Origin of the sequence: Nostoc sp., from assembly GCF_036919615.1 — a bacterium.
GTDB lineage: Bacteria > Cyanobacteriota > Cyanobacteriia > Cyanobacteriales > Nostocaceae > Nostoc.
Map to the genome: position 1 here is coordinate 1 of NZ_JBALCN010000024.1, position 57,671 is coordinate 57,671.

Consider the following 57,671-nt stretch of genomic DNA (forward strand, 5'->3'; position numbering starts at 1 on the left):
ATTGCTGCCATGAATCAATTTAAACCCTGTTATGCTTCTGGATGATTTAGCTTATTTACTACTTGCTTATTCCGGAAAGTGACAGAAGAGGGTTAGGTTTGATGAACAATTGGGTCGTTGTTGGTTGCTTACGGCTGAAACTCCGTAAGCAATTTCACCGAGCGGAGGATTTCCGGCGAATCCGGTTGACTGCTGAATAATTGCTTCCATTCCGCGTTTTGATTCTCAAATGCGGTGCGTGCGCCATACAGGGCCATATCCTCATACTCAATAACGAGAATTAGCGAATTGGTATCAGGGCCAGGAACGGCATTACGAAAGAGGCGCACTGATTGAGGCATGACCTCGCTGTTGAACTTGGGACTGGCTGCTTCACCCAGTTTAGCCATGAAATCATTCATCCGCCCTGGCTTGACTTCGTAGGTAAAAATTGCAAAAACAGCCATTGCAGAAATCCTTTTGTTTGGCTAGTGTAAAAATTATACATTAACAAGATTTACAAAAAGGTTACGGCCCTGCCCTTTTCCTGCACTTACAAACTGACAATCCCACGCTTAACAGCAGTAATCACAGCTTGTGTGCGATCGCTCACTCCCAGTTTGCTCAAAATGCGATTCACATGCGATTTGACAGTGCTTTCACCAATACTCAAAGCAGTCCCAATTTCCTGATTACCCATTCCTTGTGCCATCAAACGTAGCACTTCCAACTCTCGTTCACTCAGTTCTGGATTGCTCATTCGCTGCAATAATTTTGCGCCCACTTCTGGCGGAATATATTTCTGACCATTATGAATGGCGCGAATCGCATTCAAAAGCTCGCCAGGTTTAGCATCCTTAAGCAGATAGCCTTGAGCACCCGCGTGTAAACCGCGATAGATGTCTTCATCACTATCGTAGGTTGTGAGTACCGCGATTCGAGCCTGCTTAAATTCAGCACAAATCGCCATAATGGCTTCAACACCTCCCATTTTGGGCATTCGTAAATCCATTAGTGTGACATCAGGTTGGTATTCTCGAAACGCGTCGATCGCTTGTTGCCCATTTTCCGCTTCAGCGATCGCTGTCATTTCTGGATCGCGGTTAATGATGGTTGCCAATCCCTTTCTGACAATGGCATGGTCGTCAACAATCAGCACTCGAATTGTAGTGGATTGGCTCATTATAATTCTCACTCTCGATTGATAGTGACAATAATTTCTGTTCCTTGACCTGGTTGGCTTTGAATCCTTAGTTGTGCGCTAATACGCTCTGCTCGTTCGCTCATTCCTAATAAGCCAAACCCACCGCTCAAAGGAATGCTACCCACTCCAAAGCCTTTGCCATCGTCTTTAATCTGTAAGATACACTGTGTCTCGTTGTACACTAACTCAACCCGAATTTCGCCAGCACAAGCGTATTTAATCGCATTGGTTAATGCTTCCTGCCCAATTCTGAGTAAGTTATTTTCCACTTCGGTTGGTAAGGAATAGGCTGTACCCTGAGTTTCGCAAATCAGAGCCGTGTCGGTCGTCGATCGCATTTGAGCCACAATCCGATGCAGGGCACTCTCTAAATTACCTTCTTCTAGTAGCCGCGGACGGAGTGCTGATACGGATCGCCGTGCCCCTGCCAGCCCAGCGCGTGCTAGTTCCTCAATCATTTCCAGATGTACTTGGGTTGCTTCCGGGTCATCCGCCAGCACTTGTGTTGCTGCTCCAACCTGAAGCAGAATACCTGTGAAGGATTGAGCCAGTGTATCATGAATTTCTCGCGCCATCCGGTTGCGTTCTTCCAGAATGGAAGCGTGCTCAGCTCGTTTGCGATCGCTAATGTCTGTGATCAGACTGTAGAAGCCTCTCACTTGAGCATTGTCATCGAAATCAGGGATCAAGGTCGCGCTGATACACCGCTTACCAAGCGGAAAAGGGATTTCTGCTTCTAAAGGTATAGTTTGCCCTTCAAACACCTGATTAATGTACGGCTCAACCCGTTGATAAACCGCCTCACCGAGAAGTTGGCGAACAGGGTTGCCGAGAATTTCATTGCGGCTACGGTTAAACCAAACCTCATAGGCACGGTTGATGAATTGATAACACCGATTGCCATCTACATAGCTGATCAGAACTGGTAGAGCGTCGGCAATCAGTCGTAATTCCTGTTCTCGTAAGCGAAGCTCGTCGAAGACATCGCGCAGCTCTGCTTCGCTTTGCTGTAAAGCTGCCGTTCGTTCTGCCACCTGAAGTTCCAGAGTAAGGTTGTATTCAGTTAACAGTTTCTCCGCTTGTCTCCTCTCTGTAATATCTTGAAAAGCTACGATTGCATAAGCCACGTCACCCTGTTCGTCAAAAACTGGAGTTCCCCATGCCTCAATTGGAATAGTTATGTCGTTTCGGCGAATTTCCATGTCATCAACCGTGGTACGTTCACCGCTTAATGCACGGACAATTGGCAGTTGGTCACTTGGATATTTTTCATTTGTTCCCACCCGATAAAACTGATAAACCTCTGCATACCGATCTGGTGTTATGGCAGGATCGACACCTTTGCCCACTAGCTGAATTCTCCGTTGATTGGCGTAATAAGGGTGACCCCTTGCATCCAATACTGCAATGGCTACTGGAACTGCTTCTAGAAATTGAGCCATTCTACTTTCACTCTTCTGTAGGTTTGAGTAGAGCTTGGCATTTTCAATCGCGATCGCTGCTTGAGTGGAGAGTAGATTCAGAAGTTGCGATCGATCTGGTGTAAATACTCCAGTTGCTAATTGATTTTCTAGATATAACACACCAACGAGCTTACTTTGATTGAGTAGCGGTAGACAAAAAATCGATTGAGTTTGGTAGTGTTGAATGTATGGCTCATTAATAAAAGTGCCTTCACAAGCTGCATTATTTAAGATGACTGATTCATGCGTCCGAATCACATATTGAATAATCGATTCGGGTAAGCGATCAGACATTGGAATTGATCGCATTACTCGTGTAGGACAAACCTGCTCACCCTCATTGAGTTCACAAGCAGCCTCAATTTTCCATTCGCCTGCATTTTCCAAAAGCAAGCATCCCATTTGTGCCCCAGCATTCTCAATTAAGATCAGCATTAAAGAATGAAGCAATTGCTCCAGTTCAATTTCACTGGAAATCGCTTGTGATGCTTTCATTACCGTCGCTAAATCAAAAGCAACTTGCGGCGCATTAGAGGTCATTCCAGCAGTAGTGCGGATTGGTGTAGAGTCTATGCTAGGCGACTGAGGAAAGAACTGGGGATAGCGAGTTTCTAAATCTTTAACCTTTGCCGTTGCTCCCCACCGCTCATAACAGTAATGGGCTTCCTTCATGTAGAGTTGAGCAAACTTTGCCAGACCTCGCGCTAGATAATGCTTGGCAGCTAATTCATATGCTAATGCCTCTTCCTGAATATATTCGTTTTCTCTAGCTCCTTGAATTGCTTGTTCGTAGAATTTTTCTGCCTCAAGCAACTGACCTAAAACTCGCGCTTTTTCTGCTTCGATTAAATGATATTTATGCAGATAATTCATTGGCGCATACTGTGCCCATTGCTTCATCTTCTCTTGGCTAAGGGCAACTTTCTTGAGAATTTCCTCCTGCTCTTGAGTACTACTTCTAACGTATATTGCCAGTCTTGTTAGAGAGTCATAGAGACAGTACACAGGAACAGTGGGGGTCACTCTTATTTGGCTTAAATGACTTTCTGCCCTAGCTGAGTTTTCTACTGCCTGAGCATACTCCGAAAATAAATAGCATAGGACAAGTTTGCTGAAAGATTCTAGAAAAATTGAAATTCTATTTAGTTCATGTTGTGGCTGTTTTTCCTCGTTGTAAGCTTCTCCAATAAGATGGGTTGACATAACCGAACGCCCCATCAAATTCAATACCGTTTGCTGTAATATTTGAATATGAATGAGTGCTGTTTTCTGTTGAACTTGACGACGAATTGCTTCAGTGTATGTCCTCATCTCACGTTCAAGTTTTACGAGTTCCTTACTGACAATAACGCCTTGGAGACAGTAAGCGTAAGCACCATAGGCAGCGAACTCTAAATCTCCTGTTTCCAACCCACTTCGATAGACTTCCAAGAGTGGCTCGGCTATTTCTCTAACGTGTTCTTTCCAATGTCTAATGAAGAAATTGATAATGAACAATGTCCGTGCTTTAAGTGCATGAGTATAGAATTTTGACAACAGCTTGAGAGCCAACTGTCCAAACTGGTAACCAGACTCGATGTTTCTCACCATTCCACAAAGGATTAATCCGCCAAAGCTGCTATAGACAAAGGGAGATATAAATGCATTGCCATATTGTATGGACAGATTAACCTGTTTAAATAAAAGTAGAGACACTAAATCAGGAGCAGCAAAATAGGCAGAAATCGTGATCCTTGACAAAATTCGCATTGCTGCCAATTGATTAGAATCAGTCATTTTCGGTAAATAACTCAAGTTCTCAATCAGCGTTTCTTGAAAGTGGGATATGATGATGTCTAATTCACGCTGAATATCTAACTGAGTTGGCTTTTCGGGAAAACTGATCCCTAGTTGCTGCAACACTTGCAATGCTGTATTGATCGATTCTAGTAGCTGATTCTGTGCAAAAGCTGTTTCAATTTTGACTTCGTAAACTTTCACAGTATCAAGAACTGTTTTAGCGTGTAGCAGAATGATCGCACTCCAGTATTCCACCTGCTCAAAATCACCACATAAGTACTCTGCTTCTGTTGTTTCTAGATATACCTCTAAGGTCAGATCATAGTTGGTTTGCCAGCTAGACGCTGTTAGCCATGCTCTGCCTGTGGCTAAATATTTTTTTGCCGCACTGTAGGCGATCGCTGCCTTTGCTTTCTGACTTGCCAGCAAATTCAATTTAGCGATCGTATTTCGCTCTGCTTGCTCGGTGACTAGCTCAATTCCATGATTGAGATGATCCACGATTTCAAACAGCCGTTCTGATATTTGTTCTGGCAATGACTTTTCGAGGAGATTGCGACCAATTTGCAGATGAACCACTTGTCTTTGCGACTGATCAATCAAAGCATAGGCGGCTTGCTGTACTCGGTCATGTAAAAACTTATACTCTTGAATTAACAAGTTTTCGTCTAACTCAGAGAGCGGTTGAATGAATCCATCTTGGATCGCTGTCAGTAACGCTGAGAAAACTGTTTTAACTGGTTGCTCACAGACAGTTGCCAACGTCTCTAAATCAAACTCAGCCCCAACACAAGCGGCTAAACGGAGCATCTGCTGGGTTGGGGCTGGCAATTTCCTCAACTTCAGCAACAACAGATCTATTACATTATCAGTAATCGCTTGGGCTTCAATCTGAGCCATGTTCCACTGCCACCCCCCTTTACTTCCCCCCTTAGTAAGGGGAGTTAGTGCGTTGCCAAGCCAGCGCCGTGCGGAGGTTCCCTCCGTTGAGGCGACTGGCGTGGGGTTTCCCCCGTTGTCGCAACTGGCAGGGGATTGAGGAGGGTCAAAAGTCAAACAATCTTCGGCATAGAGGTTTTTCAGAAACTCGCTCACAAAGAAAGGATTGCCCTCTGTTTTATGCAACACTAATTCCGCTAAGGGGCGTACAGTATCAGTGTTGTGATGTAGCGTCTCGGCAATCAACTGACTTAACGGCTTCAGCGTTAAAGGTTTAAGGGCGATCTCCTGAAGCACTGCCCCTTGTTGTTGCAGTTCTAAGAGCTTTAATTCTAACGGATGGTCTGGATTCACTTCATTATCTCGATACGCCCCAATCAAAAATAGATGTTGAGTCTGTTCATCTAGCAGTATTAACTCGATTAGCTTCAACGTGGCTGAGTCGATCCACTGCAAATCATCAAGGAAGATTACTAGCGGCTGTGACTCTGAACAAAACACCCTAATAAATTTCTGGAAAATGAAATTGAACCGATTTTGAGCCTCAGTTGCTCCAACTTCTGGTACAGATTGTTGCCGACCAATCAGCAATTCTACTTCCGGGATCGTATCAATAATCAGTTGTCCGTTGCTGCCCAATGCTGTGAGCAGACGCGATCGCCATAGTTGCAACTGTTCGTCTGGTTCAGCCAGCAGTTGGTGCATCAATTTTCGCAGGGCAATCACTAGGGCGCTGTAGGGAATATTGTGCTGAAATTGGTCAAACTCTACCAGAGATAAAATAACCGTGCTTTGCTGTGATTGGTCTGTAGAGTTCCTGCACGAGTGCTGATTTTCCAATTCCTGCATAGCCAGAGATCAACATCATTTCGGGAGACGCAGTTCGGCAGTCGCCGTCTTCTCTCCCTGCCACTCTTTCAAACGCCGCCAACAATACTGCAACCTCTGCTTCTCGTCCATACAGCTTTTGAGGAATATAAAACTGATCGCAAACATCTTGCAGGCCCAGTTGAATATAATCAATTCGACTCATCGTCTCTAACTGTTGAGCACAGACTTCTAAATCTGCTTTGATGCCCCAAGCACTCTGATAACGATCCTCCGCATTTTTCGCCATCAGTTTGAGAATAATCTCTGAAACAGCTCTAGGAATCGCAGTATTCAGTTCATGCGGCGGCATAGGATGTTTAGCAATATGACAATGGACTAGCTCCAGCACGTCTGTGGTGGGAAACGGTAGTTGTCCGGTGAGCAGTTCGTAGAACATTACGCCCAGCGAGTAGAAATCAGTCCGGTAATCGAGCAAACGGTTCATCCGTCCGGTTTGCTCTGGAGACAGGTAGGCGAGGGTTCCTTCTAAAACATGAGGGTTCTTGAAAGTCGGATTCGTGCGATTAAATTGGGTGGCAATTCCAAAGTCAATAATTTTGACAACGCCAGTATCCAGATTGAGGACTATGTTTCCAGGGTTGATATCTTTATGAATGACATTGGCTGCATGGATTCTGCCTAGAATCTCGCAAATAGTGCTCGCAAAACCTAGAAAAATCGATAAAGGCATCGGGCACAAAATATCTGGACGCTTGTGCATCCATTGCTCTAAGGACTCTGCCCCAAAATCTTCTAAGAGAATTACCAGAGTGCGTTGATAGTCTTGCTGGCTGTATGCCTTCACCACTCCTTCCACTGTGAGGGAACGGGTAATTTTATATTCCTGTCTGTAACGGGTTAATTCTTGAGGTGAGGGATAATCTTGCTTGAGCATTTTTACTACGATCCCTACTCCATCGTCTCTGATGCCTCGATAAACTAGAGAATTAGAACTTTCATATATCTTGTCTTGGATGGTAATACCAGGTAGAGCAATCATAGAGCAACTCTTGAGAGGATAATCTGGCATAACTCAAACTATACACCAATTCTCATTCTGAGAATAATTACTTGTTGTTTGCTCCCATCAAAAATAAGTTTGAGAAAAGATTGATAACTGAACTTTAATTTCCGACTCCAAAACACTCAACACTTTTCCTTCCACAGCAGTTAAATACGGTCGCTTCAGCTTGCCTAGCATTTCCAAAAACTTCTGCACTGACTCCTCCAGCGAACTCGAATACGCTCGACTCAGGCGATCGCAAAAAAGCCGCATCTGCTCACATTCAGCAGGCAAATAATCGAATGACTTCAGGTGCTCTGCTAGCTTGATAGAGACATTGTTTTGATATTTACGGCTTTTTATCCAGGATTGCAGGTAAACGGCGATCGGTCGGAACATTAAACAGTCGCTCAACACAGAGCAACATCTCCATTGCACCCAAAATCAGCCGCTCAGATACCTCACACATTGCCTGTACAGGAAAGGTGAGATGTCCCGATGACTCACCAAGTGGTGCATAAACCAAACGCAATTCTGTACCGTTGCATAATAGCCCGGTGTAAACTTTGGTTTCTTTTAAAAGACGCTCAAACTTAGACTGGGGGCTAGCGTGCCAACCAGTAGATTTACTATCCTCCGCGCCTGCATTGTTGAGTTCAGTACCAGGACTCAACACCTGTACCAACATCATCCAACTGCCATTAGGGTCGGGTACTGCATAAGTGGGTGTCAAGACTTCGTTGTAATCTGGTAGTGCGATCGCTAATTCCTCTGGACTGGCAACTAAATCTTCTGCCTGCCAACCCAAAACATTGATAGTAAAAGCAGAAAAATCAGTAATCCCAAAGCGTAGGCGTAGCCAGCCTTCAGCATCGCCTTCTATATCTTCAGGCAAAGCTTCGTAACGAGTAACTTCTTGTAGTATTTGTTGCAGTTCCACCACATTGCGGTTAACTACAGCTTGGGCTGCTGACTAATGCCGGGGGAGACACTACCAACCCCACAGGCTGGAGAAAGCCCAACCATTCTTTATGTAAACAGATTTCTGGATCGTTTGCCATTGTTTACACTCCCTCTAGCCGGAAATCGGCCATAAATAAATTACGCCGACTGGCAGGGCCCGCACTGCTTTTACTTTGTAAGCAGCTTCAATGCGGTCTGGTTCTGAAATTAGTTCAACTGTGATCGCTTGAAGGCGTTTTTCCTAATGGCGACGGTCTGCATCCAATTGACGTTGTTCCTCTATGAATGGAAGAGACAACTGCACTGTCTTAGATTCTTCCTGGCACTTGACAATTCATGTCCGTTACGCTGTTCCATCCTTGACGGGTTCCACGGCACATCAAAGTGGAACAAGTCTTCATACATTGCACTGTGAGATAAGGGATGAGGGTGCAATTACACTCTTTGTGTAACTCCAACATACAATCAATATTCTATTTTCAATATTTGCAGACGCTTATTCAGTTAAGCCAGTACATTAAAAATTCGACATCTACGCTTTTACATATTAGTAACGAGGTGAACGACTGCTTAAAAGAGCTTTGATTGACAATAGCAATATTACCTAAAAGGGAAGCATCTCAATCATGACTCAACTTGAGGATTTGAAGCGCAGTGTTAAGGTCAAGGGTATCTTGCCAAACAGTATTGTCACATTAGTAGATGCCGAACAGCACGGATCAGATGCTGTGAGCGTCATTTATAGAGATGACAGTGGTGGCACAGGAAGTCGCGTGCTATTTCGTTGGGATGAGCCAACTTTGGAAATTATAAGCCAAAAATCTCTTTGGAGATTCGATGCAGATGGTGGATTATTTCGCCTAGTGTCGGAAGCCTACCGTATCCAACTAGCTCATTTATTTGATCCATTTCTCGCCATTCACACTTCACGAGTAGAGCCTTACCCTCACCAAATTACAGCGGTGTACGCAGAAATGTTACCCCGCCAGCCCTTACGCTTTTTGCTGGCTGATGACCCAGGCGCAGGCAAAACTATTATGGCAGGATTGCTTATTAAAGAACTAATTATCAGAGGCGATTTGCAACGCTGCCTAATTGTCGTTCCAGGTAATTTAGTAGATCAGTGGCAACAAGAAATGAGAGAAAAATTTGAGCTAGATTTTGAAGTTCTCACAAACAGTCATATCAATGCAGCTAATACTGGCAATGTTTTTAACAAAATGCCCTTACTGATCGCTAGAGTGGACAAGTTAAAAAGGTACAAATCACCCCAGGACAAAAAACTCCAAGAAGATTTAAAGCAAATTGATTGGGACTTAATCATCTGTGATGAAGCTCACAAAATGTCCGCCTCATTCTCTGGGGGTGAAGTGAAGCCAAATCAACGCTATAACCTTGGAAGGCTGTTGTCTGATCATACCCGACATTTTTTACTGATGACTGCTACACCTCATAATGGCAAAGAAGCAGATTTTCAGTTGTTCATGTCTTTAATCGACCATGATCGCTTTGAAGGAAAGTTTCGTACTGGCGTTCATCCTACCGATGTTTCCGATATGATGCGGCGGGCGGTCAAAGAAGACTTGGTAAATTTAGACGGTACAAAGCTACTTCCAGAACGCAAAGCCTACTCTCCCAACTATACTCTCTCAAACTTAGAAAACCGTCTTTACCAACAAGTTACAGAGTATGTGCGGGAAGAATTCAACCGTGCAGAGGCACTGGAGTCTAGACGCAGAAGGACTATAGGTTTTGCCCTCACAATTTTGCAGCGACGGTTGGCATCTTCCCCAAAAGCAATTTACCAGTCTTTGCAACGGTGGCGGCAGCGGTTAGAAGAAAAATTGCGTGACAAGCAAATAGAGAACGAGGCAACACTTGACACTGATCAGGATGATATAGAGGAGTTAACAAGTAAAGAGCTAGAAGTGTTGGAAAATAAGTTTGTAGATCAAGCTACGACAGCGCAAACTATTGCAGAACTACAGGCAGAAATTGAGCGACTGCGGCAATTAGAAACGCTAGCGCAACAGGTAAACTCAGGTGAACCAGACCGTAAATGGGAAGAACTCTCACGACTATTTGAAAGTGACCCAGAGATGTTTGATGCTCAGGGAAATCGGTGCAAACTTATTATCTTTACAGAACACCGCGATACTCTAGATTATCTGGTAGAGCGGTTGAGCAAATTGATAAGTTGTCAAGCTGTAGTGACAATTCACGGTAGTATGCAACTAGAGGAACGTCAGCGAACACAGGCGGCGTTTAATCATGACCCTAATGTGCTAGTTTTAGTGGCTACCGATGCTGCTGGTGAAGGTATTAACCTTCAGGAATCATGTCATCTGATGGTAAACTATGATTTGCCTTGGAATCCCAATCGTTTAGAACAGCGCTTTGGCCGCATTCACCGGATTGGACAAACAGAAGTCTGTCATCTATGGAACTTAGTAGCTGAGGATACACGAGAGGGAGAGGTTTACAAAACGCTGCTGAAAAAACTAGAAACTGCGCGAGAAGCTCTGGGCGGTAAGGTATTTGATGTCTTAGGAGAGGCTATCAATGGTGAGGAACTACGGCAACTGTTAATTGATGCGATCCGCTATGGGAACCGACAAGATGTGCAAGAGCGATTATCCCAAGCTGAGGCTGGTCTTGAAATAGAGCGCCTTCGGAAATTATTAGATGAGCGGTCACTAAACTATGAATCTATGGATCTTTCCAAAATACGTCAAATTCGTGAGGACATAGAGCGGATTGAAACCCGTAAACTACAACCATACTTTATAACTGAATTCTTCTTACAAACCTTTGGGCAATTGGGTGGCAGAATAAAAGAAAAAGAATCAGGACGTTACGAAGTCACTTTTACTCCAGTTGATATCCGCAATAGATTATCTAAAACCTATAGCGACATTTGTTTTAAGAAAGAGCTGATCCACCTACGGAATAAACCTGCTGCCGAGTTTATCTGTCCGGGTCATCCGCTGTTAGATGCCATCCGTGACTTGTTGTTGGAACGCCACCGTACCTTGTTAAAACAAGGAAGCATTCTTGTAAATGAGAACGACTTTGGTGAGCAAGCCCGCATTCTAATCTACTTGGAACACGCAATTCAAGATGCCCGTACTAACAAAGATGGCAATTACCGCGATGTGTCCAAGCAGATGCAATATGTAGAGATTGACTCAGAAGGGCAAGTTCACAATGCAGGTTACGCTCCCTATCTCGATTACCGACCATTAGATGAATCAGAGCAATCCCTAATAGCCCAGATATTAGTCGAGCAATCTTCAATTTTACAGAGAGGGATTGATGAACAAGCGCAGGAGTATGCAATCAAATATTTAGTTCCCCAACATTATCGGGAAGTCCAGCAGCGCCGGACAGAGCGGATCACTAAGACAATAAAAGCTGTAGAAGAACGGCTTACTAAAGAAATCAATTACTGGGAGTCTCAAGCAGAAAAATGGCAACAAAAAGAACGAGCCGGAAAACAGAATGCCAGACTCAGCTATGATAATGCTCATCGCAAGGTAGAGGAAATTACGGCACGGCGGCAAAAGCGGCTAGAAGAGTTAGAAAAGGAGCGTCAATTATTACCGCAGCCGCCGCTGGTTGTTGGTGGTGCATTGATTGTACCGATTGGTCTGATTCGTCGTTTGAAAGGCGATAAACCAGTTGTTCCAAGCACTTTTGCCACAGAAAAGGAGCGAATCGAAAAACTGGCTATGGAAGCGGTAATAGCAGCTGAAAAAGCATTAGGATTTGAACCGCAAGACGTGAGTGCAGAAAAGTGTGGTTACGATATTGAATCACATATTTTAAGCACAGGTAAGCTAAGGTTTATTGAAGTCAAGGGACGTATTTCAGGTGCTGATACAGTAACTGTTACGAAAAACGAAATTTTCACAGCGCTGAATAAGCCAGATGCCTTTATCTTGGCATTGGTGGAAGTACCTCAATATGGAAATTGGTCTGAGGCAAACTGCGGTATCCGTTATGTAGTTAATCCCTTTTATCAACCACCAGATTTTGCAGTAATAAGTGTGAATTACAACTGGCAGAAACTTTGGAATCAAGGAGAACAACCACATAAATAATACCTGAAATTATTGAGTGCGATCGCTCATTTATCTAAAAATCGTTTTCACAAGAGCGTTAGAAATACGTAGGTATTTCGCACCTTGTCGCTAGGAGTCCATATGCGGCGCGCACCTTCAAAATAGACCAAAGCTAGAGTTAGAGTAAGTATTTCTGCTTGACTAAAAACAGCTTTGTTATGAGACATCGCAGTTTTCCTTCAGACATAGCTCTGTATCTACCCTCTTGCGCTAAAGTTGCAAATGAACGTGCATCTAAAGCCAGGAGGAAAGAGTTGTGAAAGCAATTTTGATGACAGCAGCTGGCAGTCCGGAAGTTCTGCAAGTACAGGAAGTGCCAAACCCTACTGTTCCTGTAGGTAATACTGAACTATTAATACGTTTAGTGGCGGCTGGCATTAACCCTATTGACACTAAACTTCGTAGCCGAGGCACTTTCTACCCCGATCGTCTGCCGACAATTTTAGGATGTGATGGTGCAGGTATAGTCGAGGTGGTAGGTGCTAGTGTTCAGCGTTTTCGCCCAGGCGATGAAGTATATTTTTGCTATGGTGGGTTGGGCGCACACCAAGGAAATTATGCTGAATATACCGTTGTGGATGAGCGGTTTGTGGCACGTAAACCCGCGTCTATCTCCTTTGCCGAAGCAGCAGCAGCCCCTTTAGTATTAATCACCGTCTGGGAAGCTTTATATGAACGGGGACGATTGGAACCTGGGGAACGGGTTTTGATTCATGCGGGTGCTGGTGGTGTCGGTCATGTAGCAATTCAATTGGCGAAACTCAAAGGTGCTACTGTTTCTACCACAGTCAGTTCTGAGGAAAAGGCTAATTTTGTCAAACAACTCGGTGCAGACCATGTAATTTTTTACAAACAAACAGACTTTGTGCAAGCAGTATTAGATTGGACTGGTGGTGAAGGCGTAGACTTAGCTTTTGATACCGTAGGCGGCGAAACCTTTCACAAAACTTTCCCCGCAGTGCGAGTATATGGCGATATTGTGACAATTCTCGAACCAGATGCCAATACTGTTTGGAAAACTGCTAGACTACGTAATCTCCGCATTGGTTTAGAATTAATGCTAACACCAGCATTGCTAGGATTAGAGCAGAGCCTCCAACACCATGCAGAAATTCTCGAACAATGTGCCACCTGGATCGATGAAGGCAAGTTAAAAATCCACGTTAGTCACAAGTTTCCCTTGAAAGAAGCAGCTAGAGCCCACCAATTAATTGAAAGCGGGTCTGTGGCGGGTAAAATTGTTCTGCTGATTAGCGATGAATGATCGAACAATTTGCATAATTTATTTTTTCAACGCATAGGCACGCAGACGTTAAACGCAAAGGTACAAGGAAAGGTCTCTTTGCGCTCCTTTGCGTTCCTTTGCGTTTTATCAATTCTTCTCCTCTTCCTCTCCCTACCTACTTTGGCAGCACAGGCACAACCAGAGCGCACACCCTTAACCCTAGAATTATTACAAGCGCGACTACGCACACCGATACTCCGCGAAGGAAATTTGACTGTAGATTTGCAGAAGATGGTGATTGATTTACGAGCAGAGAATGCTAGCTTTCGTGATGCTTTTTACCAACTACTACGAAAAGAACTAGGTGCAAAACCTCTGGGTTTAGACCTCAGCTATGCCCTGATTTTGGGGGATTTTGTCGGTAGCGATTTGGGTTTAAGAACACCCTTATATGCTCAAGCGATGTCTGGCGACAAACCCTTCTCTACAAGAGGCGTCTGGGCACCCATTTTCACAGCTACCGAACAAAAAGAACTAGAACGTTTACGCTTGGTTTGTCTGGAGTCACTCGCGATCCCTTTACCCAACTCCAAAGATTGTCGATCGCTTTTGGCAACTCAGTCAACTCCATCAAGTGAAATCGCTGTCTTTCGTGGTGTCTTGACACTGATACAAACTCGCTTCAATGGCGAAGTGAAGTTCTCTAATACATTTTTCCTTCAGTCTGTGGATACCCAAAACGCCACTTTTCTTCAATCCACTAACTGGACTGAAACTAGATTCAGTCGTCCTGTCAGCTTTAGCAGTGCTAACTTCCAGCAAGCAAGCATTTTTCAAGGCAGTATTTTTTTTGAAAAAGCTAATTTTAAAAAAACCAAATTTCAGGAACCTGCTAATTTTCAAAGCAGCATATTTGAAAAGACTGTCAACTTTAACCAAGCAACTTTTAAGCAGTTGGCTAAATTTAGTAGTGTGCAGTGGCAAGGAAATGCTGATTTTTCTGATGTGCGCTTTGCCAATCAAGCACAATTTACTAAAGCGAATTTTAATCAGTTCCTCCTTTTAACAGAAGCGACTTTTGAGCAAGCTGTGAGCTTCCGGGAAGCGGAGTTTAACCAATCTGTAAATCTGCAAGGGGCAAGCATTCTCAACCAAGCAGATTTTAGTGATGCCAGATTTGCTACAGAGGCTTGTTTAAGCGTACCTGGTTTAACTTTTAACTCCAACCAAGCAAAAATTTTAGGTAATCCTGGTCAAATTGGTAAGATGTTCTGCATCCCAACATTGCAAGGTAATCAAAATATCTTGCGGAATTTGGGGCAAAATTTCCGTCAGCAACAGCAAGTTGCTGATGCTAATGAACTAGAATTCACAAAACAACGACTGCGATTAATAGAGTTGGGGCGTCGTCTCACAGCTATAAATATTAATAGTGCAACTGTTGCAAGTTTGATTAACCTGGGTTTTTCTACAACTCAAGCCGAAGCGATCGCCCACCGCCGTCTGTTAAAATCATTTCGCAACAGCACTGAGTTACTCACCTTAGCAGACATCGATTTAGAAAAATATACCCAACTGAGTAATCACTTAATTGTTGGTGAATCCCTTTCCATCGGTGACTGGTTACTGCAAGCTTGGAGTTGGTTGGCATTAAGTGTATTGCTGTTGTTGAGTGGCTATGGTACGAATTTTTGGTTAGTGTTTGGCGTGGGAGGAGTTGCGATCGCTTATTTCGGCTTACTATTTTGGCTAGTGGATCGCTATCGTCGGCTACATCCCATACCAATTATTCCTACATCCTACGAAACCATTTCGATATTAGTCAGTTTTAGCATTTTAGAATTCTTGAGCTTACTAGCTATCTTTGGTAATGCTGAACAACCTTGGCTGACATTGGGGTGTCTTTTAATTATTATTGTCCCCGTTCCAATGGCTTTATTAATTAGACTTTACCAACAAGGTCGTTATCACGATTTAATGGACGTTTCTTACTTCACAGAAGACGGCACATTTCGTCAGTTACGATTGTTGATTGGACGTTTACCAGTGATACCAAGAAATGAGACATTTCGGGAACGATATATGCCTTTGTTGTGCGATCGCCGTTGGAACTGGCTCAACTACTATGATTTTAGCCTCAATAACTTACTTAAATTAGGATTTAACGACATTCGCCTGCGAGACGAACACTTACCAGGTATCATCTCTGCACTTGCTTGGTATCAATGGAGTTTGGGTGTAATTTACATCACGCTAGTTTTGTGGACACTTTCCCGCACAATTCCAGGATTGAATTTGCTGATTTATCTGAAGTAGCTTACCACGCGGTTAGATAGCGGCAATGAATTCATTAACTGTAAACCAAGTTCTGCACGAACTTGAAGGCAAGTTGTGATGTCTGGCGACAAGCCTCTACGCATCCTTAATATTTTCGATGGCTTCTTCTCTGACCTTGACTAACACAACCAGGTATACTGGGGCACTCGGAAATTCAAACTCTGGTTTCCTGTGCTTTCTAGAGAAAGATAGAAGTTACAATCAAAATCATGAAGCCAATGCCTATAGGACTAAATGACTATGCGAATTAAGCAAATTTCTGTCAGTGGCTTATTTGGAATTTTTGACCATGTGATTCAATTGAACATGAATGAACGAATCACCATTATTCATGGCCCAAATGGTTTTGGAAAAACAGCCATATTAAGAATTTTGAATAGTTTTTTTAACTCTCGATACGCAGACTTGAGAGCTATACCGTTTAGAAATTTTAGAGTTGAATTTGATGATACTACTATTGTTGAAATAATCAAAAATTCTGAGAATGTAGAAGACTCAGAAACGAATAATATTGGTTTCAAGTTTTATAAACATGATTCACAACCATTTTATTTTGCTTTAAAGCAACTAAATACTCGTTCTGATAGAGAAGTTTTTATTAGTTATGGCTCAGATGATATGATACGAGAAAGCGAACAAATATATCCTCTACTATTCAGGAATTATTTTACTGAAAGAACTCTTTCTTCAGAAGACTCTGAAGAGGTTTATGATGGTTTATCTTCTTTAAAATTGAAGTTAAAAAAAAAACCTGATTGGCTAGAAAAATTGAAAAGCAATATTCCTATTCGCCTCATTGAATCACAACGGTTGCTTAATTTTGTTCCTAACCGTTCTTCCAAACGGTCTGCTGAAACACCTTCAATGTTATCCACTGTATCTGCCTATTCTGATGAACTTGCTAAACTGATGCAAGATAAATTTAAGGAATACGGTACAACATCTCAATCTCTTGACAGGACTTTTCCAGTTAGGGTAGTTAAGCAACAGCCATCCACAGATTTAACAGATGAACAACTTCGTCATCAATTAAACGAACTTGAAGCGACTCGCTCTCGTCTCATAGAAGTAGGTCTTTTGGATAAAGATGAAGATGCAGAATTTCAAATTCAGCCTCAAGATATAGATAAAAGTACTAAAAATGCTTTATCAGTATATGTTGAAGATGTGGAAAAGAAGCTGAGTGTTTTTGCTGAAATTGCAAGTAAAATTGATTTATTAAGGAAGATTATTAATAATAAGTTTGCCTATTCTTATAAAGAGATAAACTTTAGTAAAGACAAGGGATTCGTTTTCACTACACTTTACAATTCCTCTTTATCTGATTCAAAAGCTCTTTCACCGACAGATTTATCATCTGGTGAGCAACATGAGTTAGTTCTTCTATATGAACTACTATTTAAAGTTCAACCTAACTCTCTAGTTTTAATTGATGAGCCGGAATTATCTCTTCATGTAGGATGGCAGGTTCAGTTTTTAAAAGACTTGCAAGACATTACACAGCTTGCAGATTTAAATATACTAATGGCTACTCATTCACCAGATATCATTCAAGATCGCTGGGATTTGACGGTTGAATTGAAAGGGCCACAAAAGTGAAAGATTTTCTGACAGTTGACCGTGTTGCTAACCAAATACGATTACGAAGAAGCACATATACTGGAACTTTTTTATTAGTGGAAGGAAGTTCTGATAAAACTTTCTATCAGCGATTTGTTGACAAATTAGTTTGTGAGTTAGTCGAAACATCAGGAAAACCCTCAAGTAAGCAGTGTGCTATTGACATTTTAAAAATTTTGGAACAATCAAATTTTCAGGGAGTTTTAGCGATTGTCGATGCAGATTTTGATCGCCTTGAAACTTTGTTATACACCAGTAATAATCTGCTCTGCACCGACAGCCATGACCTTGAAACTATGCTGATTAACTCACCAGCATTTAACAAAGTACTTGCTGAGTTTGCTTCTGAAGAGAAAATTGGCAAATTTAATCGAGACGTAAGATCAGTATTACTTGAACTTGGAATATCGGTAGGTTATTTGCTTTGGATCTCTAAGTGTGAAGGACTAAACCTAACCTTTGATGGTATTAAATTTAGCAAGTTCCTTGATGAGCAAACTTTGCAAATTGATGAAATCAAGCTGATTCAAGAGGTTAAGAATAAATCCCAAGCTTACTCTTTGAAAGACGAAGATTTGCGAGAACAGCTCAAGACTCAGAAAAGCAATAATCATGATCCTTGGTAAATCTGCTGTGGTCATGATTTGGTAGAAATTCTGTCCATTGGCTTACGCAAAGTGCTTGGCTCTAATAAAGCTGCTGATGTTGAACCGAATAGTCTTGAGCGTAATTTGCGGCTTGCTTACGAAGAAATCTACTTTCGCCAGACACAACTCTATTTGGACATTCGTACATGGGAAAGTAATAATCAACCATTTAGGGTTTTGCGGAATGACACATAATACCAAATTCTTAAACTATATATAGTATTGTTATTTTTTACACACCAGCGGTTGAAGAGTGTTGGTGTTGGTAGAAAATTAGGCGATCGCACTACAAAGTTAAGTTAATGCATCGGCTTGCATTGTAAATGCGGCGGCCGCCTTGTTAATACATCGGCTTGCATTGTAAATGCAGCGGCCGCTTTGTTAATGCATCGGCTTGCATTGTGAATGTATCGGCCGGCTTGTGAATGTGTTGGCTTACATTGTGAATGCGGCGGCCGCCTTGTGAATGCGTTGGCTTGCATAAACTAACCTGCTCTTTCTCTAACTTTGTTTTAAACTGTTGCGTTTACAATTTGCATTTTTTTTAATTTGGGGAAAAGCTTTAAATCCTCTTTACCATCCTGCTATTCGTGCACTCAGCCGTTTCCTCAGTTTCAGCAAAGAGTGACTGAGGAAAATGGATCGCCAGTTAAATCATTTATCGATTTCGGGAGATGTTGAAAAGATTGTCTGTGGAGCGCATTCAATTCCTACTATCGTTGATCAGATACAATCTTAGTCAAAAAAGGAAGCATACAAGGCGCTAAAAATATTCTTGAAATGCCTCCCAAATAGACTTGTCAGGTTCAGGATAATTAGCTTTGAATGTTGCAATTTGAGCAGTTCTTGTCTGGGCAGATTTTTGCAAATATGATTGGCGATCGCTAAACTAAAAGTCAGCCCAGATTCGGTCAACCTAAGTTCGCAACTAAACTTTTGCTTCCAAAGACTTGAGTAACTCGGTATTCACACCCGACTCACGAGTCAGAGCAATTTTGCCAGTGCGGGCGATTTCTCTCAAACCAAATTTTTGCAACACCTGCATGATCGCTACCATTTTACCTGGATCTCCCACAACTTCTAAGGTGAGAGAATCTTCCGCCACGTCCACGACTCGCGCCCGGAAAATTTGAGACAGTTCGATCACTTCTGAGCGATTGCTGCTACTAGCATTCACCTTCAAAAGCATCAATTCCCGCTCTACGCAAGGAGTTTCGGTAATGTCCTGTACCTTAAGGACGTTGACTAATTTGTACAGTTGCTTGGTGAGTTGCTCGATAATGCGATCGTCACCAGGTATAACCATCGTAATTCGAGAGACTCCTCCTTGTTCAGCAGGGCCAACAGCAAGGCTTTCAATATTAAAGCCGCGACGCGCAAATAAACTAGAAATGCGGGAAAGAACACCCGCCTCATCTTCTACCAGAACTGAAAGGGTATGTTTCATCTTCGCCAACAGAGGCTAGAGCAGGAATTGAGTAACGCAGACACTAGCTAACGGCTACGCTAGACGGACTACCGCACTAAAAAAGTTAGTGCGACCTTCTATTTTAAACTTAATAGTTGCACTCATTGCATTCCTAGAGAAAAATTGGGCACAAATCATACTGCAAGCAGGAATTTGACTGAATGCACATCTTTTTATTGGCAGATGCGGTATTTTTGTAAAGCCTTTATACTCAGATTTGATAAGCCTCTAATCGGAGAAAAGTTTTTATGGGTTGGTTACAAAGATTATTTGGAATGGAAAAACCTGAAAATGCAGAAGTAAATCCAACTGCACAGGCAATACCGGAAGCTGAGACTAGTAACGTTGCATCTAATTCTACGCAATCCACACCACCAGAACGCGTGGGATTAAACGGAGAATATGACCAAAGTGGTTTAGCAAAGCGGGTAGCGTTGGCATTTGATGAAGACCCCCAACTCGAGGATGTTAATTCCCTTTGGGTTGCTCAGACAGGCAGTACTGTAGTATTGAAGGGTATAGTTCCCAGTCAAGAAATTCTCAACAAAATGATTTCTGTAGCCAATTCGGTGAATGGGGCTACAGATGTTGACACTAACCAAGCGACGATTGGCTAGGTGTTAAGGAATTAAAATTAAGAAATTCAATCGTGGTCAAGGTACTAGCTGACGCGATCGCTCCCATTGCATAATATTCAGGGAATAACCAACGGTTAGCGATCGCCAACCCGTCTCTCAATCCAATCTAAAATAGCTTGGTTTACTTGTTTTGGAGATTCATCATGGGGACAATGCCCTACATTCTCCAAATTCAGCACTTCCAACTTCTTGTTGTACTGGGCAAATTGGCTAGCTAAGGCTGGGGGAACAAACCGATCTTTTTCTCCCCAAATTAATAACATTGGAATTGTTAAGGTTGGTAATACTTTCTTGACACTGGGACTAAAGTTAATCCCAATCGCAGCTTTGAACAAAGCACTAAAAGCCCTAGCAGAACCACGGTCTTGGGGAGGTTCTGCTAAAATTTCTATGAGTTCATCGTTAATCGCCTCTGGATTAGCGTAGGCAAGACCTACCCAGCGACGCAGCACCCCAGGACGGCGCACGAAGTTAAACACAGGTTTAAGAATCAACGGCGAAGCAACAATATTTTTAATTGCTCTGACGACTGGTTGCAGCACAGGCGGGATTGCTTCTTGCTCTAGTGAAGGGTCGGGTAAACTCATCATCACCATACCCCGCACCATGTCGGGGTGAGTGGCGGCGGCGGCCATAGAAATCAGTGAACCGTTGGAATTGCCTATTAATATTGCTGGTTCACGGATAAATGTTTTCCAGAAATCGTAAACCTGCTCAACCCAGAATTCGATGCTGTAATTAGCAGCGGCTTTTTCAGAAGCGCCAAAACCCAACATATCGATGGCGTAGACTGTGTGATGTTCACCCAACACCTCTAAATTATGTCGCCAATGACCAATGGAAGCGCCAAAGCCATGTAGCAATATCAGGGGTGTTGTTTTGTGGTGATTTTGGCTAGGGCGAATGTAAGTGTAGCGGGTTTGCCAGCCGCGCCAAACCCAATCCCTTTGATTACCAACCCGTTCCTGCCAGTGTAGTGTAGTGGTCACAGTCCCCTCTAATTCATCAGCGTGAAATTCTATTATAAAACTTTGATTTTTTACCTTATGTGGAAAAACCAAGCAAAACCTAACCCCCAGCCCCTTCCCTACAAGGGAATGGGAGTAAGATTCAAAGCCTCTCCTCTCTTAGGCTGCGGTGTACACAGATATCTGTGCAAAACCAAAATCGTTGTAGATCCTCCTAAATCCCCCTTAAAAAGGGGGACTTTGAGAAGTTTCTGCCCCCCTTTTTAAGGGGGTTGGGGGGATCAAAAGTCTATGGTGCAACTCTAGAAGACTTGTGCGTACACCATACTAAGAGGGGAGAGGTTTGGAAAGAGGTTAAAACTACTTCCGTAACTTCTCAAGCTCTGCATCTGTAAACGGATTCTTCCCCGCCCGTAAATCTTTCACCCAGCGCTGCCGTTGTGCTTTACTATCTTAATCCTCAGCCTGGGCAATGTATGCGTCAAAGTCAGTAATCGCTCCTTGGGTGTTGTCTGTCAGCGCCTTCGCCAGTCCACGACTGTCACGATTATTGCCCTTTTCGTTTTCAGGAGCAAGGGCAACGGCTTTGTCACAGGCAAACATGACATCAGTGGCTTGTTTTTGTAAGCTACCGTATCGGCAAAGTGAGTTCCAAGAGTTGGCAGAGATTTCAACTTTTGGATCTAACTTTTTGGCATCTGCGTAATCTGCTAGTGCTTCCTTGACATTACCCTCTTTCACAATTCTCTCTCCTTCACCAATCAAACGTTCCGCCTTTTCTTTGTTAGCAAACTCTTGAGCTTTTACCTTGGGGTTAAATTTTAAACTGGGATTCCATTTGAAGGCTGTGTGAAAGGTTGCAACTGCATTGTCAATATTGCCCTCTCTAGCTTCGTTTTCACCTTCTTGAACTAAAAACGGTGCTGCTGCTATTAAGTTAGATTTATTTTGGCAGACCTCTAGTGTTTCCAAGTCTTTAGGATTGATGACAAGATAATCATTCAGCCATTGACAACCGCGAGACAACAGTTCATCAAGATTGTCAACCCGCTACACCCGCGCGGTCTTGTCATCACTGGCGGTGAGAATGCGTTTGCCATCCGAGCTAAAACTGGCGCTGTTGACATAGCTGGTATGCCCTTTGAGTTCGGTGATTTGTTTACCAGAGATATCCCACACCCGCGCGGTGTTGTCATAACTGGCGGTGAGAATGCGTTTGCCATCCGGGCTAAAACTGGCGCTGTTGACATAGCTGGTATGCCCTTTGAGTTCGGCGATTTGCTTCCCGGAGATGTCTCACACCCGCGCGGTGTTGTCAGCTGAAGCGGTGAGAATGCGTTTGCCATCCGGGCTAAAACTGGCGCTGGCGACACGTTCGGTATGCCCTTTGAGTTGATTTTGCGTAGCCCGTCGTAGATATCGTTGTTTACAAGGTTATCTTGAGGTGGGTGCGGTAAATCAGTCATAAGCTAATCTAAATCTAGATTTGTCTACAGGTTTTGACGTTGAGTCAACCTATCCCGCCTTAATACTGATTGAGTTTGCCCGTAGTGTTGGGCTAAGTAAATTGATCAGCGGTTTTTGACTATAGATATTACTAGTACGCCACGGCGGAAATAGAGCAACCATTTAAAATCCCTAAAAAGCCCATTCCATAATACTTTTGACTTTTGACTTTTGAATGAGTGACTTTCGCCTTGCGGTACTAAGCTTACTGTCTGTAAGATAATATGTTACATGAATTTTGTTAGATGTCCTGCATCTGTGAACTTGGTGTTCTGGAGAGATGATGCTGCTCAATGCGATCGCCTACGGTGGGCGGTTACGCCATCGCAAAAAGTATTACTAAATAATTGTAATAATATTTAATATGAGTCTAGGTTGTGTAATTTAGATTAACTATTGCAAAGAAATTCTCTCAGAGTGAGTAGAATGACAAATACAACGACGCAACTAGTTTATGGATTAGCTACCCTAGAAGTGTAGACTATTTTTTCAGTTCTGAGTCAATTTCAGTATTTTGCCTTTGAGGCATACCAATTTAGACCACACCAAATCCTTCATTAAGAGCTCCTACAAATCATAATGCCTGTGATTGAGAAGAAAAGAACTCGCGATCTGCCCCAAATTAATGAACGAATTCGCTTCCCGAAAATTCGGGTCATTGACACTGACGGTGCCCAACTGGGAATTATGCCCCCACAGGAAGCACTACAACTAGCAGAAGAAAAAGAGCTAGATTTGGTGCTACTCAGTGACAAAGCTGACCCGCCAGTTTGTCGGATTATGGACTATGGGAAATACAAGTTTGAGCAGGAAAAAAAGGCGCGGGAAGCCCGGAAAAAGCAGCACACAGCTGATGTCAAAGAAGTTAAGATGCGCTACAAAATAGAAGAACACGACTACAACGTGCGTGTTAAGCAAGCAGAGCGCTTTTTGAAAGATGGTGATAAAGTCAAAGCTACTGTGATGTTCCGGGGTCGAGAAATTCAACACAGCGACCTAGCAGAAGATTTGCTCAAGCGAATGGCAACGGATTTGGAGCCATTTGGTGAGCTTCAGCAAGCGCCAAAAAAAGAAGGGCGAAACATGATGATGCTCATCTCACCCAAAAAATAATCCTCTAACTGTTTAATAGACCAAGTTGGAAAATCCCCTGACTTTTAGCTAGGGGATTTTTTCATTTTTCGTTTGGATGCAACATCCGCCCCTACCTCTGAGATCGTTTAAATTTATCTAAAATCGATAGTCCTGAAGCCTAAGTGGGAAACATAATACTCAGTTGCTCAGGACTTTTGCTATTTCCAGGGGATGGGGGATGAGGGGGACAAGGGGGACAAGGGGGACAAGGAAGTATTTCTTCCCCTGCTCCCTCTGCTTCCTCATCTCCCCCTGCCTCCCCTGCTCCCCCTGCCTCCCCTGCTCCCCTGCTCCCCTGCCCCCTGCCTCCCCTGCTCTCTACTCGCCCATTGCGCGGTGATACTACCAGAAAATAAAACTGCATGGAACTGAAAAATCACTGGTTGGCTGCAAATAAAGTTGCTTTACCACGACTACTACAATGGGTGAATCTCCGACCAGAGGAGAGCGAACGGACTCAGATAATGTTTGTTTTTTATACAACTGTATCTGTAGGGTTGCGGTGGGCAGAGGACAGTACAGTGGCGCTGTTTTTAGATGAATATGGGACTAACCTACTGCCGTGGATGTATATTGCCAGTGCCGTGATGAGTGCAGGACTGGTTTTTTTATACTCTTGGCTGCAAAAGATTTTTCCCTTACGCCGGGTGATTGTGGCGATCGCACCTTGCATGTTAATGCCATTAGTTTTATTAGTTGTATTACGTTGGGGAGCGCACTTTTCCTATCTGGCAGTGATTTCGGTATTTCTGCTGCGGCTGTGGGTAGATGCACTTTATGTGGTCAATGACCTCAACACCTCCATCGTCGCCAACCAACTATTTAACATTCGGGAGATTAAGCGGACTTACCCACTGGTGAGTAGTGGCCTTTTAGTAGCAGATGTAATTAGTGGTTTTAGTTTGCCTTGGCTAGTGCAATACACCACGCTAAATAAGATCATCCTCATTGCCTGTGTAGTGATTTTATTCGGATCGGGGATTTTATTCTATTTAACTCATCACTATCGAGCTGCTTTTCCTGAAACCCCACAAAGACTAATTTCTGAAGAACAAGCCTCACGAGCGCGTTTTCTCAAAAGTCCGCTGAAGCGCTATGTCTGGCAGTTGTTTGCTTTTGTGGGTCTGTTGCAAGTCATTGGGTTGTTAATAGATTTTCAGTATCTGCGCGAACTCCAATCCAATTTGAGCGACCGAGAACTTGCGAGCTTCTTGGGTCTTTTTGGGGGGATATTGGGACTGTGTGAGTTGTTGTTGCAGTGGTTTTTTTCCAGCCGACTCATCGAACGGATGGGGGTATTTTTCACAGCCACACTTTTACCAATCACCGTAGGCTTTTCCCTACCAGGAGTGCTGGTATTCCTGCATTTAATTCCAGCCATACAATCGCAAAGCTTTTTCTGGGGTCTGATAGTTGTCAAATTCTGTGATGAACTTCTGCGCTACACCTTTGTCATGAGTAGCGGCCCCATCCTGTACCAACCGATTCCAGAGGGAATTCGCAGCCGGATGCAGACTTTATCTGGCGGAACCGCTGAAGCGATCGCTACAGGTTTGACAGGAGCGCTAATTTTTGTAACTCTATTGTTTTGTGGGCAGTTTGTAGCCGAACCACTGCAAAAATGGGTGTTGGTAGCAGAAACAATGTTGATAGCTGGCACCTGTTTAACAGTAGTTTGGGAATTGCGATCGCGCTATGTTGAGCTGTTAGTCTTGAGTGTGGCACGGGGTCACCTGAGTGCAACGAATGTTGGCTTACGATTTTTTAAGCAAGGGGTAGTCAAAGCTTTAGTAGAAAAAGGCAGTGAGGCTGATAAACGCTCTTGCATTGAACTTTTAGCCCAAATTGATTCCCTTGGATCTGCGGAAATTTTAGCACCTCTACTAGTCAAGTTAACCCCAGATTTGCAGCGCCAAAGTTTAGAAGTGATGCTGATGGCAGGTGCCAATCTCGCTTATCTAGCCGCCATTCGTCCTTTGTTAGAACAACCCCAAGATACTAACCCCGAAGTTTTTGCCTTAGCGCTGCGCTATGTTTGGCTGGCTGAACCAAATCCCAATTTAAGCCTCCTAGAAGGATACCTCAACCCTCGCCAAAACTCACTCATCCGCGCCACTGCCGCCGCTTTAGTCTTACGCCAAGGAACGCCAATGCAAAAGGTAGCAGCCACCCAAGCCATGCGCCGGATGTTAACTCATAAGCAAGAATGGGAACGGGTAAATGGAGTCAGAGCACTCAGAGAAGCAGTTTATTTGCAGGCGCTGCGGATTCACATCCCGAATTTATTACAAGATGAGTCGTTACGAGTGCGCTGTGCCGTATTGGAAATGATCGCTGCAACGCATTTAGAAGAGTACTATTCGGCACTGATTGCAGCACTTTATTACAAATCAACTCGTAGTACAGCAATATCAGCCCTAATCCGATTAGAGAATGAAGCTCTAGAAATGCTATTACAGTTGGCTATCAATATTTACAAACCAGAAATAGTGCGGATGTATGCTTGGCGGACTATTGCTCAAATAGGCACCCAGGAAGCATTGGAGACTTTATGGAAAAACTTGGAATCATCTTGGGGAACTACCAGGGATCATATTCTCCACAGCTTACTAAAAATACACAAACAACCAGGAATTACAGGTTTAGTAGATCGGTTTTATGAAAGTCAGGTAGAAAATTTGATAGAACAAGAATTAAAGTTTTTAGGTGAGATTTACGCCGCCTACATAGACTTTAAAACATTAGATCAAAAAGAAAATTATCAATCAAGTGAGAGGATTGTGATTGTCTCTGAATTACTGCAACGCGCCCTTCTAGAATTAGAATTGGATGTCAAAGAGCGGTTGCTACTGTTACTGAGACTGCTTTACTCGCCAGAAAAGATGCAGGCAGCAGCATTTAATCTGCGATCGCTCTCAGTGGTAAACTTAGCGCGGGGCTTAGAAATCTTAGAGCATACCGTAACTCTGTCTTCAAAGTCTCTGTTGCTGAATACTTTGGATAACCGACCGCAGGCAGAAAAATTGCAACATCTTGTAGAAGCCAAGATATTAAAATATGAAAATATGGTAGTTAGCGATCGCCTCCACAGATTGCTGATGTTGGGTAACTTGCTTTCTGACTGGTGTCTAGCTTGCTGTTTCCATTTTGCTCAAGTGACTCGCATCCGACTGACAAGTTCTGAGATTTTAATGAGTTTGCGTCATCCAACTGGCTTTGTCAGAGAAGCTGCGATCGCATACTTGCATCTGGTTTCACATCGTGTTCTCCGGCAAATCTTACCCCAGTTACAAAAAGATCCACATCCTCTGGTGGCTGCTCAAGTTAAAGAGTTACTCGAAAAATACCAGTTTAAAAATTACAATTGAAAAAACCTCTGCTGGAATAATTTTGTTATTTCTATAGAGGTTCTCAATTGCATAGAATACAGACAATTCGTAGGTGCACAGCATTGCTGTGCCCTTATTGTGTATTGCATCCAAACGATAACCGCTATATTGCTGCTAAAATACCATTTTCAAAAATCTTGACAACCTCTGAATAGCCTATAGGGGTGTACATCTGTACGCCCTTACCAATGTATCTGTATCTTGACTCTTTTGTTAACCTGTAAAGTGAAGTAAAAATTCAAAGAATATCAGAAACAGTCATGTACGTACTCATAGGTGGAGCAGGCTTAGTGGGCTTAAGTTTAGCCCAGAAACTGGTAGAACTGGGGCATACTGTTGCCGTTATTGATATTGATCCTACCGCTTGTCGCTATGCCCGTGAACAAGTAGGAGCAATGGCTTTTGAAGGCAGTGCAGTTAGTACAGAAGTATTACTGGAAGCTGGGATTCGCAAAGCCGGCTCTTTGGCAGCTGTCCTCCGCAGTGATGCCTTAAACTTAGCAATGGTAACTCTTGCTAAACACTACGGTGTCCCCCATATTTTGAGTCGGATGCGCCACCCCGATTTTGCCGAACCGCTGCGGATAGCTGGAGCTAACCATATTATTAGTACTGTTGAGCTAGCGGTTTCAACAATGGTAAATGCCATTGAGTATCCACAAGTGGAATCAATGATGCATTTTGACCAGGGACAGATTGAGGTTCTGAAACTTTCCATTCCAAACAATTGCTATGTTGCTGGTCGTAGCCTTGCCGAAATTGCTCAGGATTCCCAATTCCCTACAGGTTCACTAATTATTGGCTATCAACCTCATCCCCACCAAGACTTAATGATTCCTAACGGCAGTACAATACTGGAACCTTATTCAACTGTGCTGATTGTGACTAAACCAGGATCTTTACATCAAGTCATTGATTTTATTGACCAAAAATGTTGAGTGCAGTCCCTATCTAAACTCTTTATTAGATGGGGTTAGCTACAGATGTATAAAAAATGGGTGTAAATAGTTTTAATGAAGCCGTATCCACATCTTTATTTAGCGATCGCTATTATTTTTCTTGCATCTTGTAAATCAACAAATATTCCACCCAAGTCACAACCCGATGCCACTCAAGCAACTCCATCTCAAAAAATAGTGACGCTGGATAAAAATTTTAAGATAGCTAGCGGTCAAACTGTTTATGTTCCTGTCTATTCTCATATCTATCATCACAATCGCCAGGAGATTTTCGAGTTAGCAGTTACGCTCAGTATTCGGAATACAGATTTGACCAATCCGATGATCATTACTTCTGTGCGCTACTATAACTCAGATGGGAAATTAGTTAAGCAGTATTTGGAGCGCCCTATTCAACTTGATGCACTAGCTTCTACAGATTTTTTTATAAATAGAAATGACACGACTGGAGGTTTAGGCGCAAACTTTATTGTCGAGTGGGTAGCCCAAACAAAAATGTCTGAACCTATAGTGGAAGCAGTGATGATTGGTACTGACTTTCAACAAGGAATTTCTTTTATCAGTCCTGGGAGAGTCATCAAAAGTCAAAACAACTAAGTAGTTAAACTAAAAAAATAAACAAAGTAGGGTGTGTTAGGCAAAGCTGTAACGCACCGTACTAGCATCATAAGGCTAAAATGATGTATTAAAAATCTCTGGAAAATTCAAGCTTAAAAATATAATCCAATTTTTTTATTGCATTATTTTAGCCTTGCCACTTTACTACACAGATTTTACATTTTATTTTGTTGACTTTTGCAAAATTGAGATGCTCTCGATAATTGATTTGTGGTTCCAAATAATCAACCAGGATTTTTTTTAGATGTCTAATCATCTTCTAGTTTCAGCAATTGCTCATCAAGAGTTTGTATCCGCTCACGCACAATTTCTTCTGAGAGAATTCGCTTCCGCATTGCCTCATTGAGCGCTCCTTTTTCTGCCAGTAGTAAACGGCGACGAATGGCATCAAGTTTACTGCTGTTGCCACTTTTGCCTGACAACTCATCAGGGCGACGATTAAAAAGTTCTCGCAGTGTCTTTTCTGCACCGGCAATTCGTACCTGATAAGCTGAACGCATCTCTTCATAAACGGCTTTTGGTAACACCCCTGATTTCAACAAGCTATCTAATTCATCCTGTGCGGCCTTACCTGTCATCAGATGGGCTTGCAATTCTTCAACCTGTTGTTGAGTCTCTGAAAATTTAGATAATTTTAAACGTTTTACTACCCAAGGCAAACTTAAACCCTGTCCGACTAACGACACCAGCACACTGCCGAAGACTATAGCTATCAAGACTTCTCGCCCTGGTAATGTAGTGGGTAAGCTCAATGCCAGAGCCATTGAGAGTGAACCTTTGATGTTGCCTAAAAACAGTAAATGTTGCCAGCGCAGTGGAATTGGGCGGTCAAACCAACGAACCACTGCTAGGAGTGGATAGACCGTAAGAACTCGCCCGACTTGATAAGCTAAAACTGCAAGTAGAATTGCAGGTAAAGTCCTCCAGAGCGTTACCAGGTTTATTTCTACACCAATCAATAGAAAAATAAAGGTGTTGACGGTAAAACTGGCATATTCCCAGAAACTCAACAAGGTGATGCGACTAGAAGCAGAAGTATTGCCAGAAAGCCCTAAATTCCCAAAAATTAATCCAGCTACAACTACGGCGACAGCACCTGATACATCTAGAAATTCTCCAGCCTGGAAAGTGCCTAATGCAACTGCTACCGTCAGTAATAGACTACTAAGGGGATCATCCAAACGGGCGAATACAGGTATGCTCAAGTAGCCTAAGACTAACCCCACCAGGCAGCCTCCTATAGAGATAAATAGGAATTGTTGGATTCCCTGTAGTAAGGTGAGTGAACCTGTCGAATATACTTGCAAAACCAGGTTAAACGTAACTAGGGCAGCAGCATCGTTAAATAGGGTTTCTCCTTCAACGATGGTGGAAAGCCGGGAGGGCACCGGTATTTCCTTAAAAATGGCAATCATTGAAACTGTATCAGTATTTGCCAGCATTACTCCTACAAATAAGGCAGGTATCCAACTCAGTCCCAGTTCAAATTTCAACAGGACGGCAATAATACCACTGGAAAGCACAGCCCCTGGCCCAGCTAGAAGGGCAATTGGTTTAAAGGTGCTACGTAGGCGGCTGACATCTGTATTAATACCAGCTTCAAAAAGTAAAATTGGCAGGAAAAGATTCAAAACAAGGGTTGGATTTAAACCAATCGGACGAGATAATAGCTCAGTGATGGGCAAACCTGCTAATACTAAACCCACAACATAAGGAATTCGCAACCGCCGGGATAGCAAAGCTACACCTGTAGCAACGATTAGGAGAATAATTAAAACTTTGACTAATTCTGTAACATCCACTATTGCGTTTTGGAAAGTTAGTTTGACTTGACTGATAGATTCTCTCCTCATTTATGCCAAATTAGCAACTTTAGCGTGTGGATTCGGAACGTTGAATTTCCTCCACTTAACCAATTTCAAAAATTAGAGTGAATGGTTGCCCGATCTCTGGCTTGATAAATTCTTCTAATAACTCTACTTGCCAAGGTGTGACAGGTTCTCTTGCCCAGAGGCTCAAACGGACTTCTGGGGGATTTGTCAAGCAATTGGTATTACTGTTATGGCGTTTCTTAATCACATTAGGTACATCATAGTCCCCTCCTCGCTTGCTCTTAGCCAGTACCTCGCCACCATAGCTGGGTAATCCCACTAGCCAACCCAAAGTAAAATCGATTGGGAGCATCTCACCTTTGCAAATATACTAGGCGATTAGAAATTGCGGCTACACAAACTTTCGTCCGCCTACGCAAACTCAAAGAATTTGAAACCCACCTCCGTGGGTAAAGTCTCGTATAACCAAGCCAGTGCGGTCTTAGGGCAACTGGCGTGCGAATTCCATTCGCCAAGGCAAACGTGTTTTTACACTCATTGAGATGCTCCCAAAGCGATCGCCGCCATCCCTGCGATCGCTCTCAATTAACATAACCCTTAATTTTTAACGCTTTTTAGGAAATGAAACAGCCCTGCCCTGAAAAAGGGGGGAAACGGAATCAAAGTCCCCCAATTTATCGGTGGATTTAGAGGGATCTATAACTTTTAATACCGACAAGAAAACTTTTAAAACATCCTCTAAGGAACTATTAATTAAGTAGGATTGCAAACTTATTTAATTTAATGATCAAGAAGTGTATATAATTGTGATACAAATTTTATTTTGAATTAACAATGGTAAACAAAAAAATCATCAAATATACTTCGAGAATACCTTTTCATTCTTCTTGGTTTATTATCGTTAGTTTTTCGGTTATTGGTTTAATAGGTATTCTCAACCATTCGATGTGGCGAGATGAACTAAATCCCTGGCTAATTGTCAGAGATAGTGAATCTTTGGGTGATTTAATTACAAATATTCATTATGAAGGTCATCCTGTTCTCTGGTATTTTTCTCTGGCAATTCTCATAAAAATAGTGGATAACCCTATTATTATACAAATTTTTCATTTGGCAATTACGGTTTTTTCCGTTGCTCTTTTTTGCCTATATAGCCCTTTTAATTATCAACAAAAATTTCTGTTTTCCTTTGGTTTCTTTCCTTTTTATGAATATCTTTTAATTTCCCGAAATTATGCCTTTAGTATGTTGTTCATTTTTGCATTCTGTACAATTTTTTCATCCAGAAAAATAACTTATGCTTATTTGGCAATTTTACTAGGTTTATTAGCAAATAGTAGTGCTTATGGTTTATTAGTATCACTTTCTTTATCATTGACTTTGCTAGCTGAATTTTGTTTTAATAGCGAACATCGCCAGCAGTATTTTAGTCAAAGCCAAAAATCAGACTTATTTTTAAGTATTTTACTTATCATATTTTCTTTCATTTTATCTATTTATATTATTACTCCTCCAACAGATAGTTATCTTCATGGTGGGTTAAATAATGGTTGGCTAATGCAATTAGATATCCGTCATTTGTTGAGAAGTATAGGGAGAATATTTGGTAGTTATTTATTAATTATTCCTGCACATAAAAGATGGCTGGATTTAATTGTTTGTGCAGTAATTGCTCTATTGATCGTAATTTTAACCTTGATTAAATTATCTAAAAAGCCAGTTACTCTCTTTTTCTATATTATAGGTACTTGTGTAATATTTGCCTTTACATACTTGAGATTTCTAGGTATGCCTCGGCATTTTGGACATTTTTATTTAGTTATGATAGCGGCTTTATGGCTGGAAACTTATTATCAAGAATCTACAGTTTTACTCAACAAGTTTTCTATTCGTCCAAATTTAATTATATTTGTTCAAAAATGGCATCATATCGCTTTGATGCTAATTCTTTATACACAATTTTTCGGAGGTATTTATAGTTTTTCAAGAGATTTAGTTGTACCATTTTCTGCAAGTCGAGAAACATCTCAATATATTCAAAAATCTGGGTTAGATAATGAGTTTATTGTTGCCAGCCGAGATGCGAATATGGCTGCTTTATCGGGTTATCTAAATCGAAAGTTTTACTATCCTGAGCTTCAAAACATGGGAAGCTTTACTCTATTTAAAAAAGGTCGTCAAGAGATCGAACAACCTGAGATATTAAGCCAAATTAATTATCTACTCAAAAATCAAGATGAGCAAAAGAAAATTTTGTTAATTTTAAATAAAAAACTGAATGTCAACCGCAATGATTTGAAGATTGTTCCGATTAAGGATTTTCAGAGAGGCTGGGTGGATAATGAACGATATTATCTTTATTGGGTAAGTAAGTAGGTGCGAAAAAACCCAATTATGTAAAGAAAAGTAAATACGGAGAATGCATCTACCGAGGTAACTGAAATATGGGTGCTCGTTTAAGGGTATTTCTTTCAAGTGAGCAAGACCGAACTTTGTTAAACCTTAGAACTGTGGACATAACACAGAAAGTCAAAGACCGAGCAGAAGTAATCAGATTAAATGCACATGGCTGGTACGTAGAAAAAATAGCTGCCCATTTTAATTGGACTCCACAAACAGTAAGAGGGGTTTTACATAAATGGCACAAGTGTGGACTGGAAGGGCTTTGGGAATTGCCTGGTCGAGGGGAAAACAAAAATGGACTGAAACTGACATTGTGTTTTTAGAGGAATGCCTCAAAAAAGAACCATGTACATACAATAGTCGTCAACTCACTGAAAAATTAGAACGTGAGCGCAATGTGCAACTGAGTCCTGACAGATTAAGACGGGTACTCAAAAAAAGGGGGTCAATTGGAAGCGCACCAGAAAGAGCCATAAAGGAAAACAGGACTCCGTAGTACGCGATCGCACTTGTTTGAAGTATAGCCACTTTTAAAAAAGCCCTCACTTTGCTCCGAGGGCTTTCCAATAATGTGTATTTCTATATCTGATACCAATTCACTAAAATTATGAAACAGATGTAAACCCTGAAAGGATTGCCATCTCTAAGTTTTTTAATTGCGAATTGCGAATTGCGAATTGTGAATTGGTATGACTAACATCGAAATGCACAAAATTGAGATTTTACCTCGAAAAAACCTTTAAGGATTCGTTTGAGTGAATTAAACTTAACCCGCCTGATAGCTTTAGTCACTTCTACCCACTGCCGTTTTCTTTGACTTGCTTCTGGATAATCTTCACTCAGCATGTCTACTGGTAACAAATACATCTTGACTTGGTAACTTTTGCCCCGTTTGCGGTACTTGTAAGTGCCCAGTTCATTAGCGTCTACCTGCCCAATCACCCCTGCTTCTTCCCACGCCTCTTTGGCTGCTGAATCAGGCGGACTCATCCCATTAGGAATATCTCCTTTTGGAATCACCCAGTGTTGAAAGTTACGGGTAGTAATTAGCAAGATTTCGACTTTACCGTTGTTCACTCTATAAGGAATCACCCCAGATTGGTTAAATACTTTGCTGACTTTTCGACTCATATAATTTGCATCCTGTACGGTCTAGCTTTTTTGTACAATGTTTACTTCAGAAAGTCGATACATAATATCGGATAAATTTTGGTTAATTTTAGGTTATCAAAAGATTAAAAAAATGCTTTTTTACCTATAATAGTTAATTATTCAAAGTAGGGATGCATAGTTGTGCATGAGTGTCAACTTAAGCTAAAACACGAGAGAAAATTCTCGTTTCTAACCTCTGGTTGCAAATGCATTAAAAGCAGCTCTGCCACAAATTCTGGAGGCGGCAGCCCCCGATAGGCATCAAGAGCCATCTGGGAACGAGAGAAAGCTTTTTCACTTACTGGCCTTCACGTTAAGTTGACATCAATGACATCTGTGTGCAATATCTGCAAACTTGCAGGGTATGAGAATCGCTAGGTTTGTAATCTTACAAATATAAAATGTGTATTCCTGATGACTGATTGACAAATGCGGCACTCTTCAAAACATCAGATATTCTGGCTTAATGCCAGAATATCTAGCAACCCTATTTGATTTATAAAAATCACAATATTCAGATCCTCAACTTCTTAGAGAAGTCGGGGATCTCATTGTTCACGGATGATTTAGGATTGCTATATGCTACCAATGTAACTAACTTGATTATTTTAGATTTTGGTAGATATACAGCGAAGATATTGTATTTAAATCTACTTTTTTTTGGTCATCTTCATCTTCATTAGTATTTTTAAACAAGACTGTAAACGCACCAGCACCTAACCTATCTTGAGGAAACATCCGATAACAAGGCATTGTAGTTAAATGTGACTGATATTTAGCTAAATTACTAATTCCCATCGCCTGAAACTGGGGAAAACGTTCCAAAAACCATTCACAAACTTGCTCATTTTCTTCGGGTGAATATGTGCAAGTCATATAAGCGAGATAGCCTTGTGGTGAAACAATTTTAGCAGAGTTAGCTATAATTCGCTTTTGCCGATTTGCACTCTTATTAATAGCTGTTGGGTGAAAACATCCGGGTGCTTTTTCACCTTTAGCAAGTAAAGATTGTCCAGTACAAGGAGCATCTACTATTACTAGATTGCTAGAGCAGGGAAACATTTTGGCAAATATACTCGAATCTCTATTAACCACTGCACTAGGGCTTATCTGGCAACGCTTCAAATTAGAAATTAGCATTCCCAGACGTTTGCCAATTACTTCATTACTGATGAGTAAATCTGGTTGTAAAGCTTTCCAAACGAAGATACTTTTACCTCCTGGTGCAGCACACATATCAAAAACTAAACGCACTGACTGAGGAATAGCTAACAAAGTAGTAGCCGCAAACACTGAAGAAAAATCTAAACAATAGAAATATCCTTTTTCATGCAAGGGATGCTGACCGGGTTTTTCTCCCAAATATAAGCGGTCTATAAATTGTGGTTGCCAATAGGTTGGTGTTTCCACGGTCAAAGGCAAAATTTCTGGCTTTTCTTGACACCAAAGAATACTGGGTGAAAAAGGCTGAGGATTGATTAAAGCCTCGATAAATTTTTCTTGATCATCTGGATTAGTGAACAAACGCCGTGAGATTTTAAGTAATAAGTTAGAAGGTTTTTCCATGTGGATATAATACAAACTTTAAATTATGTGGAAACAAAAATAATCTCTGAATTTCATAATTCGGAATTACGAATTAGTATAACTACGTTGTATCAGAGTCTAAATAAAACTGTTACACAAGAACAATGTAATTAAGGCTTTTGGCTTCATACTCAAAATATAATGACCGCCATTGGGATCGCAATGGCCAAGCTACCCCACTGCACCGGAGAAGGTCATGATCTTAGATAATTTTCCGCAAAAATTACGCAAAGAAGCACAACTATGGAGGGATGAAGGATTAATTAGTTCTTCGCTGTATGAGCAAATAGCAGAACGTTATCAATTTAAAAACCTGGAAGCTGCTGCACGCGATCGCAATAAAGCGATCGCGATTACTGTGGGTGGCATACTTTTATGCTTAGGCATAATTACCTTTGTAGCAGGAAACTGGCAAGGAGGGTCACGAGAAGTCAAATTTATTCTGCTGATGAGTTTGTTTTTTGCGATTGCTATCACTGGTTTTTACACCTGGAGACCACCTGAAGGAAAGAAGCCACAACGAAGTAAACGTTTACTGGGAGAGGGTTTACTAATTTTAAGTGCATTCATTTTCGGTGCAAATTTACTGCTGATGGCTCAGATGTTCAATATTGTCGGTTCAACTTCCCAATTATTTCTCGCCTGGGGGTTGGGTATTGTGGTGATGGCCTTCAGTTTGTGCTTAAATTCTTTAGGAATTCTGTCAATTGTCCTCGTGGAAATCGGGTATTGGACTGGACTAGAAGACTTGTGGTACTCTTCAGGTCAGTTCACTTGGTCGCGGCTAGTGGTGCAGCATATGCCTTTGTTGGCATGGCTGGTGTTTGTACCCTTAGCCTACTTCTGCCGATCGCGTTGGATTTTTGGTCTAGCAGCCTTTGTCTTTGCTAGTTCCTTACAAGCCAACCTCAATCCCCTGCCACTGCTAAATTATGTCGATATAGCCCCTTGGGTGGCATCTTTTGCTTTTGCACTCCCACCTGCATTATTCTGGAGTTATGATGACTTGCTCTTCCCAACCATAAATTACAGGGTGTTTCAATCCCTGGCTCGTAATTTAGCGTTGGTAAGCTTCGGCATTGTCTTTTATATCTTGTCTTTTCGTTGGGTTTGGGAATCTCCAAATTATAGTTATAATCAGTCAACGAATGTGACAAACTTGTTCGAGTCTCTGCCAATTATCGATTTAGGGATTCTCAGCGGCTTGGCAGTATTGCAATGGTTGTTTCTACTGCGCCAAAGAAATAACCCTCCGCGTCGGGAAGTGATTTTCACGACTGCTGTCATTAGTACCTTTCTTGTCTTTATTGCCCTAGTACCTTTTTGGCATCAAACTATCAGCCGGGTTGATGAACTTGGTGTTTTTATTTTCAATGTACTTCTAGCAACATTAGCCTGGGGACTAATTCAAGAAGGGTTGAAATTAAGCAACAGAAGTTCCTTCTGGGGCGGTATGCTGTTATTAACACTGCAAATTATCAGTCGCGTGCAAGAGTACGATACAGACTTACTTTTTAAGTCGCTGGTCTATGTCTTGTGCGGTTCTGCTTTAATTAGCGCTGGACTCTGGTTTGAACGCCGCCTACCTGGTGGTAGCTCTACAAGTAAGAAGTAGTGCAAAAGATCAAAGAAGTCATGCCAATTTTAGATTTTGTGAAAAGTTCTGTTCGGAGGTTTCCTCCGAACAGAACTTTCCAAGACGAATTTTGAATTTTGGATTGAAGGAAAAATCTAAAATTCTAAAATCTGCCCATCATCAAAATCTCTGTGCGTCAAAATTTTTAAAGTTTCTCTGCGTCAGTCCTAATCTCGTTACTTTTGACCTCCTCAATACCTCTGCTTTTTAGGACTACGCTCATGACTAATAGTTCTCCTGAATCTAAGAATAAACCCTTGTCTCCCGAAGCTGAATTTTCCAATAAGGTGACTTTTCGGGATTACTTGATTGCCACTGAACAAAAATCGAATAAGCCCTTACCTTTTTGGCGCTTACTAGCGCCCTTGGCGGTGCAAACAGGGCTAATTATGGCAGTACCAGCCCAAGCAGTTTATACAGACGTGACAGGTAAGACGGTGATTTTGCAAACCGTACCTGTAGAGCCTAATAATGTGCTGGATGGTAACACTTTAGCGTTAGACTACAATATATCCCGTACCGCAAATTTGAGCAGACTGCCTGGTTGGCAAACATTAGTCAGCAAAGGTCGTGGAAGTGGCAGAAGATTGCCCGAAGGAACCAACGTCTACGTGATTTTGCAAGAGCAACTATCCTCTGGTAGCGGTGTTCCTAGAGCTTGGAGACCGTTACGAGTAACTAGCGATCGCCCCACAACTCTTAGAGCCAATCAGGTAGCCTTAAAAGGTGTTTATCAGGATGGCTCTGTTAACTACGGCTTGGAAACATATTACATAAAAGAAAACCAACGGCGGCAGATTACCAACGACCTGCAAGCCCAACGCGCCCGGAGAGGACAGCTACGACCCATTGTGGTGAAGGCGAAAGTAGATCCACAGGGTAAGGCAGTGCCAGTTAGTATGTGGGTGCGCGATCGCAACTATCGCTTTTAAGCTGTTAGGCAAATAAATATTGCATGTTATACGCAAGGTTTGTCTTTGGAGTTCTGAGCGTCGGCTGACGGCGCTCAGATTTTTATGTTTGTCATTTGTATTTACAAAGCGCAACCTTCCTCACTTGCATTGTTGTAATAACCCCAGAACTTTTTATTGGCGATCGCTACAAATTTATTAGTACTCAGCAACACACTTGCTCCTGGGCACTCACCAAATTTTAGATTTTAGATTTTAAATTTTGGATTGTTGGCGGAGCCTCTCGTAGAGAAGATTCAAAAACCAAAATTTAAACAGGTCTGAACGCGAATAGCGTCTGGTAGAGTTGCCCCCGAATTTATACTCGCTCCACGAGAAGCAAGCTACGTGGAATAAATTTAAAATTAATTGACAAGCTCCTGACTTAATTACTGGGATTAATCTAAAATCCAAAATCCAAAATCGTTCGACTGAGCGTAGCCGTTCGCGTAGCGTTCCGCAGGAAAGTCCAAAATCCAAAATTGTTTGACCACTACTAAGGCACAATCAGCACTGGGCAAGGGGAAAGGTTAATCACACGAGTAGTAACACTATCATCCGCTCCCTCTTCAGTCAAACCTAGCCCTCGACAACCCATGATAATTAAATCTGCCCCGATTTCATCGGCAACATCGCAGATCGTAAAAGCTGGTTTGCCTCGCCTTTCCAGGATTTCAGATTGAATTCCTTGCCCAGAAAATAAAGATTGGGCATTTTCCAGCAGTTTAGCAACTACCTCTGGCGACACCATCGGATCGTCTGCGCTAGGTGCATCTGGAGGCGGTTCTTCTACCACAGACAGTAGCACCAAGCGACTGCTGTACTTTTTAACTACGTTGGTAACAACGTCAGCAGCTTCCCGCGTTTCCCGGCTTTGATCGATAGGAAATAGTACTGTCTTAAATATATCTGTCACTTGGGTACCCCTGACTCCGGTAAAATCTTGATGGTTCTACTTTCAAAACAATAACAAAAAGGCAATCAGGAGAGTTTGGTGTGTCCAAAAAAAGTTTAGCAAGTTTATCTTCGGCTGATATATCTGGAAAACGTGCCTTAGTGCGGGTTGATTTTAATGTGCCTGTCGATGATCAAGGCAACATTACTGACGATACTCGCATTCGCGCCGCTCTACCAACCATCCAAGATTTGACGCAGAAGGGAGCTAAGGTCATTCTCGCCAGCCATTTTGGCCGTCCCAAGGGTGTGGATGACAAATTACGCCTAACTCCCGTTGCCAAGCGTCTCTCGGAGTTGCTGGGGCAAGAAGTGATTAAAACTGATGACTCCATTGGCGATGAAGTTGCAGCTAAAGTTGGCGCGTTACAAAATGGCCAAGTGCTGTTACTGGAAAATGTCCGTTTTTACCCAGAAGAAGAGAAAAACGAGCCAGAATTCGCGAAAAAATTGGCAGCTAATGCTGATTTTTATGTAAATGATGCTTTTGGTACTGCACACCGCGCCCATGCTTCTACTGAAGGTGTGACTAAATTTCTCAGTCCTTCTGTGGCTGGATATTTGGTTGAGAAGGAATTGGAATATCTGCAAAACGCGATTGAAAATCCCCAACGTCCTTTGGCAGCTATTATTGGCGGTTCCAAAGTTTCCAGCAAAATTGGTGTGATTGAAACACTGCTGGAGAAGTGCGACAAGCTGATCATTGGCGGTGGGATGATTTTCACGTTCTACAAAGCCCGTGGTTTGAATGTTGGTAAGTCGTTGGTAGAAGAAGACAAGCTAGAACTAGCAAAATCTTTGGAAGCTAAGGCTAAAGAACGGGGCGTTACCTTCTTGTTACCCACGGATATAGTATCAGCAGATAAGTTTGCTGCCGATGCTAATGCCACAACCGTCAGCATTGAGAACATCCCCAATGATGGTATGGGTTTGGATATTGGGCCAGATTCGGTGAAAGTTTTCCAAGAAGCCCTTGCAGATACCAAAACGGTGATTTGGAATGGGCCAATGGGTGTGTTTGAGTTTGATAAGTTTGCCGTAGGTACAGAAGCGATCGCTCATACCCTCGCCGAAATTAGCAAAACCGGCACAACCACCATTATTGGCGGCGGCGACTCAGTAGCGGCTGTAGAAAAAGTTGGTTTAGCCGACCAAATGAGCCACATCTCCACCGGCGGGGGCGCTAGCTTGGAGTTACTTGAAGGCAAGGTATTGCCTGGAATTGCAGCTTTAGATGATGCGTAAGAAAATTAGCTCTTAAGCTACTGAAAAAAATCTGGTAGTTTTTGACAATTGTGGTAAGGGTACGGTATACCGTACCCTTACTTATTAGCATTTTTGGCAACATACTACCAAAGTTGTAGAGGTGAAAGTGTAATGGCAAGAATTGAAAAAATTTCTGTCAAAAGCTATAGGGTTTTGCAAAATATTTTTATAGAATCCCAAGCATGCTTAGGTGATCTGTGGTCTGAGGGATATTTTAGAGAATTACCTTAGAGGATGTTTTAAAAGTCCTATTGTCGGTATCAAAACGTTCTAGATCCTCCTAAATCCCCCTTAAAAAGGGGGACTTTGATTCCGGTTCCCCCCTTTTTAAGCGGGGTTAGGGGGGATCTAGAAGTGCCTAAAGTCACAGCAAAACACTTTTCAAACAACCTCTTAGTAGTAGCAATTATGCATATAGAGTTTTTAGTAGAAGAACCTTCAATTGAAGTTGCCTTAAATTTTATTGTTTCTAAAATCACAGGTGATACTCATACGCTGAAAATTCATAACTTTAAAAATAAAGATAGACTTTTAAAAAGACTATCTGAGCGGATGAAAGCTTATGCTAACTTTGTGCCTGATGACTGGCGAATCGTGATTTTAGTAGATGAAGATAGATGTGATTGCCAAGAATTAAAGAGGAAGCTTTGTGATGCTAGTAGTGTTGTGACTAAACAAAAAGAAAATATAGTTCTCCATAGAATTGCTGTAGAAGAACTGAAGTCATTGTTTATAGGCGATGTAACAGCAATTAGGGCTGAATATGAAAAGATTCCTGTTTCTTTATCCCAGCAAGGCAAATTTCGGAATTCAGATACTATCAAAGGTGGTACATGGGAGCAACTAGATAAGATCCTAAAAAAATATGGCTATGAGACAGGTTTACAAAAAATCGACTTTGCTGAAAAAGTTTCTCCGCACATGCATGTAGAAAACAACCTCTCTAGAAGTTTTCAGATTTTTTGAGATGGACTAAGAAGCATCATAAAATAAAATTTATTAATCAGGTACTTGCTTGCATTAATTTACACAAACTTGGGAAAAACTGTGGAAACTAAATGGCTGGAATGGGCACAAAAGTTACAAGCGATCGCTCAAAATGGTCTAACCTATTCTGAAGGGCCTTTTGATATCGAACGCTATAAACAATTGCAAGCGATCGCCACAGAAATTATGGCGACTTACTCCAATGTAGAACACAGCTATGTCCTCGATTTATTTAGCCGTGAAGTAGGATATGCAACTCCCAAAGTTGATGTGCGGGCAGCAATTTTTCGTGATAATACTATATTGTTAGTCAAGGAAAGAGCTGATGGCTGTTGGACTTTACCTGGTGGATGGGCTGATGTTGGCGAGTCGCCCAGTGAAGTAGTTGTGAAAGAAGTATATGAAGAATCTGGATATCATGCACGCGCTATCAAATTACTAGCAGTCTATGACAGAAACAAACAGGGACATCCACCGTTTCCGTTTTATGTCTACAAGCTGTTTTTTCACTGTGAACTTATCGGTGGTTCTCCATCATCAAGTATTGAAACTGAAGAAGTAGGTTTTTTCCCTGAAGATGCGTTACCAGAACTTTCCATCGGACGTGTGACGGCAGCGCAAATTACACGACTTTTCCAACATTACCGCCAACCAGATTTACCGACAGACTTTGATTAAATGCCTCTAGATTACGAAAATTGGCAATACAGGATTCATGGTTTTATTCTGACTCCTGAGTTCTGAATTCTGACTCATGAAATAGTCTCTTATCAGGTAAAGGGGGACACGTTGTCGTGTTCCCCTAGCCAAAAGGAAAAATATCCTTGAATCTGCCCTGTGATGTCAGTACTTTTTTAAGTTGATAATGTTCTTATGCAAAACTGACTCCTAGCGTATAAGACAAATCAGCGCTAGAGCTGCTACCAGAGAAAGTTCCACCATCTTGAGGGAAGGAATTAAATTTACTCACTGAGATGGAGTACGTACCTGCACCCAGGAAACTGGTGATTAATGACGAATTGCCACCGCCACCATCGTCGTTAGATTGCAATAAAGTTCCACCACTGTTAAACAGTCCGAGAACTGTATCTCCCGATGTCACTGTCCTGATAGTGACAGTTCCTGGATTTGCTAAAGTAAATGTAAAAAAGTCAAAATCGGCCTTGCTCCCCGGTTGAACTGTCGTTAACTGGGCTGAAAGATTAACGTTTGAGCCTGATGATAAAGAACCCAACCTTTCAGCACTAGCTAGTGTGTTGTTTGTAGCTTGTCCAGCATTTTCTCGCTCATAGAAAAGGAAGTCATCACTATCAAGTCTGAGATTGGTTCTCCCCTGCACAACACCTATGAGCTCATCTTGCTCTCCTCCCGGTTTGTCTAACAATATTCGTGTGCTGCTTCCAACAGCTTGCAGGATGTAATTTTTTGGAGCTCCTTTGAGTTCAATTCGATCTTGGCTAGAGTCGAAGTTAATAATAGTAGCCAAGTCCCCAAAACCAGGATTCGTAGTGTTGTTATCGTCGTAGAAAACATTTACAGCGTTGCCCAAGACAAATCTATCTATCCCAGGCCCGCCAATCAAGTTATCAATTTCCCCTAATCCAGGTGGAAGCGGACTACCAGGCCAAACACCGATGAGGATATCGTTCCCAGATCCCGCATTGAGTACGTCATTGCCTGGCCCGCCTTGTAGACTATCATTCCCGCCCCCACCATTGAGGATATCATTGCCGAAATTACCGTCTAGTGTGTCATTTCCCGAAGTCCCATTTATCGTTTCAGAACCTGTAGTGCCGAAAATAAATACCATATTATCTCTCCTGAGTTTCTTACTAATACGTAAGTTCAGCCTCAGTCAAAGAACTATTCATCAGTTCAATCTAGATTACTTGCCATTTACGTAATCAAAGGGAAGAAAACATTAATTATTTGGTTAGGAACCTCTCAAGAAAAAAAGATTCCAACTAATGATTGTGGGCTGTCCCGAAAAGTCCGCCTTTGATTACAGGCGATCGAGACGCTTACTCTACAAAATTAGATAATCTATTTCCTGAAAATTCCTTAATTGATTACCCAAATGGTTAATAACGCGGTGTGCAACTTTCTCTCAAACCTAACCCCCAACCCCTTCTCTAAGTTCGCGGAGCGTGCCGTTCACATTGGCGTAGCCTCTTGTAGAGAAGACAAGGCAGGGAAAGGGAGTAAGACTTAAAGCCTCTCTCTCCAAAGGGGAGAGGAATAGAAGTGAGGTTTGAAGAAGTTGCACATCGCGTTAAGTAATTAGATCAAATATTTTGGTTCTTTTTCCAATTTTTTTTGAACCCACGTTGTAATTATTTAAATATCATGAAGTACAAAATTACGTCAACTTCTTTACCAAATCTTCAAAATGTTAATAAATGCGATTGATAATATATTAATATATATATATAACTTTTAATTAAAAATTATTTCCAACTATTGATTTGTTTGGTGAACGTTGCGAGATTTTTCAAATGAACGTGGTATGCTTGTTAAGTTAATTTTCCAAATAAATTTTTCTACCAAAAAATTATTTTTATTTTGAAGAAATGCATCGTCAAATGTATAAGTTTCATTGATATATTAATCCAGAAATTTTTGCGCTTAATAACACTTAGGCTTTACATAAATTTTATATAGTTATTTGGGATTGGAAAATTAGTGATCCCTGTCTTAAAAAGTGACGCTCGTTCCGACGCTGGATTACTCGCTATCTCCCTTTAGGAGCTAGCCATTAGTCACATCTTTCTTAACAATCTTGAAACCATTGTTTTATAAGGCTCACAAAGCTTGATTTTCTTGCAAGCTTGACAAATTAGCCCTTATTGTTCTCAATAAAAACTCACTTTTATTGAGAATAGACAACCTAGCTTTAAGGCTTCGGGATTTGGTGAGCGATTGCTCTGAAAAATGTTAAGAAAGATCCGGTAATGGATAGCTTTGGGAGAGGCTAACGCCAAGGGAGAAGAGCGCACTGGCTTCTCTGCGGACTCTGCGGTAGCCTGCGGCAAGCCGCTTCTCTACAAGACGCTACGCGAATGCGTCTACGATTTTCCGTTACCTGTGCGTAAGTCCTGAGTCTATCTGGACAAACGTTTGAGATTTTGCTCTTACCAGAGTAATAGAGGAGCGCTAATCGACGAGGGTCTTCCAGTCCTTTGTTAAATCAAAGTTCCAGAGCCTTCCCGCTCATAGAAAAGTAAAGTTGTCACTATTAAGTGTGAGACCCACTACCCCCTGCACAATACCTATGATCTCATCTTGCTCTGCTCCTGGTTTGTCTAAGAATATTCGTGTGTTGCTTCCAACAACTTGCAGGAGGTAGTCCTCTGGAGCTCCTTTGAGTTGAATTCGATCTTGGCTAGAGTCGAAGTCAATAATAGTAGCCAAGTCCCCAAAACCAGGACTCGTAGTGTTGTTATCGTCGTAGAAAACATTTATAGCGTCCCCCAGGACAAATGTATCTGCCCCAGCCCCGCCAATCAAGTTATCAGTTTCCCCTAATCCCGGTGGAAGTGGACTACCGGGGAAAACACCGATGAGGATGTCGTTTCCAGACCCCCCATTGAGTAAGTCATTGCCGGGCCCACCCTGTAGACTATCATTACCGTCGCCACCATTGAGGATATCATTGCCGAAATTACCATCTAGGGTGTCATTGCCTGCTCCGCTATTCAGAGTATTGTTATTACTATTACCAAAGAGGAAGTTGTTAAGACTGTTACCTGTCCCGTTGATGGCGCTAGTTCCCGTCAGCGTCAGGTTCTCCACATTAGCAACCAGTGTGTAGGTGATAGAAGATCGGACGATATCTGTACCTGAATTAGCGGCCTCCGTAATGGTGTCAATAGCACCGTCAATGATGTAAGTGTCGTTGCCTGCTCCTCCATTCAAACTGTCAGTACCCAAGCCGCCATTAAGTGTGTCATTGCCATTATTACCGGATAATCGGTTATTTTGGTTGTCGCCAACAATGATGTCATTTGCATTTGTGCCGATGACATTATCAAAGTTGACTGCGGTAAATGACAATGTTCCCAAACTAGGAATGTTATTGGCAGCCAAACTTTGGGTTTGCAGGTTAACGGTGATAAATACCCCAGGTGAAGATTGAGATGCATCTATGGTGTTGTTGGCAACATTAGCATTAGCAATAATCTTTTCTATTTTAAAGAGTTGGTCTTGCCCCAATCCCCCAGCTTTTTGAATGGTTCCGACACCTGACAAGGTAATGGTTTGACTTAGTTGACTGTAGTCTGCTGTATTAATGCCATCTCCGCCATTAATGCTGTCGTTACCCTGACTTCCTTTGAAGGTATCACTGCCTGCGCCACCTATTAGAGTGTCGTTTCCTGTGCCGCCATCAAGTATGTCATTGCCATCTCCACCGATTAGACTGTCGTTTGCCGTCCCACCGGCGAGGGAATCGTTACCAGCCAAACCATTCAAGGTATCGTTACCGGAGGTACTATTTGCATTACCACCACTAGCCCAACCAACTATCGTGTCATTTCCCGAAGTCCCATTTCTCGTGTCAGAACCTGTAGTGCCGAAAATAAATGCCATATTATCTCTCCTAAATTTCTCACTAATACGTAAGTTCAGCCTCAGTCAAAAAACTATTCATCAGTTCAATGTAGATGACTTGCTATTTGCATAATCTAAGGGAAGAAAACATTAATTATTTAGTTAGGAACTTCTCAAGAAAAAAAGATCCAATTACTGATTGTGGGCTGACCCGAAAAGCCCACCTTTGGTTAGGGATGAGCGAGACACCTACCTTACAAAATTAGATAATTGATTTCCTGAAAATCCCTTATATTGATTACCTAAATATTCATCAGGCAGCTATATTCCCACCCTTAAAAGAATGGAATTGAAACAATAATGCCTTGTATTTCATGGCACTTTCCACTCAATACAAATCTTTTTATACTAATGAGCAATGATCCACAACTAAAGTTTTCATGAATAGTTCTTTCCTTTTGCTCTCTGCTTTTCTTTGTAAAGAATTAGGTCAAATATTTTGGTTCTTTTTCCAAATTTTTTTAAACCGACTTGTAACTATTTAATTACCATGAAGTACAAGGTTACATCAACTTATTTACCAAATCTTAAAAATACCAATAAATATGATTTATAATACATTGATATATATATATCAGCTTTAATGAAATCTTGTTTAAAACTACTGATTTTTTTGGTGAACATTGTGATATTTTCCAAATGAACAGGGTATCGTTGTTAAGTTAAGTTTCAATATCAGATTTTTTGGTAGAATATATATTTTTCTCTTAAAGAAAATGATTTTTTATTAAAGGAATACATTGAAAACTGTATAAGCTTAATTAATATATTAATCCCGAAATTTTTGTGTTTAATAACACTTAGGCTTTACATAAATTTTATATAGGACTACTATTTGATTTCTGAACAGATACGTAGGGTGTGTTAGCGACAGCGTAACGCACCATTCTTAAGGGTTTGGTGCGTTACGGATTTCATCCTAACGCACCCTACAACACCTAACCTTGTTCAAAAATTAAACTGGATTCCTATCATAGTTATTTGGATTTGGAAAATTAGCGATGCCTGTCTTGAAAAGTGACGCTCCTGCGGACGCTCGATTACTCGCTAACGCTAACAGATGTCTGACGACAAGCCAAAGAAGCGTCTACCGCGGGAACCGCGCTTATAATATAACCTAGATCATCAACATCAGCAGCAGTTAGAGCAAATGTCGATGTATCATTCACCATCAATGTTTTCTAAGAGTACCAATGTAGAGACTGATGTACCAAAGAAAGTGCATCCCATTGTGTCTACTCACAAAGTCACTGGTAAAAAGGGATTATATCTAGGTTCTGACACTGCGATCGCAGTTGGTATGGAAGATAAACCAGAGCAAGCAAAACGTTTCTGGCAGGATTTGTTTGGGACTGTTCTAGCCTGCACACCAGTTTATTCTCATGTTTGGCAGCCAGGAGATATTCTTTTTTGGGACAACTCACAGGTAATGCACAGAGGTTTACCCTATGAAGCAACGAATTACAAGCGAATTGCGTTGCATTTAGGTGTAGTGAATCAGACATAATTTTTATCTCATGTAGAGATGCCCCAGACGCAGAGGATAACTTTCTACTGAGGCGTTGTCTCCTGCGCCGATGTCGGTGTCGGTGTAGGAGTGGCGGTTTCTATAGGAGTTGGTGTAGGTGTAGGTGTAGGAATTGGCGTGGACGTGGGAGTTGGTGTAGGCGTGGGTGTAGGCGTGGGCGTTGGTGTTGGCGATGGGAGAAGGGTAGGATTTTCTGCTGTAATGCTGAGTTGATAATCTACTGGTTTCGATGCTCTGGAAACCACGACAAACTCGTAAAATCCTTTTTCTGGTAATTTAGTTGATAAACTACGCTGGGTAGAATCTTCTAAAAATTGAATTTTACCAGAGGGTGAATAGACTGATAACAAAACTTGGGAATTTGCTTGTAGCTTCAAGTCCAGAGATTGCTCTTTGGCAAGTCCAGCAATGAATACTTTACCACCACCAGGTTGGAGAGTACCGTTGACTGTTTTGCTGATAGCGCCCGGTTCAAAGACAAGTTTCTCAAAAGCGCTACCGCCAAGGATAGCACTGAGTCTATCGCTAACAAAACCGTACCAAACTTGTCCAATCGGCTGATTTTGAAAATTTTTACCACGCTGCTCAGGGAATACACTTAAGAAAGCAGCATCTCCCAAATCAGACAAAGAACGACTACCAACGTTGATTTTGTTAACTTCCACTTTCTGGCGATCGCGTTCGGCAGTTGTATAAGTTCCCAGTTTTTGACGTGCTTTATTACTCAGTGGCGCTAGCTTTTCCAGCAATTCTGAGCCTGTTTTATCCCATTCTGCCCGCAAACCCTCATCATCAGGGCCATCGCTGAGAGTGCGTCCCCGTAAACTGGGATTTCTGTCCCAAAAAACTTCATTCACCAAGTTAATGTAAAACTTCTCATTTATACCCAACCGTTGACGGCGATCGCTTAATCTTTCTTTGCGTTGCCGTTCTGCTGGTGAATATTGCGCTAAGGGATCGGTTGGCTGATCGCTGGTTGGAATTGGGCTAGCTGTAGGATTAGGTTGGACTTCCCCGACATCGCGCCTGCTATTCACTCCCCACCAAAGTAATCCAACAGTACCAGCTACTACCGCCGCCACAAGGAAAGTTTTTGTTGGTGTCCACCAGCTTGTGGGTTGAGGAGATGAGGAGTATGAGGAGTATGAGGGGGATGGGGGAGGTGGAGAGATGGCGACAGTGGCGGATGTGGGTTCTGGTGGAGTGGGATATTGAGTTGGGGGATAGTTAGCTGGGGGTGGGTTTAAGGTTTGGAGTACTTGACGGGCTGATTGATAGCGATCGCTTGGTCTGGTAGATAGCATTTTATCTAATACCTGTGCCAAAAGCGGACTCAGGCTTACTTCCCGTCGCCACTGCCAGGTAAGATTGTAGGTATCAATTAATTCTTGGGGTTGTTTCCCTGTCAATAAAACCAGCATTGTTGCTGCTAAAGCATACAAGTCGCTGTGGGGAGACACTAACCCAGTTTGCATCTGTTCTGGGGGAGCAAATCCTACTTTACCCAATAGGGTTGGTGATGGGGAAGATGCAACTACGCCGGGTTGGTAATATTCAGAAGCAACGGTTGCTACGACTTGTTTGACACCGCCAAAATCAATTAATACTGGCAGTTGATCAACAGTGCGAAGCATTAAGTTATCTGGAGAAATATCTCGATGAATTACTCCTAGTGAGTGAATATACTCCAACACTGGCAAAATTGAAAGCAACAATTGGCGTACTTCCGCCTCTGTAAAGCGTAAACCCTGTTGTATCCGGGCATTTAACAACGAGTTGTAAGTTTCCCCTTCCACATAATCTTGCACCAAAAACAGATATTCTTTGCCCCCTAAGTTCATGCGAAGCAGTTCCCGGAAGCGGGGAATTTGGGGATGTTGCAGTTTATAGAGAACACTCGCTTCTCTCTCAAACAGTTCTTCAGCTTTTTGGACAACATAAGCGGTTTGAACTTGGGGGGAAAATTCCTTTAAAACACAAAGTTCGCGGAAACGGTTGACATCTTCAGCTAAATAAGTGCGTCCAAAGCCACCCTGGCCAATTTGACGCACAATCACATAGCGATCGCCTAAAGTTAGTCCCGGTTGGATACTATAACTCATGGGCGTATCCAACAATTTTTCACCACACTGGAGACAAAAGCGGCTACCTGGGGAATTTTCATGTCCATTAGAACAATAGATTGAATTCATTGGAAAGTAAGGAGTTAGGAGTTAGGAGTAGAGACGCGATTCATCGCGTCTGTACAAGAGTTAGGAGTACAGACGCGATTCATCGCGTCTGTACAAGAGTTAGGAGTTAAAATTTGAGAGTTAAAAGTTAATAGTCAACAGTGGGTAGGGAGTAGCGTTTTTCAATTGATTTCACTACACTACTTTTTACTCCCTGTCTTAAACCGTGGTCTATAAAGCAAGAAAATCGCTGTAATTCATAACTCATAATTTGTAACTCCTCACTCTTAACTCCTCACTCCTCACTTTATCTTTGTACTTTACTGACTTGATCAGCTGCGATCGCATACCAAATTTGACCAAAAGTCTGTTGATTCAGTTTTCCACGTTGTTGACCAGGAAACAACCGATCAAATTTTTCATTTGTGTCTTTGTTGAGTTGATCAATTGTATAGTTTCCAAACTGCCCTGATCGCGCTTGTCGTCTCCATGTTTCGTAATCTTGTGCAGTATATTTACCCAATTTATGACGAGATGCTGTACTGAGGTTAGCCTGTTCTAGTTTATTCAATAAATCGTCAGCGATACCAGACCATTCATCTCGTAAACCAGCATCTTCAGGTTTAGATGTCAAGCTACGTCTCTTCAATTCTGGTTTTTTTGTATAAAATAAATTATCTACAAAGGGAATAAAAAATCCTGCACTAATTTCTAGCTGTTGGCGACGACTAGTAATTTCCTGAAAATCATGATTTTTTCCTTTATCGCTGACTGGTTTATTACTCGGATTTGGGAAGTGGGGAATTTGCGGTAATGAAATTGATGGAATAGTGATTGAAGTTACACTCCGAATGACTGCATTTACCACCGCCAAAGTACCCGCACCAGTTAAGACAATTAAAGCTGTCCCGCCTAGACTCATCACAAAAGGGCGAATCCAAACAGGCCAAGATATCGGTTTAGTAATCGCTTGCGTTTTGCTCTGGAATCTACTCATAACAGCACTGGCACGTTGTCTTCCCGGAGCAACTACCATCGTCTTGATCTTGGTAGTAATATAATTCCCTGTGGGTTTAGTCGCAGTTGGCGATGGTAAATCTTTGAGGATTTGCTCGGCTCGTTGGTAGCGATCGCTCGGTTTATAAGCTAGCATCTTTTTTAACACCGCTTCCAGTTGGGGACTAACTTGAATTTCCTTTGCCCAACCCCAAATTCCCTGATAGCTGTCGTATAATTTTTGCGGTTCTTTCCCCGTGAGTAACACCAATGATGTTACCGCCAAAGAATATAAATCACTACTTAGAAATACTTTCCCCTGCCGTAGCTGTTCTTCTGGAGCGTAGCCCTTTTTACCCAGCAAAGTATTATTTCCAACCAACCTAGTCTGCCAAAAACCTTGAGAAGCTGGCAATTGCTTGACACCACCAAAATCAATCAGCACTGGCAGATGATCAGAACGCCGCCAAATCAGATTATCAGGAGTGATATCACGGTGAACCACATCTTGTGAGTGGATGTAGGATAACACAGGTAAAATCTGTTGCAGTAGGGTGATTACTTCCTCTTCACTAAAGGTCTTTCCTTGACTCTGACGCTGTTCTAATAATTGGTAGTAATTGTCACCATCCACATAATCTTGCACTAAAAAGAAAAAATCTTTAGTGCCTATTTTTACTTGTAATGAGGCGTGAAAACGCGGAATTTGTGGATGCTGGAGTTTTTTCAGAACATTCGCTTCTCGCTCAAATAACTCTTTAGCTTTTTGTAAATCCTGCTGTTCTTGTACTTGGGGTGCAAATTCCTTCAGCACACACGTTTGATGGGATTTATTTCTATCCTCTGCCAAATAGGTGCGTCCAAAGCCGCCCTGCCCTAGATGACGGATAATTTGATAGCGATTATCCACAACCTGTCCCACAGCAAGAGCTAATGGCTCACCACAATGGGTACAAAAGCGGTTACTACCATTATTTGTGTGTTGTTTACTGCAATAGAGCTGCATGGTGCTGAAGGATAAATTAAGGTTTTATTGAGTGACCACAAGGCGTCTACCCTCATTTTCGGATATTTTACGAAATGTTAGGAGTTAGGAGCTGGATATTCTTATATTAAATCTGTGTTGCTATAACGCTTCTGGGTTGATTCCAATGCAGAGCTAACAAGAACAGCCCCAACTTTTGTAGCGTTGGAGAGTAAAATTCAAAGTTTTTCTCCTTTTAAAAGAGAGGTCAGAGTGTATTGCATACAAATGAAAAGTGCTATCAAAATCACTGGGGTTTTGGGGGTATTAGATAACAGCTAAAATACTGGCAGAAAGTAACGGTATTGGTTCTACTTCAGGATAAACAACAAGCATCATGAACTGCAAATCACAACAGCAGCGAGCAATTAAAGCATTTGAAGATTTTTTGTCTACCCCCCTAGAAACGCTACTACAACGGCATCTCAACACTCAAACTTCGGCAGCTTTGAGTTTATTTCACGATGTGGCGGCTAATGTACCTGCCTACAAGGCTTTTTTAGCAGAAAGGGAAATTAATCCCGCGACTATTCAAACCTTGGAGGAGTTTCAAAAATTACCAGCGATCGCTAAACAAAATTATATACTGCGTTATCCCTTAGCTGACTTGTGCCGCAACGGGCAACTCCAAGCGTGCGACATGATAGCTGCTTCATCGGGTTCTAGTGGAAAACCGACATTTTGGCCCCGTTTTTTCACAGATGAACTCCAAATCGCCACACGCTTTGAACAGATTTTTCACGATAGTTTCTATGCAGATACTCGACGTACTTTAGCAGTGATTTGTTTCACTTTAGGCACCTGGGTAGGTGGAATGTTCACCACTAATTGCTGTCGTTATCTTGCTAGTAAAGGTTATCCCATCACTGTGATTACTCCTGGTAACAACAAAGAAGAAATTTTGCGAGTTGTCGAGGAACTAGGTTCAGCACGGCAGTCGCTACAACGGGGGGAACCCCCGCAACGCGCTGCCTTATTTGAGCAAGTGGTGCTATTGGGATACCCGCCATTTCTGAAAGATGTGATTGATACTGGTATCGCTCGTGGTGTGGAGTGGCAGCAATATCAGATTAAGTTAGTTATGGCGGGAGAAGTATTTAGTGAAGAATGGCGGAGTTTGGTTGCTGAAAGAGTTGGTTCACAAAATCCTTACTCTGATTTTGCATCCCTCTACGGCACTGCGGATGCGGGAGTTTTGGGAAATGAAACACCGTTAAGTATCTGCATTCGCCGTTTTTTGGCAGAAAAGCCGGATGCAGCTAGAGCTTTATTTGGGGAATCGCGTTTACCCACACTAGTACAGTATGATCCTTACAGTCGCTTTTTTGAAGTTGCAGATGGCGGATTGCTATTTTCGGGAGACAACGGTATTCCCTTAGTACGTTATGACATCTTGGATACTGGCGGAATAATTAGTTATGATGCCATGCTGCAATTTTTAGCTGAATGGGGATTTGACCCGCTCGAAAAGCTCCGTTTTAATACTCAACACTCACCTAGAGGTATTCATCAGCTACCTTTCGTTTATGTCTTCGGTCGTTCTAATTTTACAGTTTCCTACTTTGGCGCAAATATCTATCCAGAAAATGTGACGGTGGGATTAGAGCAACCAATAATTCAAGAATGGGTGACAGGTAAATTCGTATTGCAGGTACAGGAAGATGCTGACAAAAATCGATTTTTATCTGTAGTTGTGGAATTAGCACCAGGGGTAGAGGGTAGTGAAGCTCAAAGGCAAGCGATCGCATCTTCCATTCTTTCACAACTACTACGCCTAAATAGCGAGTTTGCTAACTATGTTCCCGCAGAATATCAAACACCACAGGTTACATTAGCGCCAATGGGTGATTCCGAATATTTCCCCATTGGGGTGAAACATCGTTATACGCGTCAATAGGGAATGGGACAATAATGAGGATAAGACGCGATGAATCGCGTCTCTACAAGGGGGAATGGGGTGGTTGTTCGCGATCGCGTTCCCAATTAATTGGGTTATTGATAATATATTGTCTAATTTTATCGAGGGCGAATTCATTACGAATTATGTTGTCATGGAACCTGTCTTGCCATCCAAAACCTTCATATATTTGATTAATTTCAAATGTACATCGTCCTTTGTACCACCTAACAATTTTAGAAAGGGAATTTTTAGACAACATCGGATTAAATAACCCAGTAACCCCACCCCGTTCCCCATCCCCCCTTGTAGAGACGCGATTCATCGCGTCTTCTTCCTGTATTTGATTCGCGTCTCCTTCTTGTGTTTGACTAATAATCAAAATCCCATGAATATGATTAGGCATGACGCAAAACGAATCTATCCGGCAATTAGAAAAATTATGAGGAATCTCGTACCACAATTTATGAGCAATTTCTCCAATTGGCGATCGCTGCATTTCACCCTGTATAACCTTACCAAAAAAGCATTTTTTACCCTCAGTGCAAATAGTAACGAAATATCCAGCATTACTGGCATAACTCCATGCTGGCAAACGGGTTGAATCAATTCGATATTTACCTTTGTATTTAGGTTTGTTGTTTTTTGGTTGAGGATCGTAATGATTCATGATTACATCTTTGGTTGATACAAAAATTTATGTAATTATTGCTTTGCATTGATGTAATTGCCAACCCAAAAAACTCGGAATTATTCGCGCTATGTAAATGTCGGGAAGGAAGAAGACGCGATGAATCGCTTCTCTACAAGGGGGGCGATCGCAAAAATGATCGCATTCCTATTCTGTTCGTAATATCTGTTTTACCAGGGGCGATGTCTGCGACGGGCTACGCCTACGCATTCCCTGGATTGCGGAAATATCGGACGCGATAGATTTACGAGACGCTTACGAGATGCGATGAATCGCGTCTTTACAAGAAATTGCTGCTTCTATATTTCGCTTATGTTTTGGCTGGAGGAAGTATTTTTCTTTCCTACTCTCCATTTTTCAGTTTCTCTTGTTGATGCCAAGCTTGATAAAAAGCGGGGTAGGGCATACTTTGGGCGGACTTCCAGATCAATTCGTAGCAATTATCAAATCGCTCAAAGTCATTTTTGTGAGTTTCAGGTGATAAGTAATCCTTCAACACGTTGACAACACTCGGCATCTGTTCCTCTAACAGAATTTTCTCTAAGCTAAATGCCGCTTGCCATCGGGTATCATCATCCAGTTGTGGTTTGCCGATTAACTCCACCAAAGCATCAATCGCTTTTTGGTTGCCAGAGCCAATTTGCCCTAAGCTAGATGCCGCTTGCCTTCGGGTACGATCATCCAGTTGTAGTTTGCCGATTAACTCCACCAAGGCAGCGATCGCTTTTTGGTTGCTAGAGCCAATTTGCCCTAAGCTATATGCCACTTGCCATTGGGAACGATCATCCAGTTGTGGTTGGCCGATTAATTCCACCAAGGCAGCGATCGCTTTTATACGATTTGTCTGAGTCAGTGCTGTTCTTGCTCCCTCTGCGATTGGTCTTAGAAATCTCACCCAATTGTTTTGTTCAACTTTAAACTCACCAAAGTCCCATTTAACGATTTCCGCCACAATAGCATCTGCGTTGACAGAATTTTTCCACTCATCAACTCCCGCAGCCGCGAGAAAATAAGCGCGAAACTCGTAAAATCCCCTTCTGACTGTATCAATAGCTCTGTATTCTCCGCACCCATCATCAAATTCCACCAACGCCTGAATAAACTCTTCCTTCTTCTCCTTCCCCACATCCTCACGTCCCAACCACAGCAAAATCACCTCTTTCCACTGCGGGGCAAAAATGCGATAAACGCCTAGCGCAGGGTTGTCGGGAACATGATTCAGAAACTCATGCCAATCATTAATCGCTAACGCTGCAAAATATTCCTCAAATGTGGGATGGTAGAAAGCGTAAACTTTTTCTTTCGTTGCTGATTCTGCAGCCAGTCCAACTTCATTCAGCCATCCCAACTGTAACGCTAACCAAAATAAAGAATTTTGTTGTTTTGCATCACCTAATTCCTCACGCACAAACTTATGTCGTAGCCGAAACCATGACGTTTCTTGATCGATTGCCCGTTTTGCCAAACGTCCCAACGCAGCGTTTAATTCCTCTTGCTGCTGTTCGGTAGTGGGGAAGCGGTTTTCTTTCCACTTGTAAACCTCTTCCACAAACTGCTGATAAAGTCCAGCTTTAGTTTTCGGTAAACCTTTATCTGAACCTTGCCAAGTGCTACACAACAGCGCTAACCGCAAAGGATTTTTAACTAAATCTTGGATGCGCTGACGTTCAGCTTTATCTAATTCCTGCCATAATTTTTCCCCTTTGTTACTCCCCCTCTCCTTAATAAGGAGAGGGGGCTGGGGGGTGAGGTTCCGAGGTTGAAACCAACGCCGAATAAACTCTTGCACTTGTTGCGGATATTCAAAATTGAGTAACCGATACGTCTCAAAATTTTCTAAAGCGTTGGCGTTTGCTTCCCAAACATTCACCCGACAAGTCAGCACAACCCGCGCATTTTTCACCCATCCCGTCAACTGCTGGGAAATCTCAGTTAATGGTTGGGGTGAAGACATTTCATCTGCTGCATCCAACAACAACCACACACGATTATTCTTAAATAAATCTACGAAAGCCTTTTCCTGTTCTTCAGTTACACGCACCACTTCTAAAGCATTCTTCAGCCAATCTTGCAGCAGATAATTTTCTACACTCTTTCCTTGCAAGTCTGCCAAAGAAATCCAAATTGGTAAACCGAGATTGCTGTTTAATATCCAAAAAGCTATAGTTTGCAACTGAGTAGTTTTTCCCGCACCCGGTTCCCCAATTAAAGCAATGCGGTGTCCTTGAGTTTTACCAACACCATCACCGATAATTTGCTCTAAAAAAGCCTGATGTTCAAATCGCTGCTTCTCTTCATAACTCGGTTTGTAAAGTTGCGAACCTTGTTCTGCGAAAATATCCTCGCTGCACTTCTTCGGTTTGTTACGCTCCACCAATGCTAAAGGGACATGAATTGCCTTTAGCTCAAATTTCATCTCATCATCAGCAAACAGCAACTCATTTGTGGTGAGACGCTTGTGCTTTTCCAGCATAGCGCCACAGATTTCTTGCCAGTCACCACCTTGAGATTTTTCCTTTGCAGTCTTGGGAACTTTAGCAGAGTTGTTTTTTTGAGCTTCTCGGCATTTATCCCATTCCCCACCTTGCTTAAACAACCAATTGAGGTTTTCTTCTTTATCGATGCTGGGAAACTTGAGCACGAAAAGCCAAACTTTTGAGTTTGTTCTAGTTTTGGCGTTGGTTTGTCCGCGTTTATCCTGAAGAATTTTTAAGCTTATCAGACAGTTGAGCGCATTTCTAATTGCTTCAGCCTCTAAGCTGTCTAAGCTGTCGTTATACCTCTTCGTCAGTTCTACCAGTCCTTCTAATGTAGAATGCGTTACCCATAACTCAGTACCTGCTTGCCAATCGGCTTTACAGTCCTTTGATTCTTCCAAATGTTCCACAAAGGACAGTAAAGCAAACAGCAATATTTTTGCTTGTTTTCTACCAGCATCGAAGCTAAGATTCCACCCCATGTAAGTACCGTCATCGAAAAGAAAAAAATTTTCCAAAAATTTCTGTGCTTTCCCAAGCCAGACATTTTTCCCAAGCAACTTATGTAGATTCTAAACGGCTTTTAATCAACGCTTGGGAAATTTACTTGTAAATTAATCCCAACCTTAACCTTGATTTTATTCAGGTGAGGGAAATAAATGAAAACTCAGCGCAAACA

General features: G+C 42.0%; 43 protein-coding genes and 2 pseudogenes (1 of these 45 running past the window's edge). 24 read left to right on the forward strand and 21 right to left on the reverse strand.

The annotated features are described in order from the left end of the window. Positions 1-128 precede the first annotated feature (128 nt). The 5 genes and pseudogenes from V7K48_RS08435 to V7K48_RS08455 all read right to left on the reverse strand — a co-directional run bounded on the left by V7K48_RS08435 (position 129) and on the right by V7K48_RS08455 (position 8,177). The gene (locus V7K48_RS08435; RefSeq protein ID WP_335071376.1) at positions 129-446 is read right to left on the reverse strand and encodes an NIPSNAP family protein; all 318 of its coding nucleotides are present in this window, start codon (positions 444-446) and stop codon (positions 129-131) included. 86 nt (positions 447-532) lie between these two features. Further along, the gene (locus V7K48_RS08440) at positions 533-1,162 is read right to left on the reverse strand and encodes a response regulator transcription factor (protein WP_335071378.1); all 630 of its coding nucleotides are present in this window, start codon (positions 1,160-1,162) and stop codon (positions 533-535) included. Between the two features lie 8 nt (positions 1,163-1,170). Beyond that, positions 1,171-7,234, reverse strand: a pseudogene (locus tag V7K48_RS08445) (AAA family ATPase). 87 nt (positions 7,235-7,321) lie between these two features. After that, positions 7,322-7,636 (reverse strand): hypothetical protein, encoded by a 315-nt coding sequence (locus V7K48_RS08450; protein ID WP_335071380.1) that lies wholly within the window; start codon positions 7,634-7,636, stop codon positions 7,322-7,324. Further along, positions 7,587-8,177 carry a hypothetical protein gene (locus V7K48_RS08455; RefSeq protein ID WP_335071382.1) on the reverse strand — a complete coding sequence of 197 codons (591 nt, stop codon included), beginning with the start codon at positions 8,175-8,177 and terminating at the stop codon, positions 7,587-7,589. Before V7K48_RS08455 ends, V7K48_RS08450 begins: the two co-directional genes overlap by 50 nt. Before the next feature lie 649 nt (positions 8,178-8,826). Here V7K48_RS08455 and V7K48_RS08460 point away from each other — a divergent pair. The 6 genes from V7K48_RS08460 to V7K48_RS08485 all read left to right on the forward strand — a co-directional run bounded on the left by V7K48_RS08460 (position 8,827) and on the right by V7K48_RS08485 (position 18,348). Next, a complete protein-coding gene (locus V7K48_RS08460; protein ID WP_335071384.1) occupies positions 8,827-12,303 on the forward strand; it encodes a helicase-related protein in 3,477 nt (1,158 codons plus the stop codon). Positions 12,304-12,580: 277 nt separating this feature from the next. After that, on the forward strand, positions 12,581-13,588 hold the full coding sequence (locus V7K48_RS08465) for a zinc-dependent alcohol dehydrogenase family protein (RefSeq protein ID WP_335071386.1): 1,008 nt from the start codon (positions 12,581-12,583) through the stop codon (positions 13,586-13,588). Between the two features lie 9 nt (positions 13,589-13,597). Then, entirely contained in the window at positions 13,598-15,865 is a 2,268-nt protein-coding gene (locus V7K48_RS08470) for a pentapeptide repeat-containing protein (RefSeq protein ID WP_335071388.1), read from the forward strand. Positions 15,866-16,126: 261 nt separating this feature from the next. Further along, positions 16,127-17,485: an AAA family ATPase gene (locus tag V7K48_RS08475; RefSeq protein ID WP_335071391.1), complete on the forward strand. Its 1,359-nt coding sequence runs from the start codon at positions 16,127-16,129 to the stop codon at positions 17,483-17,485. Beyond that, on the forward strand, positions 17,482-18,132 hold the full coding sequence (locus tag V7K48_RS08480) for a DUF4435 domain-containing protein (protein WP_335071397.1): 651 nt from the start codon (positions 17,482-17,484) through the stop codon (positions 18,130-18,132). Before V7K48_RS08475 ends, V7K48_RS08480 begins: the two co-directional genes overlap by 4 nt. Positions 18,133-18,150: 18 nt before the next feature. Continuing rightward, complete coding sequence (locus V7K48_RS08485) at positions 18,151-18,348, forward strand: hypothetical protein (RefSeq protein ID WP_335071399.1); 198 nt, start codon at positions 18,151-18,153, stop codon at positions 18,346-18,348. Positions 18,349-19,081: 733 nt separating this feature from the next. On the opposite strand, the gene ilvN is transcribed toward V7K48_RS08485, so the two are convergent. Then, on the reverse strand, positions 19,082-19,600 hold the full coding sequence (gene ilvN / locus V7K48_RS08490) for an acetolactate synthase small subunit (protein ID WP_335071401.1): 519 nt from the start codon (positions 19,598-19,600) through the stop codon (positions 19,082-19,084). A 269-nt stretch (positions 19,601-19,869) separates the two neighbouring features. Here ilvN and V7K48_RS08495 point away from each other — a divergent pair, with 269 nt between their 5' ends. Beyond that, positions 19,870-20,238, forward strand: coding sequence for a phospholipid-binding protein (locus tag V7K48_RS08495; RefSeq protein ID WP_335071403.1), 369 nt, complete (start codon positions 19,870-19,872; stop codon positions 20,236-20,238). On the opposite strand, the gene V7K48_RS08500 is transcribed toward V7K48_RS08495, so the two are convergent. From V7K48_RS08500 to V7K48_RS08510, 3 genes are all read right to left on the reverse strand, one after another. After that, entirely contained in the window at positions 20,216-20,359 is a 144-nt protein-coding gene (locus tag V7K48_RS08500) for a hypothetical protein (RefSeq protein WP_334970514.1), read from the reverse strand. The genes V7K48_RS08495 and V7K48_RS08500 overlap by 23 nt on opposite strands. Then, complete coding sequence (locus V7K48_RS08505; protein ID WP_335071405.1) at positions 20,334-21,248, reverse strand: alpha/beta fold hydrolase; 915 nt, start codon at positions 21,246-21,248, stop codon at positions 20,334-20,336. The genes V7K48_RS08500 and V7K48_RS08505 overlap by 26 nt, the downstream gene beginning before the upstream one ends. Positions 21,249-21,680: 432 nt before the next feature. Further along, positions 21,681-22,253, reverse strand: a complete 573-nt coding sequence (locus V7K48_RS08510; RefSeq protein WP_335071406.1) for a tetratricopeptide repeat protein — start codon at positions 22,251-22,253, stop codon at positions 21,681-21,683. Between V7K48_RS08510 and V7K48_RS08515 the strand changes: the two genes are divergently transcribed. From V7K48_RS08515 to V7K48_RS08540, 6 genes are all read left to right on the forward strand, one after another. Continuing rightward, entirely contained in the window at positions 22,236-22,550 is a 315-nt protein-coding gene (locus V7K48_RS08515; RefSeq protein WP_335071408.1) for a hypothetical protein, read from the forward strand. The genes V7K48_RS08510 and V7K48_RS08515 overlap by 18 nt on opposite strands. 414 nt (positions 22,551-22,964) lie before the next feature. Beyond that, positions 22,965-23,096, forward strand: a complete 132-nt coding sequence (locus V7K48_RS08520) for a hypothetical protein (protein ID WP_335071410.1) — start codon at positions 22,965-22,967, stop codon at positions 23,094-23,096. Positions 23,097-23,312: 216 nt separating this feature from the next. After that, positions 23,313-23,846 carry a translation initiation factor IF-3 gene (infC, locus tag V7K48_RS08525; RefSeq protein WP_334819963.1) on the forward strand — a complete coding sequence of 178 codons (534 nt, stop codon included), beginning with the start codon at positions 23,313-23,315 and terminating at the stop codon, positions 23,844-23,846. Positions 23,847-24,229: 383 nt separating this feature from the next. After that, the gene (locus tag V7K48_RS08530) at positions 24,230-27,235 is read left to right on the forward strand and encodes an MFS transporter (protein WP_335071412.1); all 3,006 of its coding nucleotides are present in this window, start codon (positions 24,230-24,232) and stop codon (positions 27,233-27,235) included. Positions 27,236-27,516: 281 nt separating this feature from the next. Next, the gene (locus tag V7K48_RS08535; RefSeq protein WP_335071414.1) at positions 27,517-28,194 is read left to right on the forward strand and encodes a potassium channel family protein; all 678 of its coding nucleotides are present in this window, start codon (positions 27,517-27,519) and stop codon (positions 28,192-28,194) included. 75 nt (positions 28,195-28,269) lie between these two features. Beyond that, the gene (locus V7K48_RS08540; RefSeq protein ID WP_335071416.1) at positions 28,270-28,812 is read left to right on the forward strand and encodes a DUF3124 domain-containing protein; all 543 of its coding nucleotides are present in this window, start codon (positions 28,270-28,272) and stop codon (positions 28,810-28,812) included. Between the two features lie 269 nt (positions 28,813-29,081). Here the strand turns inward: V7K48_RS08540 and V7K48_RS08545 are convergent, their stop codons facing one another. Together V7K48_RS08545 and V7K48_RS08550 are read right to left on the reverse strand one after the other, a co-directional pair. Beyond that, a complete protein-coding gene (locus tag V7K48_RS08545) occupies positions 29,082-30,635 on the reverse strand; it encodes a cation:proton antiporter (RefSeq protein ID WP_335071493.1) in 1,554 nt (517 codons plus the stop codon). A 106-nt stretch (positions 30,636-30,741) separates the two neighbouring features. Beyond that, a pseudogene (locus V7K48_RS08550) lies at positions 30,742-30,891 on the reverse strand (TIGR00341 family protein); the annotation flags it as partial. 608 nt (positions 30,892-31,499) lie between these two features. Here V7K48_RS08550 and V7K48_RS08555 point away from each other — a divergent pair. Both V7K48_RS08555 and V7K48_RS08560 read left to right on the forward strand, forming a co-directional pair. Continuing rightward, positions 31,500-33,041 (forward strand): hypothetical protein, encoded by a 1,542-nt coding sequence (locus V7K48_RS08555; protein ID WP_335071418.1) that lies wholly within the window; start codon positions 31,500-31,502, stop codon positions 33,039-33,041. A 68-nt stretch (positions 33,042-33,109) separates the two neighbouring features. After that, a complete protein-coding gene (locus V7K48_RS08560; RefSeq protein WP_335071420.1) occupies positions 33,110-33,391 on the forward strand; it encodes a helix-turn-helix domain-containing protein in 282 nt (93 codons plus the stop codon). Between the two features lie 370 nt (positions 33,392-33,761). Here the strand turns inward: V7K48_RS08560 and V7K48_RS08565 are convergent, their stop codons facing one another. Next, positions 33,762-34,199: an NUDIX hydrolase gene (locus V7K48_RS08565; protein ID WP_335071422.1), complete on the reverse strand. Its 438-nt coding sequence runs from the start codon at positions 34,197-34,199 to the stop codon at positions 33,762-33,764. Between the two features lie 624 nt (positions 34,200-34,823). Then, positions 34,824-35,786 (reverse strand): RsmB/NOP family class I SAM-dependent RNA methyltransferase, encoded by a 963-nt coding sequence (locus V7K48_RS08570; RefSeq protein ID WP_335071424.1) that lies wholly within the window; start codon positions 35,784-35,786, stop codon positions 34,824-34,826. Positions 35,787-36,003: 217 nt separating this feature from the next. Between V7K48_RS08570 and V7K48_RS08575 the strand changes: the two genes are divergently transcribed. Together V7K48_RS08575 and V7K48_RS08580 are read left to right on the forward strand one after the other, a co-directional pair. After that, positions 36,004-37,422: a DUF2157 domain-containing protein gene (locus V7K48_RS08575; protein ID WP_335071426.1), complete on the forward strand. Its 1,419-nt coding sequence runs from the start codon at positions 36,004-36,006 to the stop codon at positions 37,420-37,422. Positions 37,423-37,664: 242 nt separating this feature from the next. After that, positions 37,665-38,375, forward strand: coding sequence for a GDYXXLXY domain-containing protein (locus tag V7K48_RS08580; protein ID WP_335071428.1), 711 nt, complete (start codon positions 37,665-37,667; stop codon positions 38,373-38,375). A 514-nt stretch (positions 38,376-38,889) separates the two neighbouring features. On the opposite strand, the gene V7K48_RS08585 is transcribed toward V7K48_RS08580, so the two are convergent. Beyond that, entirely contained in the window at positions 38,890-39,300 is a 411-nt protein-coding gene (locus V7K48_RS08585; protein WP_104910100.1) for a universal stress protein, read from the reverse strand. Between the two features lie 89 nt (positions 39,301-39,389). On the opposite strand from V7K48_RS08585, the gene V7K48_RS08590 reads away from it, so the two are divergent. The 3 genes from V7K48_RS08590 (at position 39,390) to V7K48_RS08600 (ending at position 42,278) form a co-directional block, all read left to right on the forward strand. Continuing rightward, complete coding sequence (locus tag V7K48_RS08590; protein WP_335071430.1) at positions 39,390-40,592, forward strand: phosphoglycerate kinase; 1,203 nt, start codon at positions 39,390-39,392, stop codon at positions 40,590-40,592. A 327-nt stretch (positions 40,593-40,919) separates the two neighbouring features. Further along, positions 40,920-41,579: a DUF4276 family protein gene (locus tag V7K48_RS08595; protein WP_335071432.1), complete on the forward strand. Its 660-nt coding sequence runs from the start codon at positions 40,920-40,922 to the stop codon at positions 41,577-41,579. A gap of 81 nt (positions 41,580-41,660) precedes the next feature. Continuing rightward, positions 41,661-42,278: an NUDIX hydrolase gene (locus tag V7K48_RS08600; RefSeq protein ID WP_335071435.1), complete on the forward strand. Its 618-nt coding sequence runs from the start codon at positions 41,661-41,663 to the stop codon at positions 42,276-42,278. A 193-nt stretch (positions 42,279-42,471) separates the two neighbouring features. Here the strand turns inward: V7K48_RS08600 and V7K48_RS08605 are convergent, their stop codons facing one another. From V7K48_RS08605 to V7K48_RS08615, 3 genes are all read right to left on the reverse strand, one after another. After that, the gene (locus tag V7K48_RS08605) at positions 42,472-43,410 is read right to left on the reverse strand and encodes a DVUA0089 family protein (protein ID WP_335071437.1); all 939 of its coding nucleotides are present in this window, start codon (positions 43,408-43,410) and stop codon (positions 42,472-42,474) included. 1,400 nt (positions 43,411-44,810) lie between these two features. Next, positions 44,811-46,187, reverse strand: a complete 1,377-nt coding sequence (locus V7K48_RS08610; RefSeq protein ID WP_335071439.1) for a calcium-binding protein — start codon at positions 46,185-46,187, stop codon at positions 44,811-44,813. A 1,061-nt stretch (positions 46,188-47,248) separates the two neighbouring features. Beyond that, on the reverse strand, positions 47,249-47,380 hold the full coding sequence (locus V7K48_RS08615) for a hypothetical protein (RefSeq protein ID WP_335071441.1): 132 nt from the start codon (positions 47,378-47,380) through the stop codon (positions 47,249-47,251). Positions 47,381-47,382: 2 nt separating this feature from the next. Here V7K48_RS08615 and V7K48_RS08620 point away from each other — a divergent pair, with 2 nt between their 5' ends. After that, on the forward strand, positions 47,383-47,715 hold the full coding sequence (locus V7K48_RS08620) for a TauD/TfdA dioxygenase family protein (RefSeq protein ID WP_335071444.1): 333 nt from the start codon (positions 47,383-47,385) through the stop codon (positions 47,713-47,715). A gap of 44 nt (positions 47,716-47,759) precedes the next feature. On the opposite strand, the gene V7K48_RS08625 is transcribed toward V7K48_RS08620, so the two are convergent. Together V7K48_RS08625 and V7K48_RS08630 are read right to left on the reverse strand one after the other, a co-directional pair. Next, the gene (locus V7K48_RS08625) at positions 47,760-49,928 is read right to left on the reverse strand and encodes a serine/threonine-protein kinase (RefSeq protein ID WP_335071447.1); all 2,169 of its coding nucleotides are present in this window, start codon (positions 49,926-49,928) and stop codon (positions 47,760-47,762) included. Between the two features lie 286 nt (positions 49,929-50,214). Then, a complete protein-coding gene (locus tag V7K48_RS08630; protein ID WP_335071449.1) occupies positions 50,215-51,909 on the reverse strand; it encodes a serine/threonine-protein kinase in 1,695 nt (564 codons plus the stop codon). Positions 51,910-52,264: 355 nt separating this feature from the next. Here V7K48_RS08630 and V7K48_RS08635 point away from each other — a divergent pair, with 355 nt between their 5' ends. Then, positions 52,265-53,824 (forward strand): phenylacetate--CoA ligase family protein, encoded by a 1,560-nt coding sequence (locus V7K48_RS08635; protein WP_335071452.1) that lies wholly within the window; start codon positions 52,265-52,267, stop codon positions 53,822-53,824. A 43-nt stretch (positions 53,825-53,867) separates the two neighbouring features. On the opposite strand, the gene V7K48_RS08640 is transcribed toward V7K48_RS08635, so the two are convergent. Continuing rightward, positions 53,868-54,494, reverse strand: a complete 627-nt coding sequence (locus V7K48_RS08640) for a transposase (RefSeq protein ID WP_335071454.1) — start codon at positions 54,492-54,494, stop codon at positions 53,868-53,870. A gap of 38 nt (positions 54,495-54,532) precedes the next feature. On the opposite strand from V7K48_RS08640, the gene V7K48_RS08645 reads away from it, so the two are divergent. Then, positions 54,533-54,757: a hypothetical protein gene (locus V7K48_RS08645; protein WP_335071456.1), complete on the forward strand. Its 225-nt coding sequence runs from the start codon at positions 54,533-54,535 to the stop codon at positions 54,755-54,757. Between the two features lie 101 nt (positions 54,758-54,858). Here V7K48_RS08645 and V7K48_RS08650 read toward each other — a convergent pair whose 3' ends face one another. Further along, positions 54,859-57,510, reverse strand: a complete 2,652-nt coding sequence (locus V7K48_RS08650) for a HEAT repeat domain-containing protein (protein WP_335071458.1) — start codon at positions 57,508-57,510, stop codon at positions 54,859-54,861. 141 nt (positions 57,511-57,651) lie between these two features. Between V7K48_RS08650 and V7K48_RS08655 the strand changes: the two genes are divergently transcribed. After that, on the forward strand, positions 57,652-57,671 hold the beginning of the coding sequence (locus tag V7K48_RS08655) for a hypothetical protein (RefSeq protein WP_335071461.1). Its footprint extends 235 nt past the window's final position; the window shows 20 of its 255 coding nt (coding positions 1-20); the start codon lies at positions 57,652-57,654; the stop codon falls past the right edge of the window.

Bases quoted from the DNA above. Each gene is read 5' to 3' on its own strand.
- V7K48_RS08435 (WP_335071376.1), bottom strand. From the start codon at position 446: ATGGCTGTTTTTGCAATTTTTACCTACGAAGTCAAGCCAGGGCGGATG.
- V7K48_RS08440 (WP_335071378.1), bottom strand. From the start codon at position 1,162: ATGAGCCAATCCACTACAATTCGAGTGCTGATTGTTGACGACCATGCC.
- V7K48_RS08450 (WP_335071380.1), bottom strand. From the start codon at position 7,636: ATGTTCCGACCGATCGCCGTTTACCTGCAATCCTGGATAAAAAGCCGT.
- V7K48_RS08460 (WP_335071384.1), top strand. From the start codon at position 8,827: ATGACTCAACTTGAGGATTTGAAGCGCAGTGTTAAGGTCAAGGGTATC.
- V7K48_RS08475 (WP_335071391.1), top strand. From the start codon at position 16,127: ATGCGAATTAAGCAAATTTCTGTCAGTGGCTTATTTGGAATTTTTGAC.
- ilvN (WP_335071401.1), bottom strand. From the start codon at position 19,600: ATGAAACATACCCTTTCAGTTCTGGTAGAAGATGAGGCGGGTGTTCTT.
- V7K48_RS08495 (WP_335071403.1), top strand. From the start codon at position 19,870: ATGGGTTGGTTACAAAGATTATTTGGAATGGAAAAACCTGAAAATGCA.
- V7K48_RS08520 (WP_335071410.1), top strand. From the start codon at position 22,965: ATGAATTTTGTTAGATGTCCTGCATCTGTGAACTTGGTGTTCTGGAGA.
- infC (WP_334819963.1), top strand. From the start codon at position 23,313: ATGCCTGTGATTGAGAAGAAAAGAACTCGCGATCTGCCCCAAATTAAT.
- V7K48_RS08530 (WP_335071412.1), top strand. From the start codon at position 24,230: ATGGAACTGAAAAATCACTGGTTGGCTGCAAATAAAGTTGCTTTACCA.
- V7K48_RS08535 (WP_335071414.1), top strand. From the start codon at position 27,517: ATGTACGTACTCATAGGTGGAGCAGGCTTAGTGGGCTTAAGTTTAGCC.
- V7K48_RS08540 (WP_335071416.1), top strand. From the start codon at position 28,270: ATGAAGCCGTATCCACATCTTTATTTAGCGATCGCTATTATTTTTCTT.
- V7K48_RS08555 (WP_335071418.1), top strand. From the start codon at position 31,500: ATGGTAAACAAAAAAATCATCAAATATACTTCGAGAATACCTTTTCAT.
- V7K48_RS08560 (WP_335071420.1), top strand. From the start codon at position 33,110: ATGGGTGCTCGTTTAAGGGTATTTCTTTCAAGTGAGCAAGACCGAACT.
- V7K48_RS08565 (WP_335071422.1), bottom strand. From the start codon at position 34,199: ATGAGTCGAAAAGTCAGCAAAGTATTTAACCAATCTGGGGTGATTCCT.
- V7K48_RS08570 (WP_335071424.1), bottom strand. From the start codon at position 35,786: ATGGAAAAACCTTCTAACTTATTACTTAAAATCTCACGGCGTTTGTTC.
- V7K48_RS08575 (WP_335071426.1), top strand. From the start codon at position 36,004: ATGATCTTAGATAATTTTCCGCAAAAATTACGCAAAGAAGCACAACTA.
- V7K48_RS08580 (WP_335071428.1), top strand. From the start codon at position 37,665: ATGACTAATAGTTCTCCTGAATCTAAGAATAAACCCTTGTCTCCCGAA.
- V7K48_RS08605 (WP_335071437.1), bottom strand. From the start codon at position 43,410: ATGGTATTTATTTTCGGCACTACAGGTTCTGAAACGATAAATGGGACT.
- V7K48_RS08610 (WP_335071439.1), bottom strand. From the start codon at position 46,187: ATGGCATTTATTTTCGGCACTACAGGTTCTGACACGAGAAATGGGACT.
- V7K48_RS08615 (WP_335071441.1), bottom strand. From the start codon at position 47,380: ATGGTGAATGATACATCGACATTTGCTCTAACTGCTGCTGATGTTGAT.
- V7K48_RS08620 (WP_335071444.1), top strand. From the start codon at position 47,383: ATGTTTTCTAAGAGTACCAATGTAGAGACTGATGTACCAAAGAAAGTG.
- V7K48_RS08625 (WP_335071447.1), bottom strand. From the start codon at position 49,928: ATGAATTCAATCTATTGTTCTAATGGACATGAAAATTCCCCAGGTAGC.
- V7K48_RS08630 (WP_335071449.1), bottom strand. From the start codon at position 51,909: ATGCAGCTCTATTGCAGTAAACAACACACAAATAATGGTAGTAACCGC.
- V7K48_RS08635 (WP_335071452.1), top strand. From the start codon at position 52,265: ATGAACTGCAAATCACAACAGCAGCGAGCAATTAAAGCATTTGAAGAT.
- V7K48_RS08640 (WP_335071454.1), bottom strand. From the start codon at position 54,494: ATGAATCATTACGATCCTCAACCAAAAAACAACAAACCTAAATACAAA.